Consider the following 51,976-nt stretch of genomic DNA (forward strand, 5'->3'; position numbering starts at 1 on the left):
GGAGCGCGCTGGCGACGGCGCAGGTGGCGTTGTATGTGGCGTTGGGGGGTGGGTGGAAGGCGGCGTCCGCGGATACCGCGGACGCTGGGGAAAACCCTACAGAGCAATCGACGCACTGAAGACATTAACTGGCCGGAGTCTTTGAAGACTCCCGCTAGTCGGCAAAAACACAGAAGCAGCAGTCTCCGGGGTTCGCCAGAGACTGCCGATCAGCCTTTCATCCACGGCGGCTCCGGCGGCTCATCCTTCGGCGCATCGTCCGCACCGCGCAAGGCCTCACGGCGCTCCTGCTCGGCCAGCGTGGCCTTGATCTCCCGCATTACCGCATCGATATCCGCGGCATCTTCCGGCTCGGCAAATTCCCCGGTCAGCTCGGTCTCGGTGGTCAACTTGCCCTGCTCGTACAGCGCCCACATCTCCTTGGCGTAACGGGTGAACTTGAGTTCCGGCGCGAACTGTCCGAAATAGGCCGACATGTTGCCAACATCACGCTCGAGCATTTCGAACGCATGGTTGTTGCCGGCCGCATCCACCGCCTGCGGCAGGTCGATGATCACCGGGCCGTGCTCGTCGAGCAGCACGTTGAATTCCGACAGATCACCGTGCACCAGCCCCGCGCAGAGCATCTTGACCACTTCGTGGATCATGAACGCATGGAACTCGCGGGCGTCGTCCGGATGCAGGTCGACGTCGTTCAGTCGCGGTGCGGCATCGCCATCTTCGCCGGCGATCATCTCCATCAGCAGCACGCCGTCGAGAAAGTCGTAGGGTTTGGGAACGCGCACGCCGGCATCGGCCAGGCGGAACAGCGCCGCGACCTCAGCGTTCTGCCAGTTGTCTTCCTTCTCCTTGCGCCCGTGCTTGGAGCCCTTGGCCATCGCGCGCGCATCGCGGCTGCTGCGCACCTTACGGCCTTCCTGGTATTTCACGGCCTGGCGGAAGCTGCGCTTGTTGGCTTCCTTGTAGACCTTGGCGCAGCGCAGCTCATCGCCACAGCGCACCACGTATACCGCTGCTTCCTTGCCGCTCATAAGCGGCCGCAGCACCTCGTCGATCAGGCCATCCTCGATCAGCGGTTCGAGTCGTTTAGGCGTTTTCATCAGCGGCTTGCAGGTCCTTCTCGGTCAGGGCGATGCTGCAGGTTACGGCAATCACGGGGCGGCTTCCATGCTCCCCATCGACTTTGAAAGCACGCTTTGGATTGGCGCACGTCCGGTCAGGACCGACAATCGCAGCATCAACCAGGGGAGTCGCGCCATGCTCGACCAGGACCGCTGCTGGCAAGCGCTATGCGAACGCGATGCCGCCTTCGATGGCCGCTTCGTGTTCGCCGTGCGCTCGACCGGTATTTTCTGCCGCCCCAGCTGCCCGGCACGCCGGCCAGCTCGCGAGCGGACGGTGTTCTACACCGATCCAGCGGCAGCCCAGGCCGCCGGTTACCGGCCATGTCGCCGCTGTTCGCCCTGCGGCCCGAGCCCAAGCGAGCAGCTCGATGCACTGGTGATCGCCGCCTGCCGCCTGCTCGACGAAACCGAGACGCCGCTGCCGCTGCAGCAGCTGGCCGCGCGCATCGGGCTGTCGCCGGCCTACCTGTCACGGGCATTCAAGGCGCGCACCGGCATGACCCCGCGGGCGTGGTCGGCGGCGCGCCGCCGCGAACGTCTGGAAACCCACCTGACCGAGGCCGACTCGGTACTCGATGCCGCCCTCGCTGCCGGCTACTCCGGCACGCGGGCCCCTTACGCGGACGCCCAGGCACTGACGCCGGCCCAGCGCCGCCGCAAAGGTGCGGGCGAAACCCTGCGCTACGCCCTGGCGCCCTGCCCACTCGGCCAGCTGCTGGTCGCCAGCAGCGACAAAGGCATCTGTGCCCTGCTGTTCGGCGACGACCAGACAGCGCTGGAAGACGAGCTGCGCTCACGCTTTGCCGCGGCACAGTTGCAGCGCGACCAGGAAGGCCTGGGTGAGTGGCTGCAGGCAATCGTCAGCCAACTGGAAGAACCGCAGCGTGCCGCCCAGCTGCCGCTCGACCTGCGCGGCACGGCCTTTCAGCAGCGCGTCTGGCAGGCGTTGCAGCAGATTCCCGCCGGCGAGACGCGGCGCTACGGTGAGGTGGCGGCAACCCTCGGCAGCCACGCCCGTGCGGTCGCCCGCGCCTGCGCCAGCAACCCCGTCGGCCTGCTGGTGCCCTGCCATCGCGTGGTCGGCAGTCATCAGGCGCTGACCGGCTATCGCTGGGGGCTGGAACGCAAGGCGGCGTTGCTTGAGCGCGAAGCACAAGGAGACTCGGGAGCCTGAGCGGATTTCGGCGGTCGGATACTTCAGTGCCGCCAACCGCAGGAAGCCCGCCATGACCGATCTGAAGCGTTACCGCATCCACTACTGCATCAACGGCGAGCCCGCCTCGCTGCTGATCAGCTCGTTCGAAGTGCCCGGTCTGGAGCAGGCCGAACTGGAAATACTGCTGCATTACGTCCGCGAGCCGCGTGCGGCGGTCGACGCCCCCTGGGAAAACCCGATACGCCCCAGCGAAGCCAGCCGGCTTGAAGAGCTGGGCGTCAGCGACATTCAGATCGAAGAGGAAAGCCACTGAAGGCCATGTAGCATTACGCGCCCGCCCACCGCCGACCGTACGGAGCCTGTCGTGCAGCTTATCGACACCCATACCCACCTCGATTTCGAGATGTTCGATGATGACAGGACCCAGGTCATCGCCCGCAGCGCGGCCGCTGGCGTCGAGCGCATCGTGGTACTCGGCGTGCACGAAGCGAATCTGGAGCGGGTCTGGCAGCTAGCCTGCGAGCAGCCAGCGGTTCATGCCGCGCTGGGCCTTCACCCGGTGTTCATCGCCGAGCACCGGGACGAGCACCTGGGCAAGCTGCGCGACTGGCTGGAGCAGCTACGCGGTGAGCCTAAACTCTGCGCCATCGGCGAGATCGGCCTGGACTATTACGTCGAGGACCCGGACATCGAGCGCCAGCACGAACTGCTCGAAGCGCAGCTGGCGCTGGCTGCGGAGTTCGAGCTGCCGGTACTGCTGCACATACGCCGCGCCCACGCACCGATGATCGCCATGCTCAAACGCTACAAGCTGCAGCGCGCCGGCATCGTGCACGCCTTCAGTGGCAGCTGGGAGGAAGCTCAGGAATACCTGCGCCTCGGCTTCAGGCTCGGCCTCGGGGGTGCCGGTACCTGGCCACAGGCGCTGCGCATGCAGCGGGTGCTCAAGCAACTGCCGCTGGAGGCCATCGTGCTGGAAACCGACTCGCCGGATATCCCGCCAGCCGGCCACGCCGGCGAGCGCAACAGCCCGGAACTGCTGCCGGAGATCTGCCGGATGCTGGCCGACCTCAAAGGCGTCAGCGCCGAAGAGCTGGCCGCCGCCAGCTATCGCAACAGCTGTGAACTGTTCGGCTGGCCGCAGCCCTGATCATCGCCGCGGTCAGACCCGGAACGCGCCGATCAGCTGCTGCAGGCGTCCCACCAGCTGCGACAGCTCACGACTCGCCTGCTCGGTATGCCCGGCACCCTCGGCGGTACGCTGGCCGGCCTCATTAATGGCGACGATATTGCGATCGATATCGTGCGCCACGGCTGTCTGCTGCTCGGCCGCGGCGGCAATCTGCTGGTTCTGATCGACGATCAGTCCCACCGCGCCAAGGATGTTTTCCAGCGCCTGCTCGACCCGCCCCGACTGGCCAACGGTGTCTTCGGCCAGCGTATGGCTGGCATGCATGGTTTTCACCGCTGCGCCGACACCGTTGTGCAGGCGAGCGATCATCTGCTCGATTTCCGCGGTGGACTTCTGTGTCCGCTGCGCCAGCCCGCGCACCTCGTCTGCGACCACCGCGAAGCCACGGCCCTGCTCGCCAGCACGCGCGGCCTCGATGGCCGCATTGAGGGCCAGCAGGTTGGTCTGTTCGGCGATGGTCTTGATCACGTCCAGCACCTGGCTGATCGCCTTGCTGTCGTCGGCCAACTGGTTGATCACCTGCACCGACTGCTCGATCTCGCCGGCCAGCCGCTGGATACCGCCGACCTGCGCTACCACCAGCTCGCGCCCGCTGACGGTTTCCTCGTTGACGCTCTGTGCGCTGCCCACTGCTGCCTCGGCACTGCTGGCGACCTCCTGGGCGGTGGCGGACATCTCGTTCATCGCCGTGGCGACCTGTTCGATCTGCCCACGCTGCTCGGATACCGTCTGATTGCTCTCGCCGGAGACGCTTTCGACCCGCTGTGCCTGGCGCTCGACTTCGGCGACGGTCTGCCCGACTCGCTCGATCAGCTCGCGGATCTGCGCCACGGTGGTATTGAACACCTGGCCCAGCTCGCCAAGCTCATCTCGGCTCTGTACCTGATAGCGCGCGGTCATGTCACCGGCGGCGACCTTGTCCATGATCCTGCCGAGACTGTGCAGCGAGGCGCGCGTCGAGGCGTAGAAGCCTGCGTACAGATACGCCACCAGGCACAGCACCACCGCCAGTGCCGAAAGCAGCAGGGTCATGAGCAGGCGCTTCTGCTCCAGCCGCTCGGCAAGCTCCACCTCGAGGAAACCGAGAATGGCGTCGTTCAGCTCGTAGGTCTTGGCCATCTGCGCGCTGATGCGCTCGTAGAACTGCTCCCAAGGCAGGTCCAGCGCCTCGGCCATGATCACCTCGTCCTGCAGAATTTCGCTGCTCGCCTGCAGGGACTCACGACTGGCGGTGGCGAAGGCGTCGAGCCGGGTACGCGCGGCCTGGCTTGCGCCCAGGGCATCCTGCAACTGTGCGGCGTACTGCGCCTGCTGCTTTTCCAGTTCCAGCACGAGGTTGTCCAGCGTATTGCTGGCATCGGAGTTCAGGTAGCCCTGGCCGAACGTGTAGGAGCCCACCGCACGCCCCTCGCCGAGCGATGCGCTGATGGCCGGGGTTACCGTGGTCAGTAGCTCGGCCAACAGACGGACCTCACGCTCGAGATCCTGGCTGAGGCCAGACTGGCCGGCGACGAGCTTGATCATCACCTGCGACTGGCCCAGCAGGGACTCGGCCATGGCTGCCTTGGACTGCAACGATTGCTCGGCCTGGGCGGCGTTCAGCCCGGTCACCAGTTCGTCGCGACGGCTATTGAATTCAGCCACCTGCTCAGGCGCATCGCCAACGGGGGCAAGAGCCTGCAGCTGCGCTGTCAGGGCGCTTTCGACGCGGTTCAAGCGAGTCTGCAGCGCCTCGACATTGCCGGTCTGGCCGATGATCGATTCGATATGCACGAGGTCTTTCCAGTCCTCCATGCTGCGCCGCACCTGCAAGGTCGAGCCAAGCAGCTCGAGACTCTGCAGCTCGTTGCGGGTACCGACATATGCCCGGTACGAGTCGCGAACCAGGTAGTAGTTGCTCAGCAGCATGGGAACGAAAAACAGGACGCTGACCAGGCTGAACTTCATACCGAAGCTCAGGCGGTTCATGAACGCGATCGCGGGATACAACAGGCTATTCACACGACGTCTCCCAATTTTATTGGTATTGGCTTGCACGCAGTTGCAGCGCGCAGCAGGGCTCGTCAGAGAGTGGCTTCTGCCCGGGTTATACGGGATATCGGTAGGCGTTTTTGTAACTTAAGGTAATGGCCAAATGGTAGCTCTTCGACAGGTATCAACCCGACGCTCGGCGAGGCGTCTGGCCTGCGGGTTACAGCGATTCGGCCGTGGAATCCCATACAGAGGCGTTATGGATGTCCATTAGCGGCGCCGCTGGCCAAAAGCCTCAGACGAGGATCGTCCAGACTGCGATCACCGCATACCAGAACACCCGTGTACGTACCAGCAATGCCGCGATCCCGTCGAGCCTCGCGATGCCCGCCTCGCCGTCGACTGCGGGCGGCAGATCGGCGGCCAACGGACCGGCATCGGCCAACAGCCGCCGGGCTGGCACATCCCAGCTCAGTAATTCGTGCAGCAGCGCCCGGTTGACCGCGACGAAGTTGCCGACCAGCGCAAAACTGCCGAGCAACACCCGCACCGGCAACCAGTCGAAGGCATGCCGCAGCTGCTCGGCCCGCTCGCGCAACCCTTCGAGCTCGGTGTGCTCGGCGCACAGCGCCAGCAGCCGGTACGCCAGCGCCGCCATCGGCCCGAGCAGCAGGTACCAGAAGATCACCGCAAAAAAACCCTCGTAGCTCCGCCACAGCAGCCAGGACTGCACCGCAGCCAACAGGCTCGGCGGGTCCTGCGCCTGCAGGCCGGCGTCACGTTCGGCGGCCAGCGCCGCGGCTTCCTCATCTCCACGGCGCCAGGCGTCGCGGAACGCACCGAGTTCAGCCTTGGCATGGCCACGGCCGAGGCTGTAGAGCAGCACCAGCAGATGCACCGGCAGGCTCAGCCACCCGTAGGCCAGCGGTTCCAGTGCCAGCAGAACCAGGCCGAGCAGCAGCACTGGGAGCAACACCAGCAACAGCAGCGCCAGCCAGGGCGTCTGTCGCAGACGCGGGCTGGCCTCCGCCTGGCGCAGGCGCGTCAGCCAGGGGCTGTCGTATTGCAGCCGCGGGCGCCAATCAGAGAACTTCTCCACCAGCAGCACGAGCAGGATCACCAGAAAACTCATCGTCCTTTCCTTTCGTCAGCAGGTAATGGAAGCCGCACGCAGCCGCTGCCAGTCGAATGCCGGGCCGGGATCGGTCTTACGCCCCGGCGCGATATCGCTGTGGCCGCAAACCCGCTCGGGGGTAATCGCTGGAAACGCTCCCTGCAGTATCCGGCACAATCCGATCAGCGCCTGGTATTGCGCGTCACTGAAGGGTTGGTCGTCGGTCCCCTCCAGCTCGATGCCGATGGAGAAATCGTTGCAGCCCTCGCGACCGTCGAAACAGGACACGCCGGCGTGCCAGGCACGATCCAGACAGGAGACGAACTGAGTGATCGCGCCATCACGCTCGATGAGAAAATGCGCCGACACCTGCAGCTCGGCGATCTCCTCGAAAAACGGGTGCTCATGGCACTGCAGACAATTCTGGAAGAGCTGCTGAACCTTGCCGGTGCCGAACTGCCCCGGCGGCAGGCTGATGTTGTGGATCACCAGCAGGGAAATCTCGCCGGCCGGCCGCTGGTTGAAGTTCGGTGACGGGCAGTGGCGAACGCCCTGACACCAACCGGTAGCGCAATCCAGAATCATCGTAGGGTCCGAGCTGACAACAGGCCCGCAGGCTAGCGCCTGCGAGACGCCAGCTGCAAGCGTCGCCACGGGCGCGGGCAATCCCGGTTACAACTGCTTTAACTACTTGGCCGCTCCAGACAAGCGCCGCGCGGCGGCCTTTTCTTCCCGTCGCGACGCCAGCCGGTCGGCCAGCCGGGTCGGCTCCGGCAGGCGATAGCGCGTGACATAACGCATCACCAGCTGTGGTGCGGTGACGATGCTGACCCGGTTACCCGGGGAAATGATCAGCGGCCGCACCTTGTCCTTGCTGCGCAGCACGCAGCCGATCACTTCGCCGGTCTTCTTGTCGCGCAACTCGACCTGTGCACCACGCGCCAGATCCAGCTCGTCGTGCGCCCCGGTGAGCAGCTTCTTTGCCACGCCGATGGTGGGCAGGCCGGTCACCACGCCCAGGTGAGCAGCAATGCCCAGGCGGCGCGGGTGGGCGATGCCGTGGCCGTCGGAAAAGATCAGGTCGGGAACGGCCGGCAGTTCGCCGAGCGCCTGCAGCACCGCGGGTAGCTCACGGAACGAAAGCAGGCCCGGAATGTAGGGCATGTTCGTCGGAACTCGCGCCAGGCTGCTGCCGACCAGCTCCAGGGTATCGGCATCCAGCAGCACTGCCGCGGCGCGGGTGATAGTGCCGCCATCCTCGAAACCGACATCCACCCCGGCGATCAATCGCAACGGTGGGAAGTCATCCTGCAAGCTCACCTGCGCCGCCAGGCTCTGCTGCATCGCACGCGCCGCGGCCGGGCTGCCGTCCCAATCGCCAAAAGGGGCTGTCGGATACTGACTGCTTTCACTCATCTCTTCGCTCCTGTGCATCAGCGGTTCGACGCCGGGTCGCCGTGACGGTTCAGCCGCATCGCTTCAGGGAAGGCTGGACAGATGCACGCAAAAATAGGACGCTCCAGCCGCCACACGGCAGATTTACCCTGTTACTCACCACAATAATTAGAATCGCATGCCCAATCTCGCCTCGATCCAGCGCGTCAGCATACTTGCCACCGAAGGAGTGTTCGCCTCGACACTCACCCAGGCCAAGGATTTCTTCCACATGGCCAGCCTGCGCTATGGCAAACAGCTCGGCCTTGACCTCACCCCTGCTTTCGAAACCCGTCTGGTCAGCCCGGACGGCAAGGCGGTCAGTACCTTCAGCGGTATCGCCATCGCCGTGGATAGTCCGCTGGACGACGCCGATATGGTGATCCTGCCGGCCTTCTGGGGAGATTTCGATGCGCTCTGCGCGCAGCATCCGGGTGTGATGCCCTGGTTGCGCGAGCGTCACGCTGCAGGCAGCGTCATCTGTGGCGAAGCCACCGGCGTGTTCTGGATGGCCCAGGCGGGCCTACTGGAAGGCCGCGAGGCGACCACCCACTGGCGCTTTGCCAATGACTTCGTCGAGCGCTTCCCCGGTGTGGCTTTCAGCGCCGACAAGCACCTCACCGACAGCGACAACCTCTACTGCGCAGGCGGCACGACCTCGGCCTGCGACCTGTACATGTATCTGGTCGAGCGCTTCTGCGGCGCACACGTGGCCCAGGGCATGGCGCGTGACGTGCTTTACGAGCTACAACGCAGTTACAGCCCGGGGCGCTTGGGTTTCGGCGGGCAGAAGCTGCATCTGGATACGCGGATTCTGCAGATACAGGAATGGCTGGAAGCCAACTTCGCCGAAAAGTTTCGCTTCGAGGACGTGGCGCGGCAGCACGGCATGAGCATTCGCAACTTCATGCGCCGCTTCCAGGCAGCCACCGGCGACAAGCCGCTGCACTATCTGCAACGCCTGCGGATCGAGACGGCGAAAAGCCTGCTCGCCACCACCGGCAAGAGCATCAAGACGATCAGCTACGAAGTGGGCTACGACGATGCGAGCTTCTTCGCCCGCCTTTTCCGCCAGCACACCGAGCTGTCACCCAATCACTACCGGCAGAAATACCGGCCTGAGTCGTAAGGGCGACCACGGAACAGCCAAGGCTGGCCTGCTGAAGCAGGTACCGACAGCTGGCATACGCCTTCTTGACGAAGACCGCGCCTACTAAGGCGCAGTGCCAGACGTTGCGAGAAAGCGGCCTTTGGCCGCGAAGAGTCGGTCTTCGCGGCCACGCCATGGTCAGGGCTTGTGCGGCCGCGACAGGTACTCGTGCGATTGCATTTCCAGCAGACGGCTCAGGGTGCGCTGGAATTCGAACTCCAGGCGACCACCGGTATAGAGGTCCTTGAGCTCGACCTCGGCAGAGATGATGAGCTTGACGTTGCGGTCGTAGAACTCGTCGACGAGGTTGATGAAGCGGCGCGCCATGTCGTCCTTGGTGACACTCATCTGCTCGACATTGGCCAGCAGGATGGCGCCGAATATCTTGCCCAGTTCGATGTAGTCGTTCTGGCTACGCGGCCCGTCGCAGAGCTCGCGGAACTCGAACCAGGCCACATCGTTGCCGGTCTTTACCGCACGGATTTCGCGGTTCTCGATCATCAGTGCGTCCTTGTCGACGACCCGGCAGTTCTCCGGCAGCAAGCTCTTGAAGCTGCGTTCCAGGCTCTGCTCGGCCTCGGCATCGAGCGGGAAGTGGAACAGCTCGGCCTGTTCCAGCGCACGCAGGCGATAGTCGATGCCGCTGTCGACGTTGACGATCTCGGTGTGCTTCTTCAGCAGCTCGATGGCCGGCAGGAAGCGCGCGCGCTGCAGACCGTCCTTGTACAGACCGTCCGGCACGATGTTGGAGGTCGCCACCAGGCTCACGCCGTTCTTGAACAGCTCTTCGAGCAGCGTGGCAAGAATCATCGCGTCGGTGATATCGGAGACGAAGAATTCGTCGAAGCAGATCACCCGCGACTCGTCGGCGAAGCGCTTGCCAATGATGGTCAGCGGGTTCTTTTCGCCCTTGAGCGTCTTCATTTCCTCGTGCACGCGCTTCATGAAGCGGTGAAAGTGCGTGCGCGTCTTCTGCTTGAACGGCAATGCGTCGAAGAAGGTATCAACGAGGTAGGTCTTGCCGCGGCCAACGCCGCCCCAGAAGTAGATGCCCTTGATCGGCTCCTGCTGTTTCTTGCCGAACAGCTTGCCGAGCAGGCCGCTCTTGCTGCGATCGTCGGCCACCAGATCGTCGTACAGACGTTGCAGGTGACGCACCGCATTTTCCTGGGCGGCATCGTGGAAGAAGTCAGGACGTTTCAGGTCGGCCTGATAGCGCTCAAGAGGGGTCATGGCGGAGTCTGGGTAGTGAAACGGGGCCGACACTTTAGCCGCGCCCTCGGTGGTTGGCAATTTACTCAGGTCGTTCAAGCGTCAGCCCTCCTGGGACACCCATTCTTGGAGATTGCCGCGAAGCCGCGGAACGCAGTCGCGGGGTACGTTCCGCCCTGGCGGCAGCACGTCAGTCGACGAGCGTGGCCAGCGCCTCGCGTACCCGCAGCATGGCGGCATCGAGCGCTTCGGCGCTCTCATAATGTGGGCTGTCGGCGACGCATTCGTCGTCCAGCCACAGGGTGAATTGATCGCCTTCGTCCTCGCGAAGTTCCAGCGCGTCCGGCCCGCCGGCAATCAACCGCTGGGTCAGGCTGCCGATCGCCTTCGGGTTGCTCAACGGACGGGACAGCAGCAGCTCCTCGCCGTCGGGCGCAAAGAAACGAAAGCGGAACGCGCCGTCGGCCTCGCGGAAGCTGGCGAAGCGCGCCACCTTGCTGGACTTCTTCTTGGCTGGCGCTGCACTTTTAACTTCGCTACGGAAGTTGCGCAGGCCCACCGCTTCGCGCAGCTCACCAAGGAACGGCGTGGCGATTCGGCGCGCCTTGGCCGCGCCCGCCTGGAGAATGTCCTCCAGCTCGGCGGGCTTGGTGATCAGCTGGTGATACAGCTCGCGCGCCTCGCCCAGCTCGTTGTCGAGCAGCTCGAACAGGCGCTGCTTGGCATCGCCCCAGGCCAGCCCGTCGAGCAGCTCCTGGCGGAACGCATCCTGCTGCTGCGCGGTGGCGAACGCCTGGTAGAGGGTGAACAGGTGCGAGCTGTCGGGGTCCTTCGGCTCGCCCGGCAGGCGCGAGTCGGTGACGATGCGTGCGATCGCGCCCTTGAGCTCCTTGGCGCTGCCGAACAGCGGAATGGTGTTGTCGTAGCTCTTCGACATCTTGCGTCCGTCAAGACCGGGCAGCGTGGCGACGCCTTCCTCGATCACCGCTTCCGGCAGGGTGAAGAACTCACGACCGTGACCGAACAGATGATTGAAGCGCTGAGCGATATCGCGGGCCATTTCCACATGCTGGATCTGGTCGCGGCCAACCGGCACCTTGTGCGCGTTGAACATCAGGATGTCCGCCGCCATCAGCACCGGGTAGCTGTAGAGCCCCATGGTCACGCCGGCATCCGGGTCCTCGCCGTTCTCGACGTTCTTGTCCACCGAGGCCTTGTAGGCGTGGGCGCGATTGAGCAACCCCTTGGCGGTGACGCAGGTCAGCAGCCAGGTCAGCTCGGGGATTTCCGGAACGTCGGACTGACGATAGAAGGTCACGCGTTCGGCATCGAGGCCGCATGCCAACCAGGTCGCGGCAATCTCCAGGCGCGAACGCTGGATACGCAGCGGGTCATCGCACTTGATCAGCGCGTGGTAGTCGGCCAGGAAATAGAAGGAGTCGGCGGCCGCGTCGCGGCTGGCCAGGATGGCCGGGCGGATCGCGCCGGCGTAGTTGCCCAGGTGCGGCGTGCCGGTGGTGGTGATACCGGTCAGGATGCGGGTAGTCATGCAGTCATTCTCGATCGTTGAGCGCGGCGGAGAGGAGCAGGTTCGGGCATCAAAGCCGCGGGGCGACCAGTTCCTTCAATTCCACCAGCTTGCCATGAAAAAAGTGGCCGCATTCTGCCACTTTCAGCAGCTCATGGGGGTGCTGCAGCTGCGCGGAAAAGGTGTACACGGACTCGGCATCGATGACCTCGTCCTGCTCCGGCTGGATGATCGTCAGCTGGCAATCGTCAGCCAACGACAGCTCGACGAAGCGCGACACTGCCGGCGCCACCATCATCAGCCGCTGTACCGCCACGCCCTCCGAGTTCAAACGGTGGGCCAGGTTGCCGGCGACGAACCCGCCGAAGGAGAACCCCAGCAGCGTCAGCGGCAGCTCCGGATTCTGCTCGCGCAGCCAACGCAGCGCAGCCTCGGCGTCATCCACCTCGCCCTCGACCATGTCATGCGCGCCGGCGCTGCCGCCGACACCGCGATAATTGAAGCGCAGCGTGCTGTAGCCGGCGTCGCGAGCAGTGCGCTGCAGGGTCGAGACCACCTTGTTCAGCATGGTGCCGCCCTTGACCGGGTTCGGGTGGCAGATCAGCGCGAGCCCCGTCGGCCGCGATTGATCGAAGTACAGCGCGTCAAGGGTGCCGCAGGGGCCGTCGAGATTGAGGGGGGTTTCGCGTTTCAACAAAGCAGGAACTCCGTGACCTTGGGACGAGTCGACTCGTCTTGCTAACTAGCTGCCAATAACCGCCGCCTCGCGTCGCGGTATACAGAGCAGGTACGAGACGTTAACGTAAGCACAGCCGTTTATATAGAGGAAGGACTCGTGGAACAGACCCTCGCGACCTGGTTGCTCCCGATCGTCGGCCTGATCGCCGGCGTCGCCATCGGTTATCTGGTGGCACGCAGCAGCGCACCAAACCGCACACAGCGTCAGGTCGATGACCTGCAAGAGCGTTTCGACACTTATCAGAGTGAGGTGGTTACCCACTTCAACACCACCGCCAGCCTGCTGCGCAAGCTGACCAACAACTATCAGGACATTCAGGATCACCTGTCCGACGGCGCCAGCCGCCTCGCACTCGACGAACAGACCCGTCAACGCCTGATGGCCGCACTGCACAGCGAAGAGAACCACGGCACTCGTGAGCGTCTCTCGTCGCCGGCCTTCACCGAGCCGCCGAAGGACTATGCGCCCAAGGGCGACGACACCCCCGGCACCCTGCACGAGAATTTCGGCCTGAAAAGCCGTCACTGACCGATCCGCCTGGCGCAGCCGCTGCGCCAGGCACCGCAACCTCGCCCCGCCCTTACTGCCGCAAGCGCATCGACAGGTCCACCGCCCGCACATGCTTGGTCAGCGCGCCGATGGAGATGTAGTCCACCCCCGTTTCCGCCACGCTGCGCAGCGTTTCATCGCTTATGCCGCCCGACGCTTCGAGCTTGGCCCGCCCGCCATTGATGGCCACCGCGGTGCGCATGTCATCCAGACTGAGCTCGTCCAGCATGACGATATCGGCACCTGCTAGTAGCGCCTGCTCAAGCTCGTCCAGACTCTCCACCTCGATCTCCACCGGCTTGCCCGGCGCGATGCGATGTGCAGCAGCAACCGCCTCGGCGATGCCACCGCAAGCGGCGATGTGGTTTTCCTTGATCAGGAAGGCGTCGTACAAACCGATGCGGTGGTTGTGGCAGCCACCGCAGGTAACGGCATACTTCTGCGCCAGGCGCAGCCCGGGTATGGTCTTGCGCGTATCGAGCAAACGCACGCCGGTCCCGTCGACCATGTCCGCGTAGTGACGACAGCGAGTCGCCACACCCGACAGCAGTTGCAGAAAATTCAGCGCACTGCGCTCGCCGGTGAGCAGCGCCCGCGCCGGCCCCTCGAGATGGAACAGCACCCGGTCAGCCCCGACACGGTCGCCATCGGCAACCTGCCAGTGAACCGCAACGCGTGGGTCGACTTGGCGGAATACGGCGTCTACCCATGCCGTTCCGCTGATCACTGCCTCCTCGCGAGTGATGACCGACGCATGCGCCAGCCGCTCGACTGGAATCAACTGCGCCGTGATGTCACCACTGCCGACGTCCTCGGCGAGCGCGCGACGAACGTTGGCATCGATTTCTGCAGATAGATCGGCAAGTGTAAGATTCGGCATGGCTGACTCCTGAAGATTGCGCGGAGTATAAAGGCTGAGTGCTCGCTAACGCAGCGCCAACCTGCGCATCCCGGACGGGTATTCGAGAGGCTTTTTTTACCTCCCGGCGGAAAACCTGCGAGTATCTGTGAGCCAAGTCATGTCCAATGAAAAACCGGCCTTGGCATCGCAATCCGATGCTTATAATGCCCTTCAAGAATATTGACGCCACCGAAATGGCGACACCTTACTGACGAGGTGTCGTTGTAAAATCAGACCGCTCGGCTATGCTGCGCTGGATCCGGTTCGACAGAAGAAACCCGCACTAGATTGCGGGCTCGCCCGGAACCTTCCGCCTTGCCCTGCCGATTTGGTTACCCTTACAAGACGCTGTTTGAAGCTGGCGTTGTGACCGCCGTTAAGCAGGCGACCGCAGGAGAGTCTCGATGCGAACCGATGCGAAAGTGGTGCACCTGAACAAGGCAGCCCCTGAGCACAAGCCTTCTTCACCAGCAGGCCGCCTGCCTGTGGCGCTCATCAGCGTGCGCGACAAGGCCGCCCAACAGCTGCGTCAGGCTTTGCAGTCGCTGTTCGACAACGCCGATGACTCGCTCTTCGAGATCGCCGATCGTGCGAGCAGTAACGTCGAACAGAACGCGTTTTTCGAAGCCATGCGTGATTTGCGCATGAAGCGCCGCAACATCGAACGCGGCTTTCTGCAACAGCTATTCGAAGCATTCGCCCAGCTCAATCAGTATGAGATCGGCAAGCCGCCGGTGCTGGACAATGTGTCGTTCGACAGTCTTTCACTTGTGCAGAACGATGAGCTGGAAGAGTCGGTAGCCGTCGACACCATGGTCGCGAAAGTCATGAGTCGTGCGGCTCAACCGCTGGGGCACCTGACCACTCGTTTCAATGCGCTGATCAGCAAGAAGCTCGATGACAAGAGCAACCCGCTCGGCCCACACGCACTCTGCGACTGCTTCATCGAGGCCAGCAGCAGCCTTGGGGTAGAGATCAAGGTCAAGCTGATCATCTTCAAGCTCTTCGAAAAGTACGTGCTCGGGGATATCGACCAACTCTATGCCGAAGCCAACCAGACCCTGGTCGCTGCCGGCATCCTGCCAGAGCTGCACTCCGCCCCGCCCCGCCGCCAGCAGCGCCCCGGCGCGCCAGCCGGAAGCCATGCACCATCGGCGCCACCTGGCCAGGCTACACATGTCGACGAGGGACTGCAGGAAGCCGCATTCAGCGCACTGCACAGCCTGCTTTCAGAGCTCCGTGGCAGCAGCATGCTGCCGGCGCGCAACATCCCCAGCGATGCGATCCCGATCTCCAGTGGCGACCTCCTCCGCCTGCTGTCGCACATGCAGGCGCGCGCGCCGCAGACCGTCGACGAGCTCGATCTTCAGGAGCAGCTGGCCGGCCTGCTGAGCCGAGTCAGTGCCAAGACCGGCAAGTCCCGCGTGGTCGGCGAGATAGACGACGATGTGATCAACCTCGTCTCCATGCTGTTCGAATTCATACTCGATGACCGCACCCTGCCCGACTCGCTAAAGGCCCTGATCGGTCGTCTGCAGATCCCGCTTCTCAAGGTCGCGGTATTGGACAAGACCTTCTTCAGCCGCGGCAGCCATCCGGCACGCCGCCTGCTTAACGAGATTGCCTCGGCAGCGATGGGCTGGGGCGATCAGGATGAAGCGCAGCGGGACAGTCTCTACCAGAAGATCGAGCAGATCGTGGCTCGACTGCTCAACGACTTCACTGACGATCCGGCCATTTTCTCCGAGCTGCTGGCCGACTTCCTTGCCTTCATCGGCGATGAGCGCCGGCGTAGCGAGCTGCTCGAGCAACGCACCCGTGATGCCGAGGAAGGCCGCGCCAAGGCCGAGATCGGCCGACAGGAAGTTGAGCGCGCCCTGAACCAGCGCTTGCTCGGCAAGACGCTTCCGGAAGTCGTGGTGCGGCTGCTACAGGAAGCCTGGAGCAAGGTTCTGCTGCTTACCTGCCTGAAACACGGCACCCAGTCCGAAGAGTGGCAGGCTGCCCTGGACACTATGGACGATCTCGTGTGGAGCGTTACCCCTCACGAAGACGAAGAATCGCGCGCACGCCTGCTGGAGCTGGTCCCGAGCCTGCTTAAAGCGCTACGCGACGGACTGGTCAGCGCCGCCTTCGACCCTTTTTCCACTGGCGACTTCTTTACCCAGCTCGAAGCGCTCCATGTCCAGACCCTGCAGCGCTTCCAGCAACCGCAGAGCGCTCCCAGCGAGGCGCCAGCGGACGACAGCACTTCAGCTGAGTCAGCGGCCACTCCGATAGCAACCGCACCGGCAATGGTCGAAGTGGTCGACGAGATCGTCCTGCTTGCACCTGGCGAGAGCCGCGAGCAGGAACCGGAAATCAGCCTGCCGGATAACGATGTCGCGCTGGTCCAGGTCGACAATCTGCGCGTCGGCAGCTGGGTGGAGTTCCAGGAAGACGAAGAACACAAGCTGCGCTGCAAGCTGGCAGCGGTGATCAAGCCCACCGGCAAGTACATCTTCGTTAATCGCACCGGCATGAAAGTCCTTGAAAAGACCCGCATGGGCCTGGCGACCGAATTCCAGCGCGGCGCCATTCGGCTACTCAACGACACCCTGCTGTTCGACCGCGCGCTGGAGTCGGTCATCGGCAACCTGCGCAAGCTGAAGAACACCTGACCACCCCCAAGGGCATGCCGCCCGGCATGCCCGCCAGCCCTCCGCGCGGCAAAGCGCCGCACTTCGCGCTTGGCTTTTGACCCTGCACAGCTAGAATGCCTGCATTCCATTCGAGGTGCCCATGCCCAGCCGCCTGAAGCCCGAAGATCAGCAGCGCGTCGATGAATACCTCCGCGCCCCGCAACACCAGGTCGAGCGCCAGCCGTTTCGCCCCTGGCTTCTTCTGCTTGTGGTACTGGTCGTGGTGATCGGGCTCGGGTTATTGAGCCGCCTCTTGAGCCGCCTTGTGCTTTGAGCTCCGCTCGCCAGGCCGCCCCGCCGTTTCCCTTGCAGCTATGAGTCACTCCCATGTCACATCGAGTCGTAATCGTCGGCGGTGGCGCCGGCGGTCTGGAGCTTGCTACCCGCCTGGGTAGAACCCTGGGCAAGCGTGGCAAAGCCCGCATCACGCTGGTCGACGCCAACCTCACACACATCTGGAAGCCACTACTGCACGAAGTCGCAGCCGGCTCCTTGAACTCGTCCGCTGACGAACTCAACTACGTCGCTCAGGCCAAATGGAATCACTTCGAGTTCCAGATGGGCCGCATGGCAGGCCTGGATCGCGCGAGCAAATGCATTCGACTGGAAGCGACGCGCGACGAGTTTGGCGTGGAACTGGTCCCGTCACGCGCACTGAACTACGACACGCTGGTGATTGCCGTCGGCAGCACGACCAACGACTTCGGCACCTCGGGGGCTTCCGAGCACTGCATCTTCCTTGATACTCGCGAGCAGGCCGAGCGCTTCCACCGGCAACTGCTGAGCCATTACATGAAGGCGCATGCAGGCGAGGGCGCCTTGAGCAACATCAGCATGGCCATCGTCGGAGCCGGCGCTACCGGCGTGGAGCTGGCTGCAGAACTGCTGCACGCCGCCAAGGAGCTGGCGGCCTACGGCCTCGATGGCATCAAGCCGGAGGATGTAAACATCACCCTCATCGAAGCCGGCCCGAAAGTCCTGCCGGCACTGCCTGAGCGCATCAGCCAGCCGGTGCACCAGACACTGCTGGACCTGGGTGTCACGGTGCTCACAGGCGCCGCCGTCAGCGAAGTCACCGCCGAGGGCCTGCACACCAAGCAGGGTGAGTTCGTCCAGGCCAGCCTCAAGGTGTGGGCCGCCGGGATCAAGGCACCCGCCTTCCTTCACGAACTGGATGGCCTGGAAACCAACCGCATTAACCAGCTGGTCGTCCACCCGACATTGCAGAGCACGCGCGACGAGAACATCTTCGCGTTCGGCGACTGCGCCGCCTGCCCACAGCCGGACAGCGACCGCAATGTCCCCCCCCGTGCACAGGCAGCCCACCAGCAGGCCTCGATGCTGGCCCGCTCGATCCACAACCGACTGGAAGACAAGCCGCTGCCGACCTATCGCTACAAGGACTACGGCTCACTGATTTCGCTATCAAGCTTCTCGGCAGTAGGCAATCTGATGGGTAACCTGACCGGCAACGTGATGCTCGAAGGCTGGCTCGCACGGATGTTCTATATCTCGCTCTACCGCATGCACCAGATCGCACTGTACGGCATCCCGCGCACGCTGCTGATGATGCTTGGCGACAAGCTCAGCCGCACGACGGAGCCGCGCCTGAAGCTCCATTGACGCAGAAAAGGCGCACCCTTGGGTGCGCCTTGAATGTGCCGAGAAGAAATCGCAGGCAATAAAAAAGCTGGATGTCCGCGAGAACATCCAGCTTTTCATGCTTCCTGAGAAGCCGGTATGGTGGGTCGTGTAGGATTCGAACCTACGACCAATTGGTTAAAAGCCAACTGCTCTACCAACTGAGCTAACGACCCAAAATGGTCGGGGTAGGGGGATTCGAACTCCCGACATCCTGCTCCCAAAGCAGGCGCGCTACCGGACTGCGCTATACCCCGATTGGAATTTGGCTCCGCGACCAGGACTCGAACCTGGGACCCAATGATTAACAGTCATTTGCTCTACCGACTGAGCTATCGCGGAACAACTTCAATTCCAGCTCTTCAGCGTTACGTTACCGCCTCAGAGGCGCGCCATTTTACGGTTCCCGGCTCGCCTGTCAACCCCAAAAATGCGATTCCTTACAACACTTTGCGTTCACCCGGCGGCACCCGCGAAATCGCTGCCCCAACACGGCTACCTGCGAGGTGTGCTGCACCCCGCAGGTAACCACCCGGCTCAATCGAAGACGATCTGCTCGCCCTCTACCCGCGCCTTGACGCTGCTACCCGGCGCGAACTGACCGGAGAGAATCTGCTGCGCCAGCGGATTCTCGATCCAGCGCTGGATCGCCCGTTTGAGCGGCCGCGCTCCGTAGACCGGGTCGTAACCGATAGCGATCAGCTTGTCCATCGCCTCCTGACTGAGCTCCAGGCTCAGTTCGCGTTCGGCCAGACGCTTGCGCAGGCGCCCGAGCTGGATGTCGGCGATACCGGCGATCTGCTCGCGACCCAGCGGATCGAACACCACCACCTCGTCGATACGGTTGATGAACTCCGGTCGGAAGTGATGCGCCACCGCATCCATCACCGCAGCCCGCTGGGCATCGGGATCACCAACCAGCTCCTGGATCTGCGCAGAGCCCAGGTTGGAGGTCATCACGATCACCGTGTTCTTGAAGTCCACCGTCCGCCCATGACTGTCGGTCAGGCGGCCGTCTTCGAGCACCTGCAGCAACACATTGAAGACGTCTGGATGGGCCTTCTCTACCTCGTCCATCAACACCACCGAATACGGTTTGCGACGCACCGCTTCGGTCAGGTAACCGCCTTCTTCGTAACCGACGTAGCCCGGCGGCGCACCGATCAGGCGCGCAACGGAGTGCTTCTCCATGAACTCGGACATGTCGATGCGGATCATCGCCTCCTCGGTATCGAAGAGGAACTCGGCCAGCGCCTTGCAAAGCTCGGTCTTGCCCACCCCGGTCGGGCCGAGAAAGAGGAACGAGCCGCTCGGACGATTCGGGTCGGCCAGACCGGCGCGCGAGCGGCGCACGGCATTGGATACGGCCACCACAGCTTCGTGCTGACCGATGACGCGAGTGTGCAGCATGTCTTCCATGCGCAGCAGCTTGTCGCGCTCGCCTTCGAGCATCTTGGAGACCGGAATACCGGTCCACTTGGAAACCACCTCGGCGATTTCCTCGTCGGTCACCTTGTTACGCAGCAGCTGGTTTTCTTTCTTGCCATGCTGATCGACCATCTCCAGGCTGCGCTCGAGGTCCGGAATGATGCCGTACTGCAGTTCGGCCATGCGCGCCAGATCACCCTTGCGCCGCGCTGCTTCGAGCTCGGCCTTGGCTTGTTCGATCTTCTGCTGGATCTGCGCCGAACCCTGCACCTCGGCTTTCTCCGACTTCCAGATTTCTTCCAGATCGGCGTATTCGCGCTCCAGCTTGGCGATGTCGTCTTCCAGCTTGGCCAGGCGCTTCTTGGTGGCCTCGTCGTCTTCCTTCTTCAGCGCCTCACGCTCGATCTTCAGCTGGATCAAGCGGCGATCCAGGCGATCAAGTTCTTCGGGCTTGGAGTCGATCTCCATGCGGATACGGCTGGCGGCCTCGTCGATCAGGTCGATGGCCTTGTCCGGCAGCTGGCGATCGGTGATATAGCGGTGGCTGAGCTTGGCCGCGGCGATGATGGCGCCATCGGTGATGGTCACGCCATGGTGCACTTCGTAGCGCTCCTTGAGGCCACGAAGAATGGCGATGGTGTCTTCCTCGCTTGGTTCGTCGACCAGCACCTTCTGGAAGCGACGCTCCAGGGCGGCATCCTTCTCGATGTACTGGCGGTATTCATCGAGAGTAGTGGCACCTACGCAGTGCAGCTCGCCGCGCGCCAGGGCAGGCTTGAGCATGTTGCCGGCATCCATGGCGCCTTCCGCCTTGCCCGCGCCGACCATCGTATGCAGCTCGTCGATGAACAGGATGACGCGACCCTCCTGCTTGGACAGCTCGTTGAGCACCGCCTTGAGGCGCTCCTCGAACTCGCCGCGGAACTTGGCCCCGGCAATCAGCGAGCCCATGTCCAGGGCCAGCAAGCGCTTGTCCTTGAGGCCGTCCGGGACCTCACCGTTGACGATGCGCTGGGCCAACCCCTCGACGATGGCGGTCTTGCCCACGCCCGGCTCACCGATCAGTACCGGGTTGTTCTTGGTCCGCCGCTGCAGCACCTGAATGGTGCGGCGGATCTCGTCGTCACGACCGATCACCGGGTCGAGCTTGCCGTCCTCGGCGCGCTTGGTCATGTCCACGGTGTATTTGTCGAGCGCCTGCCGCGATTCTTCGGCGTTGGGATCATTGACCGCATCGCCGCCGCGCAGATTGCTGATGGCGTTCTCCAGCGCTTTCTTGCTTACACCCTGAGCCAGCAGCAGCTTGCCCAGACGGGTGTTGCTGTCCAGCGCTGCCAGCAGCACCAGCTCACTGGAAATGTATTGGTCGCCCTTCTGCTGGGCGAGGCGGTCAGCCTGATTGAGCAGGCGCGCCAGGTCCTGCGAGAGATTCATGTCGCCAGTGGGGTTCTGTAGCTTCGGCAGCTGGTCGAGCTCTTTGGTCAGCGCCTGACGCAGCGCTGCGATGTCGAAGCCGACCTGCATCAGCAACGGCTTGATCGAGCCGCCCTGCTGCTCAAGCAGCGCCTGCATCAGGTGTAACGGCTCGATGGAGGGGTGATCCAGGCCGACGGCTATGGACTGGGCATCGGAGAGCGCAAGCTGCAGCTTGCTGGTCAAACGATCGATACGCATGGATGTTCATCCTCATGTGAAGCAGGCCGGCGCCGTGACTCGCGCCTTATACGAAACCTGCGAGATGCAGCATAGATGAGGATGATTGTTGGAGATTCAAGGCGGATGACATTGATGCAGGTCATGCCAGGACCGCAGAGTCATGGCTGACTTCACCGCTAGCGCGCCAATATCACTCGAGCCAGATCAGACTGGCGAAGCGGCCTGTGCGCGCGGCACGCCGATAGGAGTAGAAGCGCGGATCGCTGAAGGTGCACAACCCGCCACCGTAAACCGCGTCTACGCCCGCGGCAGCCAGACGGATACGCGCCAGCTGGTAGATATCCGCCATGAAGCGTCCCGGGTTGCGACTTGCAACGAACGCCGCGGCAGCCGACGAATGCTGTGCGAGGAATGCATCGCGCACTTCGGGCCCGACCTCGAATGCCGCCGCCCCGATCGCCGGCCCCAACCACACCAGCAGTTCATCGGCAGGTACCGCCAGCGCTTCGAGCGTCGCCTCGAGCACACCACCAGCCAGCCCGCGCCAGCCAGCGTGAGCCGCGGCGACTCGGGTCGCAGCATGATCACAGAAAAGTACCGGCAGGCAGTCCGCAGTCAGTACCGCACAGGCCAGACCCGGCGTCTCGCTCCAGCTAGCATCGGCAGTCACGCGATTTCCTGGAGCGGCCTGGACAGCGACACTCGAATGCACTTGCTCCAGCCAGACTGGTTGGCAACCGAGCACGTCCTGAAGATGCTGGCGATTCCAGACCACCGCGGCAGGCTCATCACCGACGTGATCACCCAGATTGAAGCTGTCGAACGGAGCGCGACTGACGCCGCCCTGCCGCGCGGTCACACAGGCGCGAACGCCGGGCGGAGCAGGCCATTCCGGCACGAGCCAGTCACCGCCCCACGCACTCACCCGACGAAGGCCTCTCGATCCTGTTGCAGCAGGGTCAGCAGCCAGACGAAGTCATCCGGCAACGGCGACTCCCATTTCATCCTCTGCCCGGTAACAGGATGATCGAGCTCGAGGAAGCGCGCGTGCAGCGCCTGCCGGGGGAACTCGCGAAGCGTTTGCACCAGCGTCGGATTCGCTGCCGGCGGAATGCGGAAACGCCCGCTATACAGCGGGTCACCGACCAGTGGATAGCCAAGATGGGTCATGTGCACGCGAATCTGGTGGGTACGCCCGGTTTCCAGCTTGACCCGCACATGGGTGTGCGAGCGAAAGCGCTCGAGCACGCGGTAATGGCTGACCGCCGGCTTGCCGCCCTCCACCACCGCCATGCGCTGACGCTGCTGGCCATGCCGACCGATCGGCGCGTCGACCGTACCACCAGTAATGATCACGCCGATGACGATCGCCTCGTAAATGCGGCTGACGCTACGCGCCTGCAACTGCTCGACCAGCCGGGTCTGCGCCTGCAGCGTCTTGGCCACGACCATCAGACCGGTGGTGTCCTTGTCCAGGCGATGAACGATGCCGGCACGCGGGACGTTGATCAGATCCGGCACGTGATGCAGCAATGCATTGAGCAGCGTGCCGTCGGCATGGCCGGCCGCAGGGTGCACAACCAGGCCAGCAGGCTTGTCGATCACCAGGATCTGATCGTCCTCGTAGACGATCTCAAGCGGAATGTCTTGTGCGACCCACTCGCCCTGCGCCTGCTGTTCGGCACTCAGCTCGAGCACGGCGCCGGCATGCACGGTGTCGCGAGGGCGCAGCACGGCGCCATCCACGGTGAGCAGGCCATCCTTGATCCAGGCCGCGAGACGCGAGCGCGAGTGTTCGGAAAAGAGCTGCGCCGCAATCTGATCGAGACGTTGCCCGCCAAGGTCAAACGGCACTTCGGCGCGGAGTTGGATGGCCTGTTTGGAAGTCGTGGACATACGGCGAGATAGGTTCGTCTGAGAGAGGCAGGCGACATCCGTTGGTAACGGACGGGCCCGGGGACCGCAGATGGCGGAGCGGCCTTTGGTTTCGGCTACACGCTTGTGTTTAAATACGGCGTCTTTGTCCCGGCGCACCGGGGCGCTCATCATAACAGGACGGCTCCGCGCGAGACAGCCAGCCGTCACAGGGACGCAAGCCGCCATGCAAGTGAAACACCTGCTGCTGATCGCCATTCTCGCCCTCACCGCCGCCTGTTCATCCAACGAAACCGTCGACGAGAATCTGGGTGAAGTCGAGCTGTACCAGCAAGCACAGGCCGACCTGGACAACAAGAGCTATACCAGCGCCATCAGCAAACTCAAGGCCCTGGAGTCGCGCTATCCATTCGGCCGCTTCGCCGAGCAGGCGCAACTCGAACTGATCTACGCCTATTACCGCAACGTCGAGCCGGAAGCCGCGCGCTCGGCGGCGGAGCGTTTCATCCGCCTGCATCCGCAGCATCCGAACGTCGATTACGCTTACTACCTCAAGGGCCTGGCCTCCTTCGATCAGGACCGCGGCCTGCTGGCCCGCTTCCTGCCGCTGGACATGACCAAGCGCGACCCAGGTGCCGCCCGCGACTCGTTCAACGAATTCGCCCAGCTCACCAGCCGCTACCCCAACAGCCGCTACTCGCCTGACGCCAAGGCGCGCATGGTCTACCTGCGCAACCTGCTGGCGGCCAACGAGATACACGTCGCCCACTACTACCTCAAGCGCCAGGCCTACGTCGCAGCAGCCAACCGCGGCCGTTACGTTGTGGAGAACTTCCAGGGCACGCCGGCCGTGGCCGACGGGCTTGCCGTGATGACCGAGGCCTACCAGCGCCTGGGCCTCGACGATCTCGCCGAAACCAGCCTGCAGACTCTGCAGCTCAACTACCCGGATCACGCAACGCTCGAAGACGGCAAATTCACCCCTGTCGAGACGGAAGACGACAACCGCAGCTGGCTGAGCAAGGCCACCCTCGGCCTTATCGAAGGCGAGGCTCCTCGCCCGGACACCTCGCGGGCCAATCGCGATGTGCTCCGTCAATATGAAACGGCCGCTCAGGACCTTCCCGAAGAGCTTCGCCCGGTACTCAAGGAAGCAGAGCAGCAAGGCGAAAAGCGCTCCTGGTGGAGCCGCCTGACCTTCGGCCTGTTCGACTGACTGCTGACCGACTTCCGCAGCGCCGTCCTCGCATTCGGCGCGCGCGGCGAAACGGGCCGGCAGTGACCGGGCTCAATTGATCGCAGGCCACCACGCTTAATCAGGAAGGAATCGATATGGGTCTGTTTCGCCTGCTGTTCTGGATTGCACTGATTGGCGCCGCGTTCTGGCTGTGGCGCCGTTTCGCGCAGAAGAAAGCCGCCCCCAAGCCTCGCCAGACCACCCTGCCAATGGTGCGTTGCGCTCAGTGCGGCGTGCACGTCCCGCAGGACCAGGCGCTGCAGTCGCAGGATCGCTGGTACTGCAGCCGCGCTCACCTGGAGCAGGACAGCACTCCTGGTGGGCACTGAAAACCTCACCTTCTTTGGCGATCAGGGACGGCGGATTCTCCGCCTGTACCACCTCTATCGGCTGACTATCGGCCTGGCGCTGGTTCTGCTGATCAGCGCCGACCTGCACAACGACCTGCTGGAGATGAGCAACCCGCAGCTCTTTCAGTACGGCGCCTGGATCTACCTGATCCTCAACATCATCGTCGCCGTGCTGGTGCAGAACCCGGAGCGCGATCTGCCCGTGCTCGGGCTGGCGCTGATGGACGTCATCCTGCTGTCCGGGCTGTTCTACTTCGGCGGTGGCACCCCCAGCGGTATCGGCAACCTGCTGATAGTCGCCGTTGCCATCGCCAACATACTGCTGCGTGGCAGGGTCGGTTTCTTCATCGCCGCGGTTGCTGCGACAGGCCTGATCTACCTGACCTTCTACCTCAGCATTCAACGCCCCGAAGCCAGCAGCCAGTACGTTCAGGCCAGCGCACTCGGCACGCTCTGCTTTGCTGCCGCCTTCCTGGTTCAGGGGCTGGCTCGCCGTCTGCAGGTCAGCGAGACGCTGGCACGCCAGCGTGCGGAAGAGGTGGCGAACCTGGAGGCGCTCAACGCGCTGATCCTCCAGCGCATGCGTACCGGCATCATGGTGCTGGACCCGCAGGAGCGCGTTCTGCTCGCCAATCAGGGGGCTCTGCAACTGCTCGGCCAGGACTCGCTGGCAGGCGAACGCCTCGCACCGCGCTGCCCGGAACTGCTCAAGGCACTGCAACAGTGGCGAGGCAATCCGACCCTGCGCCCACCGAACCTCAGGGCAACGCCTGGCGGCCCAACGCTGCAGCCGAGCTTCGCCGCGCTGCAGCACGGGAACAAGCTCGACACACTGGTGTTTCTCGAAGACATCTCGCAGATCGCACAGAAGGCACAACAGCTCAAGCTCGCCTCCCTCGGACGCCTCACAGCCAGCATTGCCCATGAAATCCGCAATCCACTGGGCGCCATCAGCCATGCCGCGCAGCTGCTTCAGGAATCCGAAGAACTGGACGGACCTGACCGCCGTCTGGCACAGATCATTCAGGATCATTCACGGCGGATGAACCTGGTGATCGAGAACGTCCTCCAGCTTTCCCGGCGGCGCCAGGCCGAACCCCAGCTGCTGGACCTGAAGTACTGGCTGCATCGTTTCGCCAGCGAGTTCCGCCAGGGGCTCGGCCCGCAGCAGACCCTGCACCTGGATACCGTGGGCAGCTCGCTGCAGACCCGCATGGACCCCAATCAGCTGACCCAGGTGCTGACCAACCTGGTCCAGAACGGGCTGCGCTACAGCGGCCAGCAGAATCCGCGGGCGCAGGTCTGGCTCCGCCTGTTCCGTGACGAAGCCAGCGACCTGCCTATCGTCGAAGTGCTCGATGACGGCCCTGGTATCGCCGCCGAGCAACTTCAGAACATCTTCGAACCGTTCTTCACCACCGAAAGCAAAGGCACCGGGCTGGGGCTATATATCTCCCGCGAGCTGTGCGAAAGCAACCAGGCACGCCTGGACTACCGCGAGCGCCCCGAGGGCGGCAGCTGCTTCCGCATCGTCTTCGCCCACCCGCGCAAGCTGAGCTGAGCCTCGCTGCCGGCAACACATCACACATCGACCAAAGCGACAGCCACGACACCGCCGGCGGAGTTAACATGCTCCTCAGCCGCCATCCCCGGCGACCATCGCTTCACGAATCAAGAGCAGGACCATGACCGCGCGCCAAAAAGCACTGATCATCGATGACGAGCCGGATATCCGCGAACTGCTGGAAATCACTCTTGGCCGCATGAAACTCGATACCCGCAGCGCTCGCAATCTCAAGGAAGCGCGCGAATGCCTGGCCCGCGAGCATTACGACCTGTGCCTTACCGATATGCGTCTGCCCGATGGCAGCGGCCTGGAGCTGGTGCAATACATTCAGCAACAGCACCCGCAACTGCCGGTGGCGATGATCACTGCATACGGCAGCCTGGATACCGCCATTGGCGCGCTCAAGGCTGGGGCATTCGACTTTCTCACCAAACCGGTGGACCTCAACCGCTTGCGCGAGCTGGTCGGCACGGCCCTGCGCCTGAGGGCGCCCACAGCGGAAATGCCGGTGGACAGCCGCCTGCTCGGCAGCTCGCCACCCATGAAGACCCTTCGCAAGCAGATCGGCAAACTCGCCCGCAGCCAGGCGCCGGTTTATATCAGCGGCGAGTCCGGCAGCGGCAAGGAGCTGGTGGCCCGACTGATTCACGAGCAGGGTCCTCGCAGTGAAAAGCCCTTTGTGCCCGTCAACTGCGGCGCGATCCCGTCGGAACTGATGGAAAGCGAGTTCTTCGGCCACAAGAAAGGCAGCTTCAGTGGCGCCATCGAGGACAAGCCCGGGCTATTCCAGGCCGCCAATGGCGGCACGCTGTTCCTCGACGAGGTCGCCGACCTGCCGCTGCCGATGCAGGTCAAGCTGCTGCGCGCGATCCAGGAAAAGGCTGTACGCGCGGTCGGCGGCGCTCAGGAACTAATGGTCGATGTGCGCATCCTCTGCGCCACCCACAAGGACCTCGCCAGCGAAGTGGCCGCAGGCCGTTTCCGCCAGGATCTGTATTACCGCTTGAATGTCATCGAACTGCGCGTGCCGCCACTGCGCGAGCGTCGCGAAGACATCGGCCTGCTCGCCGAAGCCATGCTTCGGCGTCTTGCGGCGGAGTGCGGTGACAGCAGCGCTCGCCTGCACCCGGATGCTCTGGCCAAGCTGGAAAACTATCGCTTCCCGGGGAACGTTCGTGAGCTGGAGAACATGCTCGAGCGGGCCTACACACTCTGCGAGGGCGATGAGATCAAGGCGGGCGATCTACGCCTGGCAGACAGCCCAGGCGTATCGGAGAACGGTGAAGCCAGTCTGGCGCAGATCGACAATCTGGAAGATCACCTGGAAGAGATCGAGCGCAAGCTGATCATGCAGGCGCTGGAGGAAACCCGCTGGAACCGCACCGCGGCGGCCCAACGGCTGGGGCTGACCTTCCGTTCGATGCGTTACCGGTTGAAAAAACTCGGACTGGACTGAGCGATGAGCCAGATTGGCGTCGAGCCACTCAGACACGACGCTTGCTGGGGTGCTCGCCTTACCCCTGCGTCAGCAGGTTGCGCAGATCGATGATCGCCGCATTGGCACGGGAGATGTAGTTGGCCATCACCAGCGAGTGATTGGCCAGCACGCCGTAGCCGCTGCCATTGAGCACCATCGGACTCCACAGCGGCTCCTGCGCGGCCTCAAGCTCGCGGATGATCTGCCGCACGCTGATGGTGGCGTTCTTTTTCGCCAGCACGTCGGCGAAATCAACCTCGATCGCGCGCAGCAGATGTGACAAAGCCCACGCCTGACCACGCGCCTCGAAGAAGACGTTGTCGATCTGCAACCACGGCGTTTCGACGACCTGCTCCTTGACCTGCGGCACGACGCCCGCACGCTCCTGTTCGGGCGCAACATCAGCATCCAGCCGCACCCGGCCAACGCTGGCAGAGAGGCGCTGGGACAGCGAGCCGAGCCGCGTGGCGGCATCGCCCAGCCAGTTGTTAAGGTTGTCAGCACGCGTGTAGAACAGTGCCTTGGGCTGCGGATCGCTGAGCCGAGCCAGGTAGCGATCCAGGCCGCGGATAGCGTTGCGGTACTCGGACTCGGAGGCCGGCAATGCCCAGCTGCGATTGTCGAAGTTGAACAGCGGCTCGGCCTTGGCCAGATCGGTGTCCTCGGTCGACTGCGACTGCGAGCGGGCGAAGTCCTTGCGCAGCGCACGAGCGAGATCTCGCACCTGCACCAGCACGCCATATTCCCAGCTCGGCATGTTGTCCAGCCACAGACCCGGCGGCGCGATATCGTTGCTCAGGTAGCCACCCGGCTTATCCAGCAAGGTACTGGCAACACGCTTGAGCGTTTCCACGGTGGTATAGCCGCTGACCAACTGCCGCTGTGAGGCCTCGGCTGCCTGGCGGGCGCTCTGCTGTACGGGAAACAGATCGGGTTCGCGGCTCCAGTGCCAGCCGAGCACCAAGGTAACCAGCAGGTACACGCCCAGCAGGACGGCAAGAACCAGCAGAAGCGGATTACCCTCCCGCCGTCCGGCCCCGCCGGAAGGGCCACTCGAGCGGCCGAGACGAGCGAAGCGATTCTTCCAGTCCAACATGGGCAATGTGTCCTTCTCGCGAGTTCTGGGGTTCGACCGCACGACGTCGGAGACGTTGCGCTGACATGCCTTTACTATAACGCAGGGCCCCTGCTCACTCAGCGCCAAATTGAGAACCACTACCGCACAGTGGACTTCCAAAGCACCGCCGCAGTGATAGCATGCCGCCACCATAAAGCCAGGGCAGCGCACCCTGTGCACCGGGAAGAATCGCGATGTCGGATCAGGAAGAACTCAAGCAGCATTTCGCCCAGCGGGTCATTCACCAGGCACGCGAAGTGCTGGAGGTTTGGCAGCAACTGCAACGCAGCGAATGGAACGAGGACTACCACGCTGCCCTGACCGAAGCGACGACGCGGCTGCGGCGCTTCGCCGACCGATTCGAGCAGACCGAACACAGCGAGCTTGCACTGAACATCGAAGACTGCCTGAGCGACATCCGGGACAACCGCGGCCGTCTCTCCAGCAGCACCATCTCCACCCTCAGTCAGCTGATCTACCGTCTGGCGCGCACCGGGCTGCGCCACAGCGATCCGCATAATCAGTCGTTTCTGCCGCCACTGAGCAAGCCGGTGTACATCGCCCTGCAGGATCAGCAGCGCGCCGAACACCTGGTACGCCAGCTGGACTTTTTCAGCATGTCCGCGCAGGCGTTCAGCAATGTCGCGGCCTTCCGCACCGCGATGCATCGCCGCCATCCGGCCGCGATCGTCATGGAGGTGGATTTCAACGGTCCGAGCGAAGGGCTGCGCCTCGCCGAGCAGGTCCAACAGGGGCTGGAATCGAAGCTGCCGATGCTGTTCTTCAGCCACCTGGAAACCGATACGCCAACGCGCCTTGCTGCGGTGCGCGCCGGTGGTCTGGAGTTCTTTACCGGCACCCTCGACGCCAGCAGCCTGCTGGAGAAGATCGAAATATTCACCCGCACGGCGCACTACGAACCGATCCGCGTACTGATCATCGACGACTCCCGGGCCCAGGCCACCCACACCGAGCGAGTGCTTAACAACGCCGGCATCGTCACCCAGACGCTGATCGAGCCGATTCAGGCCATCGGCGCTCTGGCCGAGTTTCAACCGGACCTGATCATCCTCGACATGTACATGCCCGAGTGCCAGGGCACCGAACTGGCCAAGGTGATTCGTCAGCACGAGCGCTATGTCAGCGTGCCGATCATCTACCTCTCGGCCGAGGACGACCTGGACAAACAGCTCGACGCCATGGGCGAAGGCGGCGACGACTTCCTCACCAAGCCAATCAAGCCCAGTCACCTGATCGCCACCGTGCGCACCCGCGCGACCCGCGCCAGAAGTCTGAAGGCACGCATCGTCCGCGACAGCCTGACCGGGCTCTACAACCACACCCACAGCCTGCAGTTGCTCGAGGACGCCCGCTTCCGTGCGCGCCGCGACAACAGCCCGCTGAGCTTCGCCATGCTGGATATCGACCACTTCAAGCAGGTCAACGACACCTTTGGTCATCCCATGGGCGACCGGGTGATCAAGAGCCTCGCGCTGTTCCTGAAGCAGCGTTTGCGCAAGACCGATCACATCGGCCGCTACGGTGGCGAAGAGTTCGCTGTGGTATTGCCGGACACGCCAGCGGACGTCGCCTGCAAGGTACTCGACGAGATCCGCCAGCGCTTCGCGGAGATCCGCTTTCCAGCCCAGCCCCACGACCTCAGCTGCACCTTCAGCTGCGGTATCACCGAGCTGGCCGGCGATGCCGAGGTCAAGACGCTCACCCAACAGGCCGACGAAGCGCTGTATCGCGCCAAGCATGGCGGCCGCAATCGCGTCGAACGCTACTGACACGACGGATACCCCAATCGCCACGCCAGACAGCGCCTCGCAGAGGCGGCGACCTGGCAGGCCCGCGCTCGCTGTAACGCGAATGACATCAAACTGCCATACCTTGCAAGCCTCCTGATTCGTTCTGCGAGGCGAGGATGCGCCTGAAGTCGCTCACCACTCTCAACACCCTGCTGCTCATTGCTGTCTGTCTCGCGCTGGGTGCCACGCTCTGGTGGTCCGAGCGTGCCATGGAGCGCCCCTACCTGCTCATGGCGCGTTACCTGGGGCTGTCTCAACAGTTCCAGCATCAGGCAGCGGAAAATATTCAGGGTTATCTCGCCAGCGGTGACGCATTGCGTCATAGCCAGGCGCAGCAGGCGCTCACCGATCTCCAGCGCGACGTAATCGAACTTCCGGATGGTCTGGCGGAACCGCTACGCCCGAGCCTGGAAGAGCTGGTCCGCTTCACCGCCACCGACCTGCTCGCGGCCGGCAAGCTCGCCGGCGATCCGCAGGGCTTGCTGCTGCAGGCAGAGCGCGAAATGGCCGGAGCGCTGTCGCAGCTCGACGACTACCAGGCGGAAGCCGATCATCCGAGCGCGCGACACTATCAACAGCCTCTTTTCTCGGCCGGGCAACAGCTGCTGCGGCTCAGCCACGCAAGGGGAAAGCTGGTCGCCTCCGGCCGGGATGAACTGGCCAGCGAAGTGGAGCAGACCCTGCATAACCTCGAACAGGACGCCGCAAAGCTCGAGGCACTGCCGTTACTCGGCGTGCTCGCAGCCGAGCAGTCGGCCGCGAGCAATTTCGCCGCCCTGCTCGATCTCGGCGATGCCGCGAAGCAGACCAGTGAAGACCAGGGCGTTGCGCTCAAGCGCGAGCTGACCAGCCTGATCAAGCGCTACCCGGCCGAGCTGCAGCGCACCCGGCAGCTGATCCGCCAGCGCAGCGAGCTGCTGCAGAGCAGCGCCGGCAAGATCGATGCCGTGCAACAGGCCCTGGCCGAGCTGGAGCCAGCGGTACGCGCCGAGCATGGCCGTATCCAGGCGGAGGTGCGCATGCTGCAGGGCGGCATCATCCTGCTGATCCTGCTGATCGCCCTGGCCATCGATCGTCTGCAACGCCAGCTGACCCGAGCTCTCGGTCAGCTGGTGCCGGCACTTTCGGAATGGGCCGAGGGAGACTTCGCCGGCGATGCACGGATCGAGTCGAAGATCCGCGAGATCGCCGATATCGAAAGCTCGCTCAATCGCCTGCGCAGCTACCTGCTTGGCCTGGTCGGAACCTTGCGCCAGCAGGCGACCCAGGTCGCCGCCAGCAGTCGAAGCCTCGACGAAATGAGCAGCGACCTGCACGAAGGCGCCCAGCGCCAGACCGGCGATACCGCACAGATACGCGATTCGCTGAGCGAACTGGAGGCCACCATCCAGCAGGTCGCCGATGGTGCCGGAGAAGCCGCCGAGGCGAGCCGCGCTGCGGCGCGCGCCGTGCATCAGGGTCAGCAGGTGATCGGCCAGAGCCTGACCGGCCTGCATGGGCTGGTCAGCGAAGTGCAGGACAATGCGGCGGCAATCGAACGCCTGGCCGACGAAACCACCACCATCGGCAACGTGCTGACTGTTATCCGTGCCATCGCTGAACAGACCAATCTGCTCGCGTTGAATGCCGCCATCGAGGCGGCCCGCGCCGGCGGGCATGGACGCGGGTTCGCCGTGGTGGCCGACGAAGTGCGTTCACTGGCGCAGCGCACCAGCGGTGCGACCGAGGAGATCCAGCAACTGATCGGTCGCCTGCAACTGGCGGCACGACAGTCGGTCGAGGCGATGCGCAGCCAGGTCGAGCATGCGCAAAGCACGGCGAACCTCGCCGAAAGTGCCGATCAGGCACTGGACGAGATCGTCTCGACCATCGCCACCATCAGCCGCATGGCCGAACAGATCGCCCAGGCGACCGCCCAGCAGGGCGAAGCGGTGGGCGAGATTCGCGGACACAGTGAGCGTATCCACCAGCTCGGCGACGCCAACCTGAATCACATCAGCCGGGGACGTGAGCAAAGTGCGCAGATGCTGCAGCTGGGCAGCGAACTGGATCGCGCGACCCAGGCGTTCAGATTCTGAAAAAGAAAACGGAGCCTGGCGCTCCGTTTCTTTATGCCGGCAAGCCTCCCTACCGCTAGCGGGGGGCGACCGGACGCTGCGACTTACCACCCTTGCCAGCCGGCTTGCCGCTCTTTTCCGCCTTGCGCCGGGCCTCGGCCGCGGCCTTGGCCTGCTCGCGCTTGTCCCAGGCGTTGCCGTCATGGCTGCGTGGCGGCAGGCCGTTGTGCTGGGTGAGGATCTTGCCGCCCAGCCCGGCCTTCTTGCTGCCGACTGGCGTCGAGTTCTTGCGCCGCGCGCTCTGGTAGCCCTCGGTGGCCGGCTGGTGCGCCGGGATCAGCTGGTGCTTGCCATTGCCGATCAGGTCGGCGCGGCCCATACGAATCAGCGCCTCACGCAGCAGCGGCCAACCCTTGGGATCGTGATAGCGCAGGAAGGCCTTGTGCAGGCGCCGCTGCTCCTCGCTCTTGACCACGGTGACGCCTTCGCTCTTGTAGGTCACCTTGCGCAGCGGGTTCTTGCCGGTGTGGTACATGGCGGTGGCCGAGGCCATCGGCGACGGATAGAACGCCTGCACCTGGTCGGCGCGGAAACCGTTGGCCTTGAGCCACAGGGCGAGGTTCATCATGTCCTCGTCGGTGGTGCCAGGGTGCGCGGCGATGAAGTATGGGATCAGGTATTGCTCCTTGCCCGCCTCTTTCGAGTACTTCTCGAACATCCGCTTGAAGCGATCGTAGCTGCCGATGCCCGGCTTCATCATCTTGTCCAGCGGACCACGCTCGGTGTGCTCCGGCGCGATCTTCAGGTAGCCGCCGACGTGGTGGGTGACCAGCTCCTTGACGTACTCCGGCGACTCCACGGCGAGGTCGTAGCGCAGGCCGGAGGCGATCAGAATCTTTTTCACACCCGGCAGTGCACGTGCCTTGCGGTACAGCTCGATCAGCGAGCTGTGGTCGGTGTCGAGGTTCTCGCAGATGCCAGGGAACACGCAGGACGGCTTGCGGCAGTGCTTCTCGATTTCGTGGCTCTTGCAGGCCAGGCGATACATGTTGGCAGTCGGCCCGCCGAGATCGGAGACCACGCCGGTGAAGCCCGGTACGTTCTTCATCTCCTCGATCTCATGCAGGATCGACTCGTGGGAACGGCTCTGGATGATGCGGCCCTCGTGCTCGGTGATCGAGCAGAAGGTGCAGCCACCGAAGCAGCCACGCATGATGTTCACCGAGAAGCGAATCATCTCGTAGGCCGGGATCTTCGCCCCGGCATAGGCTGGATGCGGCACCCGCGCATAGGGCGCGGCGAACACGTAGTCCATTTCCTCGGTGGTCAGCGGAATGGGCGGCGGGTTGAGCCACAACTCACGATCATCGTGACGCTGGACCAGCGCACGGGCGTTACCGGGGTTGGTCTCCAGGTGCAGCACGCGGTTGGCGTGGGCATACAGCGCCGGGTCGTTGCGCACCTTCTCGAACGACGGCAGGCGGATCACCGTGCGATCACGCTCGAGTTTCGGGTGCGGCAGCAGCTCGACCGGGCGGGCTTCGTTCGGGTCGTCCTGCGGACCCTTGTCCTTCTCGATGGCGCAGGCGGACAGGTCCTGCGTATTGACGTAGGGATTGATGATCTTGTCGATCTTGCCCGGACGGTCGATGCGGGTGGAGTCGATCTCGAACCAGCCCTCGGGCGTGTCCTTGCGGATGAACGCGGTGCCGCGCACGTCGGTGATCGCTTCGATCGGTTCGCCGCGGGCCAGGCGCTGCGCCACCTCGACGATAGCGCGCTCGGCGTTGCCGTAGAGCAGCACATCCGCCGTGGCATCCATCAGGATCGAGCGACGCACCTTGTCCGACCAGTAGTCGTAATGGGCGATGCGCCGCAGCGAGGCCTCGATGCCGCCAAGCACCACCGGAACGTGCTTGTAGGCCTCCTTGCAGCGCTGGCTATAGACCAGGCTGGCGCGATCGGGCCGTTTGCCTGCCAGGCCACCCGCCGTGTAGGCGTCGTCGGAGCGCACCTTGCGGTCGGCCGTGTAGCGATTGATCATCGAGTCCATGTTGCCGGCGGCGACACCGAAGAACAGATTCGGCTCGCCGAGCTTCGTGAAGTCGTCTTTGCTGTGCCAGTCCGGCTGGCTGATGATGCCGACGCGAAACCCCTGCGCTTCGAGCAGTCGGCCGATGATCGCCATGCCAAAGGACGGATGATCGACGTAGGCATCACCGGTGATGATGATGATGTCGCAGGAATCCCAGCCGAGCTGATCCATCTCCTCCCTGCTCATTGGCAGGAACGGCGCCGGACCGAAACACTCGGCCCAGTACTTGGGATAGTCGAACAATGGCTTTGCGGCGTGCATGGCGGGGAACCGGGACAACGAAAACGGGGGCGGAATATAGCACAAAAAATAACCAAGTCCGACCATCACGCAGGGTCTTTATCGACCTCCGCGACGGGCGCGCGAAGTGTCACTGCCGCCCGCTATACTCGCGCGACTCAACCATTGCTTCGAGCCCGGGAGTGTCTGGTGCGCGTCGTCCTTTTCGCCTTGCTCCTGAGCCTTTGCAGCCAGGCCTCCGCTCATGCCGAAACCGCCCTCCTGAGTGCCAGTGACAGTGGCCGCGGACTGAATGCCCACGTCACGCTGCTGGCCGATCCCGGAGCCGAGCTGAACATCGACGACCTGCAACGCCCGGACGTAAAGGCGCGCTTCGTGCCAGCCGAAGGCAAGGCCAGTGTCGGACAGAGTCCGCATCCCTGGTGGATCCGCGTCAGCCTGCAACGGGAAAGCGATGCACCGTTTCAATGGTGGCTGGAAGTCGGATCGGTAACCCTGAAAGACCTACGCATCTATTTGCCGGACGGCAACGGTGGCTGGATCGAGCGACAATCCAGGGCGCGGGAACTGGGTCCAGCAGGAAGAGCAAGCACGGCCCGCCGATCAACCGATGTAGCGGCGCGGTACACGCCCGGTCACCTTGGTCAGCAGCTCGTAGCCGATGGTCCCGCAGGCCTGGGCCAGCTCGTCGATTGGCATCTGCGCGCCCCACAACTCCACGGCATCCTCTACCTGCGCCTGCGGCAGATCGGTGAGATCCACCGCCAGCATGTCCATTGAGACCCGGCCGGCCAGCGGCACGCGCTGGCCATGAATCACCACCGAGGTGCCCGAAGGCGCGGTACGCGGGTAACCATCGGCATAGCCGCAGCTGACCGTGCCGATACGCGAGGCGCGTTGCGCGACCCAGCTGGCGCCATAGCCGACACTTTCACCTTCGGACACATCACGCACGGCGATCAGGGCACCGGTCAGCGTCATCACCGGGCGCAATCCAAGTTCCTGCGCACTCAGTTCGGCGAACGGCGTGGCGCCATAAAGCATGATGCCGGGACGAATCCAGGCCATGTGTGCCTGCGGCAACGCCAACACCGCGGCAGAGTTGGCCAGCGAGCAGTTATCGAACTCCAGGGCCAGCAATTCGCTGTAGCGCTCCAGCTGCAGCTCGGTCAGGGCATGACCGCGCTCATCGGCGCAGGCGAAGTGGCTGATCAGGTTGAGCTCGCCAACCTGTGCCTTGCCCCTGAGCCGCGCATGGCATTCGCGCAGGCCGTGCAGGGTGAAGCCCAACCTGTGCATGCCCGAATCCAGCTTCAACCACACATTCAACGGCCGCGGCAGATCGGCCGCCAGCAACCAATCGGCCTGACGCTGATCCTGGATGGCAACATCCAGCCCAAGCTCGGCGGCGCGCAAATACTCAGCCGGCTCGAAACAACCTTCCAGCAGCAGGATGCGGGCATCGGGCGCACTGAGGCGAACCTCTTCCGCTTCTTCCAGGCAGGCCACGGCATAGCCGTCGGCAATCTCGCGTAGCGCCGTAACCGCTTCCCGTGCGCCATGCCCGTAGGCATTGGCCTTGACCACGGCAAACGCCTGGCGCTGCGGCGCGCATTGCTTGGCGAGCAGGTAGTTGTGACGAAGCGCGGTCAGATCGACCGTGGCAACCAGCGGACGCATGAAGTTTTTCCTGTACAACGGCGGGTGGGCGAAATCTTACTCCTGTGGACCGGGCCGCGCAGGCTGGCGTTCGGCTGAGTCGGGCGGCAACAACATACAGCCCGCCGTCAAAAACGCCACAGCAGCTACGCTTACTCGTCGTCGAACTGGTAGCTGCCCGGTGCCAGGTTCTCGAAGCGTGAATAGCGGCCGAGGAACGCCAGACGCGTTGTGCCGATCGGGCCGTTACGCTGCTTGCCGATGATAATTTCGGCGACGCCCTTGTACTCGGTTTCGGGGTGATAGACCTCGTCCCGGTAGACGAACATGATGATGTCGGCGTCCTGCTCGATTGCCCCCGATTCACGCAAGTCGGAGTTCACCGGACGCTTGTTGGGGCGCTGTTCGAGCGAGCGGTTGAGCTGCGACAGGGCGATCACCGGACAGTTGAATTCCTTGGCGAGGCCCTTGAGCGAGCGCGAAATCTCGGAAATCTCGTTGGTCCGATTGTCGCCGCTCGAGCCTGGGATCTGCATCAGCTGCAGGTAGTCGACCATGATCATGGCGATCTCGCCGTGCTCACGGGCCAGGCGCCGGGTCCGCGCACGCATCTCCGACGGGCTGATGCCGGCGGTATCGTCGATGAACAGCTTACGGTCGTTGAGCAGATTCACCGCGGAGGTCAGCCGCGGCCAGTCGTCGTCCTCAAGCTTACCCGCGCGGACCTTGGTCTGGTCGATGCGGCCGAGCGAAGCGAGCATACGAATGACGATGGAGTCCGCGGGCATTTCCAGGGAAAACACCAGTACCGCCTTGTCGGTGCGCAGCACGGCATTCTCGACAAGGTTCATGGCGAATGTCGTCTTACCCATGGACGGACGACCGGCAACGATGATCAGGTCAGCCGGTTGCAGTCCGTTGGTGGCTTCGTCGAGATCGGTAAAGCCGGTGGACAGGCCGGTGATCGCCTCACCCGCATTGAAGAGGGTGTCGATACGATCGATGGCTTTGACCAGAATGTCGTTGATGCCGATCGGTCCGCCGGTCTTGGGCCGCGCTTCGGCGATCTGGAAGATCAGGCGCTCGGCTTCGTCGAGAATTTCTTCGCCGGTACGCCCCTGTGGCGCGTAGGCGCTGTCGGCGATCTCGTTGCTGATGCCGATCAGCTGGCGCAATGTGGCGCGCTCGCGAATGATCTGCGCGTAGGCCTTGATGTTCGCAACCGAAGGCGTGTTCTTCGCCAGCTCACCGAGATAGGCCAGGCCGCCGACCTGCGGCAGGTGCCCTTCCTTGTCCAGTTGCTCGGACAGGGTGACCACGTCGAACGGCGAGTTGCGCTCGGCCAGGGTGAAGATGGCACGGAAGATGAGGCGATGATCGTGGCGATAGAAATCGCCATCGGATACCTGATCGAGCACGCGCTCCCAGGCATTGTTGTCCAGCATCAGGCCGCCAAGCACCGCCTGCTCTGCCTCGATGGAGTGCGGCGGTACCTTGAGCGCTGCGGTTTCCAGATCGTATTGCTGGGGGACACTGATGTCGTTCATGGCACTCGGAATTCGAAACTACAAAAAAACAAAGGGCACGTTCCACTCGCGTGGAAACGTGCCCGATGTTACTCGTCAGGCACCAGCGGTGCCAGACGATGGCTTAGCCGGCTACGACGATCAGCTTGACGGTCGCTTCGACGTCGGTGTGCAGGTGCACAGCTACGTCGTACTCACCAACCTGACGGATGGTGCCGTTCGGCAGACGGACTTCGCTCTTCGCTACTTCAACGCCAGAGGCGGTCAGTGCGTCGGCGATGTCGTGAGTGCCGATGGAACCGAACAGCTTGCCCTCATCGCCCGCGGTAGCGGTGATGGTGACTTCCAGTTCGGCCAGCTGAGCGGCGCGAGTTTCGGCAGAAGCCTTACGCTCGGCAGCAGCTTTTTCCAGGTCAGCACGACGAGCTTCGAACTCGGCGATGTTGGCTGCGGTAGCAGCAGTAGCCCTGCGCTGCGGCAGCAGGTAGTTGCGACCGTAACCAGACTTGACGTTTACCTTGTCGCCCAGGTTGCCCAGGTTTGCGACTTTTTCCAGCAGGATGACTTCCATTTGAGTCTTACCTCTTAACTTTTAACCTTCACCGTTCGCAGGTCCCGCGCCATTCTTACCGGCTGCGCGACCACGAAAATCAAACAGACTGTCGACAATGGCCAAAACGGCCAGTAACGGATAAATCAACTGCATGAACAGCACCAGCGTGACGTACAGCCCCACCAGCCAGAATCGCGGCAGCCGCCCCTGAGCCACCAGCCCGTGCATTAGCGCGATACCGGCAAACACCAGCGGTACACTGCACAACGGCGTCAAAACCGCCAGCTGCGCACCCAGGTTCGGTCCAAGCAGCATGCCGACCAGCAGCAGCACCGCCAGCAGTGGCGGGAACCGCAGCGTACGAAACTCACTGCCGAAACCGCCCGGGTTGTACAACGCTGCCTGCCAGTAACGACCAAGCATCAGGCTAAGCAGGGTGACGACCTGCAGCAGTGCAGCCAGAAGGCCGGTCAGTACCGGTGCCAACAAGGACTCCAAGCGTCCGCGCTCCTCCACCGAAAGCTGCTGATAGGCGCCTGACAATGCGTCAGGCAACACTTTCTGCAGTTCGCTGGCCAGCGCCGCAATGGGCTCGCCGAACACCGCACCGAGAGCCCAGACATACAGCAGTCCAAGGCCCACACTGCACAACATCACCCGCACCCACGAAGCCTGACTGCGCAGCAGTAACGCCAGCCCCAGCGAGCCCAGCAATACCAGCAGGGTTCGCGGATCGCCGAAGTACCACCAGGCCAGTGCCGGCAATACCGCCCAGACCAGCACACCCAACGCATCGTTGAGGCCACGGCGCAACAACACCAGGCTGCCCGCGGCTGCACTCAGCCAGAACAACATGGGCAACGCTGCAGCACCCGCCACCACGAAGATGGCTTGCATACGGCCGCGCATGATGAACTCAGCCAGGGCACGCATGCGATTTATCCTTTACTTCTGTCGACCAGCCGGATCAACGGCCGTGGCTGTCGGTGTAGGGCAGCAGGGCCAGGTAGCGGGCGCGCTTGATAGCGGTAGCCAGCTGACGCTGATAACGTGCCTTGGTTCCGGTGATACGGCTAGGAACGATCTTGCCGGTCTCGGAGATATAGGCCTTCAGGGTGTTGAGATCTTTGTAGTCGATCTCTTTCACGCCTTCGGCGGTGAAACGGCAGAACTTACGACGACGGAAAAAACGTGCCATGAAATAGGCTCCTCAATAGATCCGTGGATTACTCGTCAGCGTTGTTATCGCTGTCACTGTCGCTCTCGTTGGAGCCGTCAGTGTTGTCAGGGCGATCACGACGCTCGCGGCGCTCGCTACGGTTTTCCTCGGCCTTGAGCATTTCAGACTGTTCGGTCTCGGCTTCGTCGCGACGAATGATCAGGTTACGGATGACGGCGTCGTTGTAGCGGAAGTTGTCTTCCAGCTCGGCCAGGGCCTTGCCACTGCACTCGACGTTCAGCATCACATAGTGAGCCTTGTGCACGTTGTTGATGGCGTAAGCCAGCTGACGACGGCCCCAGTCTTCCAGGCGGTGAATCTTGCCACCGTCTTCTTCGATCAGCTTGGTGTAACGCTCCACCATGCCGCCGACCTGCTCGCTCTGGTCCGGGTGAACCAGAAAGATGATTTCGTAATGACGCATAATTGCTCCTTACGGGTTGCAGCCTGCCGACTAAGCGGTCAGGCAAGGAGTGAATGACTTGTTGTCTTGCTTGCAGGTAGGCGCGCAAACGCCTGCCGTCCAGGCAAGGGGCGCCATTCTAGAGAAGGGCTGACAGCGGCGCAAGGCGGACTGGTGAATATTTAACCAGCTTTAGACATTCAGTTGCGCAGCGCTGCACGCTCGGCGCGAATACCATCGAGCAGCTCGCGAACCTGGTGGATATCGTACGGCTTCAGCATGGTACGCAACTGATCGAGGCCCACATCCGAAGCATTGACCGCATAGCCCGAGGCGATCACCAGCGATAACCTCGGATGACGCGCACTAGCTTCACGCGCCAGATCGATTCCGCTCATCCCGGCTAGGCCGACATCCGTCAGCAGCACGTCGAAAGGCTGCTGCCCCAGCGCCTCCAGGGCCTCTTCCGCTGTCTCGCTTGCGACGACCTGATGCCCTAGCTCCATCATCACTTCACCGGTAAGCATGCGCAGGGTCGGGTCATCCTCGACGAAGAGGATCTTCAGACTGGCATCATCGGCCGCCGGGTTTTCCACGACATCGTCAGGCTGCAAGTCGCCCGCCACCGCTTTGGCCGGACCTGCAGAGAGATCACCTCCCGCGCCCTGCCGCTGCCCGTCATCGACGCAGCGCGGCAAATGCACATGCACAGCGGTACCACCGCGCTCGCCGCTCTCCAGCGTAACGAAGCCACCGCTCTGTTTGACGAATCCATAAACCATGCTCAAGCCTAGACCGGAGGCATTGCTGTCCTGCTTGGTGGTGAAGAAGGGTTCGAATGCCCGGGCGCGCACGTCGTCACTCATGCCGCCGCCCTCGTCGATGACACTGAGCAGGACGTAATCGCCACGCGAGTTGCCAGGCGCATCCTCGCCCAGCTGGCGATTCTCCAGACGCAGCACCACACGTCCGCTACCCGCCATCGCATCGCGCGCGTTGGAAGCGAGGTTCAACACTACGCTCTGCAGATTGCCGACATCGGCGAACACCGGCCATGGCTCGCCCAGCACCTCCAGCTCCAGCTGTACCGCCGAACCCAGCGCCCCATTTAGCAGCTCGTGCATCTGCTCAAGCAGCTCCGGCAAGTGCACCTGACGCGGCAACAATGGTTGGCGGCTGGCGAAAGCCAGCAGCTGCGACGCCAGACGCGCACCCTTCTCGACCCCGCTGACGGCCGAGTCCAACCGTCGCGCTGCAGTCTGATCGCTACCGAGACCACGCCGCAGCAGCTGCAGGTTGCCTCCGATGATCTGCAGCATGTTGTTGAAGTCGTGCGCGATGCCACCAGTCAGCTTGCCCACTGCCTCCAACCGCTGAGCCTGCTGCAGGGCCTGCTCGGCCACCTGTCGCTCGCCCTCACTTTGCTGCAGCGCCAGGGTTCGCTCACGGACCAGCTCTTCCAGGTGATCGCGATAACGCTGCAGCTCCGCCTCTTTGCGCTGCTGCTCGGTCACATCCTGCCCTTGAACGAAGATGCCAATGACCCCGCCGTCGTTCTCGACGATCGGCTGCAAAACGAAATCCAGAATCGCTTCCTGTGGTTCCTTGTCCGGATGCCGTCTCAGGAACAGCGATACACGTTTGCCGACATACGGCTGACCGGTGCGATAGACCTCGTCGAGCAGACCGATGAGGGCCTGCCCCTCGATCTCGGGCAATCCCTCGCGAACCGTCTTACCAAGCAGCTGACGGTGCCCGGTGACCTGCCGATAGGCATCATTGACCAGTTCATATACATGATCAGGGCCGCGCAGAAAGCAGACGAACCCAGGCGCCTGCGCGAACAGACGGCGCAGCTGCTCGCCTTCAGACTGCAGCAGCCTGGCACGGGACATTACGCCTTGCTCCAACTGCTGCAAGGGCTGCCGACCGGCTGCCGCCTGACTCAACGAATCTTTCATTGCCTGCAGCTCGGTAATGTCCGAGGTGTGCTGCAGAATCGCAACGACCTCTCCTTGCTCATCCAGGATTGGCGTGTGCGTGGCGCTCCAGTAACGATCCTCGTAAACCGGGCCAAGCGGCGTTTGTCGCGCGATGGAGTAACGAATCACCGGCAACGTATCGACTGCCTTGCGGCTGAGCACCCGCGCAAACGAATCGAGCAACTCTTGCACTCGGGTCATCTCGGGACTGAGCGGATCGGCAGCGAAGGCTTCATGAAGGCGCTGCCCCTGGATATCCGTCAGTTTTCGCCCGGTAAGCGTCAGGTAAGCGGCATTCGCATCCAGAATGACCAGGTCACGATCAAGCAGGACATAAGCATTCGGGGATAGCCGGAACAGACTTTCGAAAGACGGGCGCTGCTGCATACAACCTCCATGGTACGAGCCTGACGCCGCGTAACTAACCCAGCAAGGCTCCGGCAGCACCCGGAGCCCTCAAGCAAAATATGACGAGAAGCCGCTATCCGCGGACGGGCCTGGACACCGATTGACCACAAAAAGGTCAATCGGTTTCAGATCAGCAGGTCAGGCGTTCAGCCAGCGACCTTGGCGCTCTTGCGCTGACGCAGCGCCTCGAACAGGCATACGCCGGTCGCCACAGAAACGTTCAGACTGCTGACGCTGCCGGCCATGGGCAGGCGTACCAGATAATCACAGTGTTCACGCGTCAGGCGCCGCATACCGCGACCCTCGGCACCCATGATAAGCACGATGGGCCCGGTGAGATCCTGATCGTAGAGTGATTGCTCGGCTTCGCCCGCCGTCCCCACGACCCATAATCCACGCTGCTGCAGCTTCTCCAGCGTACGCGCAAGGTTGGTCACGGCGACCAGCGGAATCACTTCCGCCGCACCGCAGGCAACCTTGCGCACGGTGGCATTGAGAGTGGCCGATTTGTCTTTCGGCACGATCACGGCGAGCGCACCGGCCGCGTCCGCGGTGCGCAGACAGGCACCGAGGTTGTGCGGATCCGTCACACCATCCAGCACCAATAGCAGCGGCGGGCCATCGGCGCGATCAAGCAACTCCTCGAGCATGGCCTCACCCCATATCTGACTGGGGCTCACCTCGGCGACCACACCCTGATGCACGCCTTCGACCCAGGCATCCATCTCCCGCCGCTCACACTGCCCGACACTCACACGTGCCTGAGCAGCCAGCTCGATCACCATCTGGGCGCGCGGATCGCCGCGACCCTCTGCCAGCCATACCTGCTTGACGCGCTTGGGATGATGGCGCAGCAATGCCTCGACAGCGTGCAGGCCGTAGATCTTTTCTAGCTGACTCATGACTTGGCCTTGCGCTTTCTGGCACCGCCACTCGAGCCGGTGGGTTTGTCACCTGACTTGGCTGCAGATTTCGGCTTGGTCGAGCCTGATCGCGACTTGCTCCCGCCCGCCGCCTTCTCGCTCTTGCCCTTCCTGCCGCCCTTCGCCTCGGCGAGCAATGCCTTCTTCAGCTCTCGACTCTTGCGCACATCGGCATTGCCCGGCTCGCGTCCACGGCTCGCACCGTCACGCTGCCCCGGAGCAGACTTGGTACCACCACCGATCAGCTCGAAATCGATCTTGCGCTCATCCAGATCGACGCGCATGACGCGCACCTCGACGCTGTCGCCGAGACGGAAACTGCGCCCACTGCGCTCACCGGACAAGCGGTGGTGCAACGGATCGAAGTGGTAGTAGTCGCCCGGCATGGCAGTGACATGCACCAGCCCTTCTACGTAGATGTCTGTCAGCTCGACGAACAGGCCGAAGCCAGTCACCGCAGTAATCACACCAGGGAAGGCCTCGCCGACACGATCCTTCATGAACTCGCACTTGAGCCAGTTAGTGACGTCGCGGGTAGCTTCGTCGGCGCGTCGCTCGGTCATCGAGCATTGCTCGCCCAGCTGCTCCAGCGCGGCTTCGTCGTACGGATAGATTCGCGCCTTGGGCATGCTGGTAGCGCCTTCGCGGCGCACATGAGGCGTGTCTCGACGGGAGCGGATGACACTGCGAATGGCGCGGTGCACCAGCAGATCGGGATAACGCCTGATTGGCGAAGTGAAGTGGGCGTAAGCCTCGTAGTTCAGGCCAAAGTGACCATTGTTCTCGGCGCTATATACGGCCTGACTCAGCGAGCGCAGCATGACCGTCTGGATCACATGGAAATCCGGGCGCCCCTGAATCTGCTCCAGCAGCGCCTGGTAATCCTTCGGCGTCGGACCTTCCTTGCCCTTGTGCAACGAGAGACCCAGTTCACCGAGAAAGGCGCGCAGCTTTTCCTGACGCTCCAGCGGCGGCGCATCGTGGACACGATAAAGCGCTGGGATCTCATGCTTCTGCAGGAATGCCGCCGTGGCGACGTTGGCGCAGAGCATGCACTCCTCGATCAGCTTGTGCGCATCGTTGCGCTCGGTCGGCTTGATCTCGGCGATCTTGCGATCGGCACCGAAGACGATACGTGTTTCCTGAGTCTCGAAATCGATCGCGCCGCGGGTATGACGCGCCTTGAGCAGCACCTTGTACAGCGAATAGAGCTGCTTGAGATGCGGCAACACTTCGGCGTACTCCCCGCTCAGCCGCTTGCCTTCGGCTGACTTGGGCTGCTCCAGCATCGCGCTGACCTTGTTGTAGGTCAGTCGCGCATGGGAATGAATCACCGCCTCGTAGAACTGGTAGTCGGTCATCTTTCCCGACTTGCTCAGCGTGATCTCGCAGACCATGGCCAGGCGATCGACCTGCGGATTCAGCGAACAGAGCCCGTTGGAAAGCTGCTCAGGCAGCATCGGCACCACCCGCTCAGGGAAGTACACCGAGTTGCCGCGAACCACGGCCTCCTTATCGAGCGCCGAGTCGACCTTAACGTAGTGCGACACGTCGGCAATGGCGACATACAGGCGGAAACCTCCTGTCAGGAGCTTCCAGCCGCCAGGCTTCTCGCAATAGACCGCATCGTCGAAGTCGCGCGCGTCTTCACCATCGATGGTCACGAACGGTAGATGGCGCAGATCGACGCGCTTGTGCTTGTCCTTTTCCTCGACCTCGGGCTTCAGCCGGGACGCTTCCTTCAGCACCGCTTCCGGCCAGACATGCGGGATATCGAAGCTGCGTAGCGCCACGTCGATTTCCATGCCCGGCGCCATGTAGTTGCCGATCACCTCGACGATGTCGCCCTGCGGCTGGAAGCGCTGGGTCGGCCAGTGAGTGATCTTGACCTCGACAAACTGCCCCGGCTTGGCGTCGAGCGCGCGGCCCGGGGTCACCAGCACTTCCTGCTGGATTTTCGGGTTGTCAGGAATGACAAAACCGACGTCGCTCTCAATGTGGTAGCGACCAACGATGCTTTCGTGGGCCCGACTGATCACTTCAACGATCGCGCCCTCACGACGCCCACGCCGATCAAGCCCCGCAACGCGCGCCAGACAGCGGTCGCCGTCGAACACCAGGCGCATCTGCGCGGGACTGAGAAACAGGTCATCGCTGCCGTCATCTGGGATGAGAAAACCGAAGCCGTCACGGTGCCCACTGACGCGACCACAGACCAGGTCCAGCTTGTCCACCGGGGCATAGGTGCCGCGCCGGGTGTAGATTAGCTGACCATCACGCTCCATCGCTCGCAGTCGGCGACGCAGCGCTTCGATATCTTCTTCGGACACCAGTCCGAACTCTTCAACCAGCTCTTCGCGGGCCGCCGGGGAGCCGCGCTCACCGAGATGCTGGAGAATCAGCTCGCGACTGGGAATGGGGTTGTCGTACTTTTCCGCTTCACGAGCGGCCTCGGGATCGAGGGATTGCCAATCGGCCATTAAGAGATGTCACCTTTCATTCATTTATAGGGCCAGAACGCCCTTCTTCTATTGAAGCGCGAATCGCTCCCGGACGGCAGCTTTCACGCGAATTATTTTTCGCCATCAGGGGTTTACAAGGCCAAACCTCAGCCGTATAGTTCGCGCCCACAATGTCTGGCAGACGTTGTAACACGGAAACGGCTTAGTATCATCGTTTCTAGTGCCCAGGTGGCGGAATTGGTAGACGCACTAGGTTCAGGTCCTAGCGGTGGCAACACCGTGGAAGTTCGAGTCTTCTCCTGGGCACCACTTATTCAAATGAAACCCGCTGCGACATGGCGAGTCTCATGCAAGACGAAGAAGCCGACTTCGACCGATCTGATCGGTGAAATGGCAAAAAGTCGGTGAGCGATCATCGCAATGTGCCCAGGTGGCGGAATTGGTAGACGCACTAGGTTCAGGTCCTAGCGGTGGCAACACCGTGGAAGTTCGAGTCTTCTCCTGGGCACCACTCTTCAAGAAAAAACCGAGCCCCTGGCTCGGTTTTTTCGTTTCGGCGAGCAACTGATAGAACCGCCCCTTCCGATAGCCGGCCACGCCAGACAAAAGAAGACCGCCCGAAGGCGGTCTTTTTGTACCTGCAGCCTTGATCAGGCGTAAGGATGGCGCAGCACAATGGTTTCGTTGCGATCCGGGCCGGTGGAGATGATATCCACCGGCGCCTCGACCAACTCCTCGAGACGCTTGATGTACGCACGCGCATTGGCGGGCAGCTCATCAAGGGTCTTCGCACCAACAGTCGACTCGCTCCAGCCCGGCATCTCTTCGTATACCGGCTGCAGGCCGTCATAGCTGTCCGCATCGGTCGGCGCGTCAACCAGAACATCGCCGTTACGATCCTTGTAACCGACACATATGCGGATCGCTTCCAGACCATCGAGCACGTCGAGCTTGGTCAGGCAGATGCCGGATATACTATTGATCTCGATGGCACGACGCAGGATCACTGCATCGAACCAGCCGCAGCGCCGCGCACGACCGGTAGTGGAACCGAACTCGTGACCGCGCTCAGCCAGGCGAGCACCGATATCATCGAACAGCTCGGTCGGGAACGGACCCGAACCCACGCGCGTGGTGTATGCCTTGGTGATACCGAGAATGTAATCCAGATACAGCGGACCGAAGCCCGAACCGGTAGCAGTGCCGCCGGCGGTGGTGCTGGAGCTGGTGACATAGGGATAGGTGCCATGGTCGATGTCCAGCAGCGAGCCCTGCGCGCCCTCGAACATGATGCAGGCACCCTGCTTGCGCAGCTCGTGCAGGCGGGCGGTGACATCGGTGATCAACGGCTTGAGGATTTCCGCGTAGCCGAGCGCCTCATCTAGGGTCTTCTGGAAATCAACTGGCTCGACCTTGTAGAAGTTCTGCAGCACGAAGTTGTGGTATTCCAGCAGCTCGCGCAGCTTCACCGCGAAGCGCTCCGGGTTGAACAGGTCAGCAATGCGCAGGCCGCGACGTGCAACCTTGTCCTCGTAAGCCGGGCCAATGCCACGCCCCGTCGTGCCGATCTTGCCTTCCGAGCGCGAAGCCTCACGCGCCTGATCCAGCGCCACGTGGTACGGCAGGATCAGCGTGCAGGACGGACTGATGCGCAGGCGCTCGCGTACCGGCACACCCTTTTCTTCCAGCTTGGTGATCTCACGCAGCAGCGCATCGGGAGCGACCACCACGCCGTTGCCGATCAGACACTGCACATTGTCACGCAGGATGCCGGACGGAATCAGGTGCAGCACGGTCTTCTCACCGTCGATGACCAGGGTATGTCCGGCATTGTGGCCGCCCTGGTAACGCACGACCGCAGCCGCCTGATCGGTCAGCAGATCGACGATCTTGCCCTTGCCCTCATCACCCCACTGGGTGCCCAGGACCACGACGTTCTTACCCATAACCCTCTGTCCTCTTCGGCGAAGCATGCCGGTCGCAACCGGCGATAATCGAAACCAGGCCAGCGCCGCAGCGCGGCGCCACAGCCATCAGGACGCCAGCGAAGCCACCGTCCAGACACCATCCTTCAATTGCAATTGCCGGTCGCAGCCGAGCTGCGCAGCATCGGCTCGCGACTGCCCATCAAGGGCTTGCACCACGCGCTCACCCTGACGCCGCAGCTGACGGACCGCATCCCACAGACCCGGTTCACCGTCTTGCGGCGCCCAAACGCCCGACACAGGCGCGGAAAGATCAGCACTGCCCAGACTGACCAGCGTCTTCAGGTCGGTGGAGAAACCCGTCGCCGGGCGTGCGCGACCGAAGTCGGCACCAATGTCGTCATAACGACCACCCTGCGCGATCGACTGACCGACGCCGGGTACGAACACCGCGAACACCACTCCAGTATGGTAGTGATAGCCACGCAACTCGCCCAAATCGAAATACAGCGGCACATCCGGATAACGCGCCGCCAGCTGATCGGCAATGGCCGTCAGCGTTTCCAGCGCGGCCTGCACCTCGGCGGGCGCAGCCGCCAGCGCCATACGCGCCTGATCGAGCACTTCCCGCCCACCGCACAACCGCGCCAGCGCGCGCAGCATGCCGGCCAATGCAGGATCGAGCGCAGCAGTCTGCTCGGCAATCTCGTCCATCGCCTTGCGCTGCAGCGCATCGAACAACCGCTGCTCGGCTTCGCCGCTCAGCCCGGCAGCCTTGGCCAGACCGCGATAGATGCCCACATGCCCGAGATCCATATGCACATCCGGCACCTCGGCAAGCTCGAGCATTTCCAGCATCAGACTGATGACCTCGATATCACTGGCAGCAGACGCATCACCATACAGCTCAGCCCCCAACTGGATAGGGCTGCGCGAGGTGGAAAGCGCCTGCGGCTTGGCATGCAACACACTACCGGCATAGCACAGGCGACTGGGACCTTCGCGACGCAGGGTATGCGCGTCGACCCGGGCCACTTGTGGCGTGATATCAGCCCGCAGCCCCATCTGGCGACCGGAAAGCGGGTCGATGACCTTGAACGTACGCAGATCCAGATCCTGCCCGGAACCGGTGAGCAACGACTCGAGAAACTCCACGTGCGGGGTGATGACCAGCTCGTAGCCCCAGCACTGGAACAGGTCCAGCACGCGCCGACGCGCCGTTTCGATACGCGCCGCCTCCGGCGGCAGCACCTCTTCGATGCCATCTGGCAAAAGCCAGCGGTCTACCGTTGCCATTCGCGAAATCACCTCTCGTTCCGGTAAGCCCAGACGAAAACCGCGGCAGCAGCCTTAGCCGGCCTTCGGTCGCGTGCAGTTGTATTCGAACCATGGCATCCGAGCCATGCCCTGTGAAGGGATCGGCATGACCGCTGCATGCCTGGGACAGCCTGCGACCTCAAGGGCACAGACGCAAAAAAGCCGGGATTTTCCCGGCTGGCGGATCATAGCAATCTTTTCTCTAACGGTCACCCGACGGCACGGCCGTGCCGCCGGGTGACCTTCATCTCGCCATCAACTAGTTGCTCTTTTCCAGATAACGGAAGAAATCACTCTTCGGATCGAGCACCAAGACGTCTTCCTTGCTGGAGAAGCTCTCGCGATAAGCCTGCAGACTGCGATGGAAGGCATAGAACTCCTGATCCTGACCATACGCCGCGGCATAGATGGCAGCAGCCTGGGCATCGCCATCACCGCGCAGCTCCTCAGCCTCGCGGAACGCCTCGGCCAGCAGGACACGGCGCTGACGATCGGCGTCGGCACGGATACCTTCGGCTAGCTCTTTACCTTTGGCGCGATGCTCACGAGCCTCACGCTCACGCTCAGAGCTCATCCGCTCGAACACGCTGCGATTGACTTCCCGCGGCAGATCAATGCCCTTGACGCGCACATCGACCACTTCGATGCCCAGCTCCTGTTGAGCGGCGCGGTTCAGGCTGGTTGTGACCTGAGCCATCAGCTCGTCACGCTGACCGGAAACGGACTCGTGCAACGTGCGCTTACCGAACTGGTCACGCAACGCCGCCTCCAGACGGCGAGCCAGGCGCTCATCGGCAATCTGCTTCATCCCCGAGGTCGCGGTGTAGAAGCGCTCGGCATCATCCACACGCCACTTGGCGTAGGAGTCGACCATCAGCGCTTTCTTTTCCAGGGTCAGGAAACGGGAAGTCGTGGTATCCAGTGTCAGCAGTCGCGCATCGAATTTGCGCACTGAGTTCACGTACGGAATCTTCATGTGCAGGCCAGGCTTCACATCAGGCTCGACGATGCGGCCGAAGCGCAGCAGGACTGCACGCTCGGTCTGCGAGACGATGTAGAAGCTGTTCCACAGAACGATTGCCGCCACAACGCCCACGATCAGAGCGGTAAGGGATTTATTGCTCATCAGCGGCTCTCCCTCGTACGAACTTCACGCGGATCCAGCTCCGGCGGCAGACGGGTGCCCTGGGTAGCCGCGCCCGACGCAACTCCGGCTGGAGCCGGCGTGCTTGCGCCACGGCTGTTGATCATCTTATCCAGTGGCAGGTAGAGCAGATTCTGCCCTCCATCACCGCTAACCATGACCTTGCTGGTGTTACTCATGACTTCCTGCATAGTTTCCAGATACAGACGCTCACGAGTGACCTCCGGCGCCTTGCGGTACTCGGCGACCAGCTTGCTGAAGCGGTCCGCCTCACCTGTGGCACGCGAAATCACCGCATCGCGATAACCGCTGGCCTCCTCCAGCATACGCTGGGCCTGACCACGGGCTTCGGGGATCACGCCATTAGCGTAGGATTCGGCCTGATTCTTCTCACGCTGCTCGTCTTCACGTGCACGGATCACATCATCGAACGCTTCCTGCACTTCACGCGGCGCTGCCGCACTCTGCAAGTTGACCTGAGTGACGACGATGCCAGTGCCATAGTTGTCGAGAAACCGTTGCAGACGCTCCTTGACCTCACCAGCCATGACCTCACGGCCTTCGGTGAGCACCTGATCCATGGCAGTCGAACCCACCACGTGGCGAACGGCACTGTCGGTAGCATGCTGCAAGCTCACCTCAGGCTGATCGACGTTGAGCACGAAAGACTGCAGATTGCTGATCTTGTACTGAACGGTGAGCGGCACCTCGATGATGTTCTCATCCTCGGTGAGCATCTGCCCCTGCTTGCTGTAAGAACGCTCGCGGGTGACGTTTTCCTGGAACTTGCGATCGATCGGCGGGAAGTAAATGTTCAGGCCCGGCCCGACCGTCTCGTGATACTTGCCGAAGCGCAGCACGACGGCCTGCTCCTGCTCGTCGACGATATAGATCGCATTGAACAGCCAGACGGCCAGCAGCACGACCAGGGCAATCCAAACCAGACCGAAGCCGCCGCGCTTGCCGCTGCCACCGAAATTGCTGCCGCCGCCACGCTTCTTGCCACCGAACATGCCGTTCAGGCTGTCCTGCAGCTTGCGGAAAGCCTCATCGAGATCCGGCGGGCCTTTCTGGTCGCCACCGCCACCACCGCGACGGCCACCGCCACCACTGCCCCAGGGATCCTGGTTGTTCGAGTTGCCACCCGGCTCAT

General features: G+C 62.9%; 42 protein-coding genes, 5 tRNA genes and 1 pseudogene. 17 read left to right on the forward strand and 31 right to left on the reverse strand.

Going from position 1 to position 51,976, the window contains the following annotated elements:
- Positions 1-209 precede the first annotated feature (209 nt).
- Complete coding sequence (locus tag LO50_RS16805; protein WP_014819082.1) at positions 210-1,100, reverse strand: PA4780 family RIO1-like protein kinase; 891 nt, start codon at positions 1,098-1,100, stop codon at positions 210-212.
- 157 nt (positions 1,101-1,257) lie between these two features.
- Between LO50_RS16805 and ada the strand changes: the two genes are divergently transcribed.
- From ada to LO50_RS16820, 3 genes are read left to right on the forward strand one after another with little or no spacing between them, the layout of a single operon-like run.
- Positions 1,258-2,298: a bifunctional DNA-binding transcriptional regulator/O6-methylguanine-DNA methyltransferase Ada gene (ada, locus tag LO50_RS16810; RefSeq protein ID WP_044315735.1), complete on the forward strand. Its 1,041-nt coding sequence runs from the start codon at positions 1,258-1,260 to the stop codon at positions 2,296-2,298.
- Positions 2,299-2,350: 52 nt separating this feature from the next.
- On the forward strand, positions 2,351-2,593 hold the full coding sequence (locus tag LO50_RS16815; protein ID WP_041015978.1) for a hypothetical protein: 243 nt from the start codon (positions 2,351-2,353) through the stop codon (positions 2,591-2,593).
- A gap of 51 nt (positions 2,594-2,644) precedes the next feature.
- A complete protein-coding gene (locus tag LO50_RS16820; RefSeq protein ID WP_044315709.1) occupies positions 2,645-3,430 on the forward strand; it encodes a TatD family hydrolase in 786 nt (261 codons plus the stop codon).
- A 12-nt stretch (positions 3,431-3,442) separates the two neighbouring features.
- Here the strand turns inward: LO50_RS16820 and LO50_RS16825 are convergent, their stop codons facing one another.
- The 4 genes from LO50_RS16825 to nfi all read right to left on the reverse strand — a co-directional run bounded on the left by LO50_RS16825 (position 3,443) and on the right by nfi (position 7,973).
- Positions 3,443-5,473 carry a methyl-accepting chemotaxis protein gene (locus LO50_RS16825; protein ID WP_044315710.1) on the reverse strand — a complete coding sequence of 677 codons (2,031 nt, stop codon included), beginning with the start codon at positions 5,471-5,473 and terminating at the stop codon, positions 3,443-3,445.
- Between the two features lie 265 nt (positions 5,474-5,738).
- Positions 5,739-6,575 carry a regulatory signaling modulator protein AmpE gene (ampE, locus tag LO50_RS16830; protein WP_044315711.1) on the reverse strand — a complete coding sequence of 279 codons (837 nt, stop codon included), beginning with the start codon at positions 6,573-6,575 and terminating at the stop codon, positions 5,739-5,741.
- Between the two features lie 15 nt (positions 6,576-6,590).
- Positions 6,591-7,142, reverse strand: a complete 552-nt coding sequence (ampD, locus tag LO50_RS16835; RefSeq protein ID WP_044315712.1) for a 1,6-anhydro-N-acetylmuramyl-L-alanine amidase AmpD — start codon at positions 7,140-7,142, stop codon at positions 6,591-6,593.
- A gap of 102 nt (positions 7,143-7,244) precedes the next feature.
- Positions 7,245-7,973 (reverse strand): deoxyribonuclease V, encoded by a 729-nt coding sequence (nfi, locus tag LO50_RS16840; RefSeq protein WP_044315713.1) that lies wholly within the window; start codon positions 7,971-7,973, stop codon positions 7,245-7,247.
- 157 nt (positions 7,974-8,130) lie between these two features.
- Between nfi and LO50_RS16845 the strand changes: the two genes are divergently transcribed.
- Positions 8,131-9,120 carry a GlxA family transcriptional regulator gene (locus LO50_RS16845; protein WP_044315714.1) on the forward strand — a complete coding sequence of 330 codons (990 nt, stop codon included), beginning with the start codon at positions 8,131-8,133 and terminating at the stop codon, positions 9,118-9,120.
- Positions 9,121-9,279: 159 nt separating this feature from the next.
- On the opposite strand, the gene zapE is transcribed toward LO50_RS16845, so the two are convergent.
- The 3 genes from zapE to LO50_RS16860 form a co-directional block, all read right to left on the reverse strand.
- A complete protein-coding gene (gene zapE, locus LO50_RS16850; RefSeq protein ID WP_014819073.1) occupies positions 9,280-10,374 on the reverse strand; it encodes a cell division protein ZapE in 1,095 nt (364 codons plus the stop codon).
- Between the two features lie 169 nt (positions 10,375-10,543).
- A complete protein-coding gene (locus tag LO50_RS16855; RefSeq protein ID WP_014819072.1) occupies positions 10,544-11,902 on the reverse strand; it encodes a tryptophan--tRNA ligase in 1,359 nt (452 codons plus the stop codon).
- Between the two features lie 49 nt (positions 11,903-11,951).
- Positions 11,952-12,578 (reverse strand): alpha/beta hydrolase, encoded by a 627-nt coding sequence (locus LO50_RS16860; protein WP_044315715.1) that lies wholly within the window; start codon positions 12,576-12,578, stop codon positions 11,952-11,954.
- Between the two features lie 138 nt (positions 12,579-12,716).
- Between LO50_RS16860 and LO50_RS16865 the strand changes: the two genes are divergently transcribed.
- Entirely contained in the window at positions 12,717-13,148 is a 432-nt protein-coding gene (locus LO50_RS16865) for a Z-ring associated ZapG family protein (RefSeq protein ID WP_044315716.1), read from the forward strand.
- Positions 13,149-13,200: 52 nt separating this feature from the next.
- Here LO50_RS16865 and nadC read toward each other — a convergent pair whose 3' ends face one another.
- Positions 13,201-14,049, reverse strand: a complete 849-nt coding sequence (nadC, locus tag LO50_RS16870) for a carboxylating nicotinate-nucleotide diphosphorylase (protein WP_044315717.1) — start codon at positions 14,047-14,049, stop codon at positions 13,201-13,203.
- A 425-nt stretch (positions 14,050-14,474) separates the two neighbouring features.
- Here nadC and LO50_RS16875 point away from each other — a divergent pair, with 425 nt between their 5' ends.
- From LO50_RS16875 to LO50_RS16885, 3 genes are all read left to right on the forward strand, one after another.
- Complete coding sequence (locus LO50_RS16875; protein ID WP_044315718.1) at positions 14,475-16,730, forward strand: DUF1631 domain-containing protein; 2,256 nt, start codon at positions 14,475-14,477, stop codon at positions 16,728-16,730.
- Positions 16,731-16,851: 121 nt separating this feature from the next.
- A complete protein-coding gene (locus LO50_RS16880; protein WP_003298581.1) occupies positions 16,852-17,025 on the forward strand; it encodes a DUF3094 family protein in 174 nt (57 codons plus the stop codon).
- Between the two features lie 53 nt (positions 17,026-17,078).
- Positions 17,079-18,374 (forward strand): NAD(P)/FAD-dependent oxidoreductase, encoded by a 1,296-nt coding sequence (locus LO50_RS16885; protein WP_044315719.1) that lies wholly within the window; start codon positions 17,079-17,081, stop codon positions 18,372-18,374.
- Positions 18,375-18,492: 118 nt separating this feature from the next.
- On the opposite strand, the gene LO50_RS16890 is transcribed toward LO50_RS16885, so the two are convergent.
- From LO50_RS16890 to rluD, 6 genes are all read right to left on the reverse strand, one after another.
- A tRNA-Lys gene (locus LO50_RS16890) sits at positions 18,493-18,568 on the reverse strand.
- Positions 18,569-18,572: 4 nt separating this feature from the next.
- A tRNA-Pro gene (locus tag LO50_RS16895) sits at positions 18,573-18,649 on the reverse strand.
- A gap of 9 nt (positions 18,650-18,658) precedes the next feature.
- A tRNA-Asn gene (locus LO50_RS16900) sits at positions 18,659-18,734 on the reverse strand.
- A 195-nt stretch (positions 18,735-18,929) separates the two neighbouring features.
- Positions 18,930-21,494, reverse strand: coding sequence for an ATP-dependent chaperone ClpB (clpB, locus tag LO50_RS16905; RefSeq protein ID WP_014819067.1), 2,565 nt, complete (start codon positions 21,492-21,494; stop codon positions 18,930-18,932).
- Between the two features lie 172 nt (positions 21,495-21,666).
- A complete protein-coding gene (gene pgeF, locus LO50_RS16910) occupies positions 21,667-22,401 on the reverse strand; it encodes a peptidoglycan editing factor PgeF (protein WP_044315720.1) in 735 nt (244 codons plus the stop codon).
- Positions 22,398-23,372, reverse strand: coding sequence for a 23S rRNA pseudouridine(1911/1915/1917) synthase RluD (gene rluD / locus LO50_RS16915; protein WP_044315721.1), 975 nt, complete (start codon positions 23,370-23,372; stop codon positions 22,398-22,400). Before rluD ends, pgeF begins: the two co-directional genes overlap by 4 nt.
- 205 nt (positions 23,373-23,577) lie before the next feature.
- Here rluD and LO50_RS16920 point away from each other — a divergent pair, with 205 nt between their 5' ends.
- From LO50_RS16920 to LO50_RS16935, 4 genes are all read left to right on the forward strand, one after another.
- The gene (locus LO50_RS16920; protein WP_014819064.1) at positions 23,578-24,567 is read left to right on the forward strand and encodes an outer membrane protein assembly factor BamD; all 990 of its coding nucleotides are present in this window, start codon (positions 23,578-23,580) and stop codon (positions 24,565-24,567) included.
- Between the two features lie 116 nt (positions 24,568-24,683).
- On the forward strand, positions 24,684-24,917 hold the full coding sequence (locus tag LO50_RS16925) for a PP0621 family protein (RefSeq protein ID WP_014819063.1): 234 nt from the start codon (positions 24,684-24,686) through the stop codon (positions 24,915-24,917).
- Complete coding sequence (locus LO50_RS16930; RefSeq protein WP_041015969.1) at positions 24,907-26,499, forward strand: sensor histidine kinase; 1,593 nt, start codon at positions 24,907-24,909, stop codon at positions 26,497-26,499. Before LO50_RS16925 ends, LO50_RS16930 begins: the two co-directional genes overlap by 11 nt.
- Positions 26,500-26,623: 124 nt before the next feature.
- Positions 26,624-27,961: a sigma-54-dependent transcriptional regulator gene (locus tag LO50_RS16935; protein WP_044315722.1), complete on the forward strand. Its 1,338-nt coding sequence runs from the start codon at positions 26,624-26,626 to the stop codon at positions 27,959-27,961.
- Positions 27,962-28,019: 58 nt separating this feature from the next.
- Here LO50_RS16935 and LO50_RS16940 read toward each other — a convergent pair whose 3' ends face one another.
- Complete coding sequence (locus LO50_RS16940) at positions 28,020-29,078, reverse strand: DUF2333 family protein (protein ID WP_044315723.1); 1,059 nt, start codon at positions 29,076-29,078, stop codon at positions 28,020-28,022.
- A 215-nt stretch (positions 29,079-29,293) separates the two neighbouring features.
- On the opposite strand from LO50_RS16940, the gene LO50_RS16945 reads away from it, so the two are divergent.
- Positions 29,294-30,889, forward strand: a complete 1,596-nt coding sequence (locus tag LO50_RS16945; RefSeq protein ID WP_044315724.1) for a response regulator — start codon at positions 29,294-29,296, stop codon at positions 30,887-30,889.
- A gap of 137 nt (positions 30,890-31,026) precedes the next feature.
- The gene (locus LO50_RS16950; RefSeq protein WP_044315725.1) at positions 31,027-32,988 is read left to right on the forward strand and encodes a methyl-accepting chemotaxis protein; all 1,962 of its coding nucleotides are present in this window, start codon (positions 31,027-31,029) and stop codon (positions 32,986-32,988) included.
- A 55-nt stretch (positions 32,989-33,043) separates the two neighbouring features.
- Here the strand turns inward: LO50_RS16950 and LO50_RS16955 are convergent, their stop codons facing one another.
- Both LO50_RS16955 and LO50_RS25430 read right to left on the reverse strand, forming a co-directional pair.
- Positions 33,044-35,323 (reverse strand): YgiQ family radical SAM protein, encoded by a 2,280-nt coding sequence (locus LO50_RS16955; RefSeq protein ID WP_044315726.1) that lies wholly within the window; start codon positions 35,321-35,323, stop codon positions 33,044-33,046.
- A 78-nt stretch (positions 35,324-35,401) separates the two neighbouring features.
- Positions 35,402-35,719, reverse strand: coding sequence for a hypothetical protein (locus tag LO50_RS25430; protein ID WP_044315727.1), 318 nt, complete (start codon positions 35,717-35,719; stop codon positions 35,402-35,404).
- Here LO50_RS25430 and LO50_RS25435 point away from each other — a divergent pair.
- Positions 35,648-35,797, forward strand: a pseudogene (locus LO50_RS25435) (7TM-DISM domain-containing protein); the annotation flags it as partial. The gene LO50_RS25430 and the pseudogene LO50_RS25435 overlap by 72 nt on opposite strands.
- Positions 35,798-35,905: 108 nt before the next feature.
- On the opposite strand, the gene alr reads toward LO50_RS25435, so the two are convergent.
- The 9 genes from alr to rnr form a co-directional block, all read right to left on the reverse strand.
- Positions 35,906-36,982 (reverse strand): alanine racemase, encoded by a 1,077-nt coding sequence (gene alr, locus LO50_RS16965; RefSeq protein ID WP_044315728.1) that lies wholly within the window; start codon positions 36,980-36,982, stop codon positions 35,906-35,908.
- A 131-nt stretch (positions 36,983-37,113) separates the two neighbouring features.
- On the reverse strand, positions 37,114-38,508 hold the full coding sequence (gene dnaB / locus LO50_RS16970; protein WP_014819054.1) for a replicative DNA helicase: 1,395 nt from the start codon (positions 38,506-38,508) through the stop codon (positions 37,114-37,116).
- Between the two features lie 103 nt (positions 38,509-38,611).
- Positions 38,612-39,058 carry a 50S ribosomal protein L9 gene (gene rplI, locus LO50_RS16975; protein ID WP_044315729.1) on the reverse strand — a complete coding sequence of 149 codons (447 nt, stop codon included), beginning with the start codon at positions 39,056-39,058 and terminating at the stop codon, positions 38,612-38,614.
- Between the two features lie 21 nt (positions 39,059-39,079).
- The gene (locus LO50_RS16980) at positions 39,080-39,973 is read right to left on the reverse strand and encodes a YybS family protein (protein WP_014819052.1); all 894 of its coding nucleotides are present in this window, start codon (positions 39,971-39,973) and stop codon (positions 39,080-39,082) included.
- A gap of 34 nt (positions 39,974-40,007) precedes the next feature.
- Positions 40,008-40,238: a 30S ribosomal protein S18 gene (gene rpsR, locus LO50_RS16985; protein WP_003283112.1), complete on the reverse strand. Its 231-nt coding sequence runs from the start codon at positions 40,236-40,238 to the stop codon at positions 40,008-40,010.
- 28 nt (positions 40,239-40,266) lie between these two features.
- Entirely contained in the window at positions 40,267-40,683 is a 417-nt protein-coding gene (gene rpsF / locus LO50_RS16990) for a 30S ribosomal protein S6 (RefSeq protein WP_003298557.1), read from the reverse strand.
- A 179-nt stretch (positions 40,684-40,862) separates the two neighbouring features.
- Positions 40,863-43,031, reverse strand: coding sequence for a PAS domain-containing protein (locus LO50_RS16995; protein WP_044315730.1), 2,169 nt, complete (start codon positions 43,029-43,031; stop codon positions 40,863-40,865).
- A gap of 167 nt (positions 43,032-43,198) precedes the next feature.
- Positions 43,199-43,954 carry a 23S rRNA (guanosine(2251)-2'-O)-methyltransferase RlmB gene (gene rlmB / locus LO50_RS17000; RefSeq protein ID WP_044315731.1) on the reverse strand — a complete coding sequence of 252 codons (756 nt, stop codon included), beginning with the start codon at positions 43,952-43,954 and terminating at the stop codon, positions 43,199-43,201.
- Positions 43,951-46,455 (reverse strand): ribonuclease R, encoded by a 2,505-nt coding sequence (rnr, locus tag LO50_RS17005; protein ID WP_014819049.1) that lies wholly within the window; start codon positions 46,453-46,455, stop codon positions 43,951-43,953. Before rnr ends, rlmB begins: the two co-directional genes overlap by 4 nt.
- Positions 46,456-46,659: 204 nt before the next feature.
- Here rnr and LO50_RS17010 point away from each other — a divergent pair.
- Both LO50_RS17010 and LO50_RS17015 read left to right on the forward strand, forming a co-directional pair.
- Positions 46,660-46,746: transfer RNA gene (locus tag LO50_RS17010), tRNA-Leu, on the forward strand.
- 115 nt (positions 46,747-46,861) lie between these two features.
- Positions 46,862-46,948, forward strand: a tRNA-Leu gene (locus LO50_RS17015).
- A 139-nt stretch (positions 46,949-47,087) separates the two neighbouring features.
- On the opposite strand, the gene LO50_RS17020 is transcribed toward LO50_RS17015, so the two are convergent.
- The 4 genes from LO50_RS17020 to hflK all read right to left on the reverse strand — a co-directional run.
- Positions 47,088-48,383: an adenylosuccinate synthase gene (locus LO50_RS17020; protein ID WP_044315732.1), complete on the reverse strand. Its 1,296-nt coding sequence runs from the start codon at positions 48,381-48,383 to the stop codon at positions 47,088-47,090.
- A gap of 87 nt (positions 48,384-48,470) precedes the next feature.
- Positions 48,471-49,658, reverse strand: a complete 1,188-nt coding sequence (locus tag LO50_RS17025) for an ATP phosphoribosyltransferase regulatory subunit (protein ID WP_044315733.1) — start codon at positions 49,656-49,658, stop codon at positions 48,471-48,473.
- Positions 49,659-49,938: 280 nt separating this feature from the next.
- Positions 49,939-50,805 carry a protease modulator HflC gene (gene hflC, locus LO50_RS17030; RefSeq protein WP_003298550.1) on the reverse strand — a complete coding sequence of 289 codons (867 nt, stop codon included), beginning with the start codon at positions 50,803-50,805 and terminating at the stop codon, positions 49,939-49,941.
- Positions 50,805-51,976, reverse strand: a 1,172-nt coding sequence (gene hflK / locus LO50_RS17035) for an FtsH protease activity modulator HflK (protein WP_044315734.1), incomplete at its 5' end; no start/stop codon positions are given. The genes hflC and hflK, both read right to left, overlap by 1 nt.

This window comes from Stutzerimonas stutzeri, assembly GCF_000935215.1.
GTDB lineage: Bacteria > Pseudomonadota > Gammaproteobacteria > Pseudomonadales > Pseudomonadaceae > Stutzerimonas.

Bases quoted from the DNA above. Each gene is read 5' to 3' on its own strand.
- ampE (WP_044315711.1), bottom strand. From the start codon at position 6,575: ATGAGTTTTCTGGTGATCCTGCTCGTGCTGCTGGTGGAGAAGTTCTCT.
- LO50_RS16920 (WP_014819064.1), top strand. From the start codon at position 23,578: ATGCAAGTGAAACACCTGCTGCTGATCGCCATTCTCGCCCTCACCGCC.
- LO50_RS16950 (WP_044315725.1), top strand. From the start codon at position 31,027: ATGCGCCTGAAGTCGCTCACCACTCTCAACACCCTGCTGCTCATTGCT.
- rlmB (WP_044315731.1), bottom strand. From the start codon at position 43,954: ATGAGTCAGCTAGAAAAGATCTACGGCCTGCACGCTGTCGAGGCATTG.
- LO50_RS16880 (WP_003298581.1), top strand. From the start codon at position 16,852: ATGCCCAGCCGCCTGAAGCCCGAAGATCAGCAGCGCGTCGATGAATAC.
- LO50_RS16980 (WP_014819052.1), bottom strand. From the start codon at position 39,973: ATGCGTGCCCTGGCTGAGTTCATCATGCGCGGCCGTATGCAAGCCATC.
- nfi (WP_044315713.1), bottom strand. From the start codon at position 7,973: ATGAGTGAAAGCAGTCAGTATCCGACAGCCCCTTTTGGCGATTGGGAC.
- LO50_RS17025 (WP_044315733.1), bottom strand. From the start codon at position 49,658: ATGGCAACGGTAGACCGCTGGCTTTTGCCAGATGGCATCGAAGAGGTG.
- nadC (WP_044315717.1), bottom strand. From the start codon at position 14,049: ATGCCGAATCTTACACTTGCCGATCTATCTGCAGAAATCGATGCCAAC.
- rpsF (WP_003298557.1), bottom strand. From the start codon at position 40,683: ATGCGTCATTACGAAATCATCTTTCTGGTTCACCCGGACCAGAGCGAG.
- LO50_RS16815 (WP_041015978.1), top strand. From the start codon at position 2,351: ATGACCGATCTGAAGCGTTACCGCATCCACTACTGCATCAACGGCGAG.
- LO50_RS25430 (WP_044315727.1), bottom strand. From the start codon at position 35,719: ATGCGGACTCTGTCCGACACTGGCCTTGCCTTCGGCTGGCACGAAGCG.
- LO50_RS16925 (WP_014819063.1), top strand. From the start codon at position 24,684: ATGGGTCTGTTTCGCCTGCTGTTCTGGATTGCACTGATTGGCGCCGCG.
- LO50_RS17020 (WP_044315732.1), bottom strand. From the start codon at position 48,383: ATGGGTAAGAACGTCGTGGTCCTGGGCACCCAGTGGGGTGATGAGGGC.
- LO50_RS16855 (WP_014819072.1), bottom strand. From the start codon at position 11,902: ATGACTACCCGCATCCTGACCGGTATCACCACCACCGGCACGCCGCAC.
- LO50_RS16955 (WP_044315726.1), bottom strand. From the start codon at position 35,323: ATGCACGCCGCAAAGCCATTGTTCGACTATCCCAAGTACTGGGCCGAG.
- LO50_RS16945 (WP_044315724.1), top strand. From the start codon at position 29,294: ATGTCGGATCAGGAAGAACTCAAGCAGCATTTCGCCCAGCGGGTCATT.
- LO50_RS16940 (WP_044315723.1), bottom strand. From the start codon at position 29,078: ATGTTGGACTGGAAGAATCGCTTCGCTCGTCTCGGCCGCTCGAGTGGC.
- dnaB (WP_014819054.1), bottom strand. From the start codon at position 38,508: ATGAACGACATCAGTGTCCCCCAGCAATACGATCTGGAAACCGCAGCG.
- alr (WP_044315728.1), bottom strand. From the start codon at position 36,982: ATGCGTCCGCTGGTTGCCACGGTCGATCTGACCGCGCTTCGTCACAAC.
- LO50_RS16875 (WP_044315718.1), top strand. From the start codon at position 14,475: ATGCGAACCGATGCGAAAGTGGTGCACCTGAACAAGGCAGCCCCTGAG.
- LO50_RS16935 (WP_044315722.1), top strand. From the start codon at position 26,624: ATGACCGCGCGCCAAAAAGCACTGATCATCGATGACGAGCCGGATATC.
- rnr (WP_014819049.1), bottom strand. From the start codon at position 46,455: ATGGCCGATTGGCAATCCCTCGATCCCGAGGCCGCTCGTGAAGCGGAA.
- rplI (WP_044315729.1), bottom strand. From the start codon at position 39,058: ATGGAAGTCATCCTGCTGGAAAAAGTCGCAAACCTGGGCAACCTGGGC.
- LO50_RS16885 (WP_044315719.1), top strand. From the start codon at position 17,079: ATGTCACATCGAGTCGTAATCGTCGGCGGTGGCGCCGGCGGTCTGGAG.
- ampD (WP_044315712.1), bottom strand. From the start codon at position 7,142: ATGATTCTGGATTGCGCTACCGGTTGGTGTCAGGGCGTTCGCCACTGC.
- hflC (WP_003298550.1), bottom strand. From the start codon at position 50,805: ATGAGCAATAAATCCCTTACCGCTCTGATCGTGGGCGTTGTGGCGGCA.
- clpB (WP_014819067.1), bottom strand. From the start codon at position 21,494: ATGCGTATCGATCGTTTGACCAGCAAGCTGCAGCTTGCGCTCTCCGAT.
- rluD (WP_044315721.1), bottom strand. From the start codon at position 23,372: ATGTCCACGACTTCCAAACAGGCCATCCAACTCCGCGCCGAAGTGCCG.
- rpsR (WP_003283112.1), bottom strand. From the start codon at position 40,238: ATGGCACGTTTTTTCCGTCGTCGTAAGTTCTGCCGTTTCACCGCCGAA.
- LO50_RS16845 (WP_044315714.1), top strand. From the start codon at position 8,131: ATGCCCAATCTCGCCTCGATCCAGCGCGTCAGCATACTTGCCACCGAA.
- ada (WP_044315735.1), top strand. From the start codon at position 1,258: ATGCTCGACCAGGACCGCTGCTGGCAAGCGCTATGCGAACGCGATGCC.
- zapE (WP_014819073.1), bottom strand. From the start codon at position 10,374: ATGACCCCTCTTGAGCGCTATCAGGCCGACCTGAAACGTCCTGACTTC.
- LO50_RS16805 (WP_014819082.1), bottom strand. From the start codon at position 1,100: ATGAAAACGCCTAAACGACTCGAACCGCTGATCGAGGATGGCCTGATC.
- LO50_RS16995 (WP_044315730.1), bottom strand. From the start codon at position 43,031: ATGCAGCAGCGCCCGTCTTTCGAAAGTCTGTTCCGGCTATCCCCGAAT.